Genomic DNA, 57,671 nt, shown 5'->3' with positions numbered 1-57,671 from the left:
AACAGGATTTCGCCGCCGCCGATCACGCCGTCCGTGTACGGCTGGCGTTCGGCGGCGAGCACGCTGTTGCCGCTCCAGCCGACGTGCACGGCGTAGACTTCGCCGTGCTCGAAGCCGAAGCCGGGCGTGCCGGCGGTGAGCAGGAGGCTCGCGTCGAAGTCGGGGCGTCCGGCCATCGAGACCTTCTCGAACCGGCCGACGGTGAGCGGCTGGCGCTGCGGGCTGCGTTCGCGCAGATGATGGCCGGTGGTGGTGAGGATCTCGGTGGCGACGGCGGGCAGCGGGAAGCCGAGCTCGACTTTGCCGATTTCGAGCGGCATGTCCGCCGTATCGGCGAGGTTGGTGACCTGCGCACGTTGGCGAATGAGGCCGCCGTGCAGCAGTTCGACGGTCCAGACGAGACGCACGCCCTGTGCGGCATCGTCGGCGGTGACGGTGATGACCGGAGTCTCGACGGTCACGACCGGCGCGTCCACACGCGCTTCGGCGGGCGTGGATTCGGGGGCGTCGACGGCCTGCGTCACGTCGAGCGCGGGACGGGCGTCGAGCGTCGTCTCAATGCCGGTGACGGTGAAGCGCGGGAACAGTTCGATGCCGGCGCGGCGCACTTCGAAACGCTTCTGACCGATCCACGATTCGCTTTGCGTGGGCAGGATCGACGGCCACATGGTCTCGTCGAGCGCGCCGGACACGCGCTGGGGCCTGAGGGCGTCGACCTGGCTGACGAGGGTTTCGGGCGCGGCGACCGGCTTGCCCCAATGCACGAAGCGCGGCAGCTCGTCGCCGGGGAAGGCGAGCGCGAACGCGACGGGGGCGTTCGGGGCGAGGTGCGCCGCGAATTCGTGCGCGGTGCCGGACTGTTCAGCGTAAATGATGGTGATCGGGGTGCCGTCGGCGCTGGTTCCCGTGAATCGTTCGATACGCGTCATTGCTGCTCCTTGAAATATGCGATTCCGGCTGGGCTCCGGTTCTCGACCGGTCCGGTTCCGCTTCCCGATGGTAGGCCAATCGCCTTTCCTTGCCATCCTCCAGAGTGTTCCTTGCCGCTGGAAAGAAATTGCGGGGGCCGCCGGGGAATCAGCGTCTGGCAGCGAAGAAGTCGGCGAGGATGGCGGCGCATTCGGGTTCGCGCACACCGCCGTGGACCTCCGGCTCGTGGCCGACGTGCGGATCGCGCGGGATGTCCCAGACCGAGCCGCACGCGCCGAGCTTCGCATCCCACGCTCCGAACACGATGGTCCCGATGCGGGTCTGGAGGCATGCGCCCGCGCACATCGGGCACGGCTCCAACGTGACGACGAGCGTGCAGTCGGTGAGATTCCAATCGCCGCGGGATTCGGCCGCCTCGCGCATCGCGATGATCTCGGCGTGCGCGAGCGGATCGCCGTCGGCCTCACGCGTGTTGAATCCACGACCGATAATCGTGCCCGTGGCCGTGTCGATCACCAGCGCGCCGACCGGCACGTCGCCGGCAGCCGCCGCGCGCCGCGCCAGCGCGAGCGCGGCACCCATCTCCTCGTCGTATCGCATAGCACCTCATCTTGTCGCCTCCCTCTGACGAGGGAGGCGTCCGCCGGAAGAGGACGGAGGAAGAGACCGTGCAAATGGTACGTTCCAGCTATCTCTCCCCCACCCGGCTGCGCCGGGAGCCCCCTCCAGAGGGGGCCGAAACGGAGTCAGATGCCGGAATCGGCATCGACGATACGGACTCGCCTATGGCGAGACCGCCATATCGGCGGGCCTACGGACAGTCCACCGGACTGTCCGTTCACCGGCCCGCATGATGCAGGTCAGATGCCGGAATCGGCATCGACCTGCATGACATAGACGTTGCGGCGGAGTTCTCGGGCCTGGGGGCGGGAGATGTCGCCGGCTTCGAGCATGTCCTGCACGATGCCGAGCTCGATCGCATAGCTCTGCTTCTTGATCTCGTCGGCCTGACCGGCGGCGGCCGCGCTGCCCTCCATGTTCGGACGGGATTTGAGCGAGGCTTCGGCGCGACGGTAGTCGAGGATCAGCGCGGAGCAGAACTCCGTGTCGAACCGGTCGTGGCTCATCTCCTCGCCGAGCCTGTCGATCACGTATTCGATGGCGTCGACCTGCAGCGTGCGCATGTGCGCGAAGATCTGGTCCTCGCTCACCAGCGGCGTGGTGCGGCGGATCTTGTTGACCGTGCGCTTGACGAGGTTCATGGTCCGGTGCCTCCACCCGCGCAGGCGGCCGCCGAGCTGCCACCCGATGCGTCCGCTCTCCGGGCCGGCGCTCGTGTGGCGCAGCGTGTTCATGATCTGGTCAAGCATGCGCTCGCACACTTCCACGTTGAGCTCCTGCTCGGCCTTGTCCGCGCTCGGATGCGCCTTGAGAGCGGCGAGACGGTCGCGCACGAACTGCTTCTCCCAGTTGAGCGCCTGGATCTGCAGTTCCCCGTAGCCTTGCGGGTCGAGCTTGCCGAGACGGTGCTTGAGCCGGCTGATGCGCTTCGTGTACGAGTCGATGACCATGAGCACGGCACGGCGATTGTCGGGTGTGATGCGGCTGGTGAGCTCCTCGACGGTGCGCCGCAGCACCTCGATGGTAATCTCGTTGAGCTCTGCGCCCGTATCCCTGTTGCGGTTGGGGGCGAGTAGCGGCAGCAGGAAGTTGGCGAGCAGCAGCGTCACGACGATCACGCCGGACGCGATGAAGATGAGCTCGTCGCGCATCGGGAACGGCTTGCCGCCGGACAGGTAGTACGGGATCGTGAACATCAGGGACAGCGTGATCGTGCCCTTCGCGCCGCCGAACGTCATCACCGCGGCGGAACGCCAACGTTCCGGCGTCATCCTGCGGCGTTTGCCGGTGGTCACGTCGCGTGCGAGGCGCAGCATGGCCGACACCCAGATGAACCGCAGCACGATGACCACGCCGGTGACGAGCAGGATCACGCCGATGAGCAGCTTGTTGCTCACCCACGGGTCGGACCAGCTGGCGGTCATCGCACCGGGCAGCAGCATGCCGAGCAGGATGAACACGGCGCCGTTGAGCGCGAACGACAGCACGCCCCACACGCTGGAGGCGACGATGTTCGTGCGCGCCACGTTCGGGCCGATGCCGGTGCGGTCGAAGCGGATGAGCAGGCCGGCGGCCACGACCGACAGGATGCCGGAGACATGCACCTCCTCCGCGCCGAGGTACAGCAGGAACGGCAGGAACAGTTCCATGAGGATGCGCGTGGTCGTGGTCTCCCAGCCGAGCGAGCGGACCGTCTCGAACAGCCAGTTGACGAACAGTCCGACGATCATGCCGAACAGCGCGCCGCCGGTGAACGAGACGATGAAATCGCCGGCCGCCTCGCCGACCGCGAACTCGCCGGTCACGGCCGCGGCGATCGCGAACTGGAAGCCGACGATGCCGGACGCGTCGTTGAACAACGATTCGCCTTTGAGCACGCCCCGCTGTCGCATCGTGAGCGACGCCTCCTTGCCGAGCGAACTGACGGCGACCGCGTCGGTCGGGCCGAGCGCCGCGCCGAGCGCGAGCGCGGCGGCCAGCGGCATGGCCGGCCAGATCGCGCTCAATGTGAAGCCTACGGCCGCCATCGTCGCTATGGCGAGGCCGATGGCGAGCGACAGGCTGAGCTTCAACGTTTTGAGCAGCGCCGACTTGTCGATCTCATGCGCCTCCAAGTACAGCAGGGGCGCGATGAACAGCACCATGAACACTTCAGGGTTGAGTTCGACGCTGGGGAAGAACGGCAGGAGCGTCATCGCCGCGCCGAGCGCGATCTGCACGAGCGGCGTCGACACCTTGGGGATGAACCGGCTGAGGAACGAGGACGACACGACCGCCGCGATGATGCACAAAATCAGTTCGAGTACGTCCATGGGTGTTCCGAATCCTCCCGCCTTCTCTCGCTGTCAAGAGTATAGAAAACGGGTAAGGAAATCGTTTCGCAGGGTATGGCCCAGCGCGAACGCGCGACACGTTCGGTGCGAACGTTCAGCGCGAACGTTCAGCGCGAACGCGTCGTCTTCGTCGTCTTCATCGCCTTCATCGCGACGAACACGGAGCGCACGAGCAGGATGCCCAGGTACACGGTGAACATGATCGCGCCGGCGCGCGGCGTGACGGCCGCCGCCAGCCACGTGCCGAACGGCGCGGTGAGCGCGGCGACGACACCGATGATCACCGCCGCCTTCACGTGCACCATGCGGCGGCGCACGTTCGCGACGGACGTGGTGATCGCGTTCGGGAACATGGCGAGCAGCGACGTGCCGCGCGCGATCAGGTCGCTCGCGCCGAACAGGATCGACAACGCGGGCACGCAGATCGCGCCGCCGCCGATGCCGAGCAGGCCGGCGAGGACGCCCGCGATCACGCCGAACGCGATGAGACCGATCACCGTGCCGACGCTCATCACGATGCGCGAGTCACGCGACGGATTCGACATGGCCTGATTGACCATCACGAACAGGAGGAACACGACGAACGCCCACCGGAGCACGATCTCGGGGAGTTTGGATAGCAGCCAGGAACCGATCTGGCCGCCGACGAACATGCCGCAGAACACGATGAGCGCGGCGATCCAGTCCACGTCGCCTTCGAACGCGTAGGAGGCGACGCCGGAGACGGCGGTGGGCACGATCGCCATCATCGACGTGGCGGCCGCGTGGCGTTGCGTGAGTCCCAGCCACACGAGCGCCGGCACGATGACGGTACCGCCGCCGATGCCGAACAGTCCCGACAGGATGCCGACGAGCACGCCCACCACGGCCATGATGACGAGTCCACGTGGGGATTCGTCGAGATGGTTCTCGTCGATGGAGGTGGGAGCGGCGGGCCGCTTGGCGGCGGACTTGGCCGGTTCGGCGATACGGGTGTCGGCGGTCGTGGTGTCGGTTGCTGCGTTCATACCGTCACTCTAGGCACGTGGCGCCGAGCCTGGCCGGCCGGTTTCCACTTGTTGTACAGGAGTCACAGCACGCCGGAGGTGATGTCGTGGCCGAGGAGCCATTCGCGCAGGTCGGCGAGCTCTTCGAGACTCACGTTGTGGTCGAGCGCGCGGTAGCTTTTCGTGGTGAGCCACGTGCGCTCGTTGAGCCACGCCTGCGCGGCGAACAGCTCGTATTTCGGCACGACCTCGTCGTTCTTGCCGTACGTGTAGAACACGGGGATGTTGTAGCGTTCGATGAGCCCGTCGGCGGGCGCGGTGCCGGGCACAAGCCCCGGCGCGATGTATCCGGACAGGGAGATGACGGCCCGATACCGTTTCGGGTTGACGCGCAACAGGTGGATCGCGAGCAGGCCGCCCTGCGCGAATCCGAGCGGCACGACCTCGCGCTCGTCCGGCAGGTTGTTCGTCACCCACCGGTCGATCGACACGGCCATCTCGTAGGCGGCTCGGTCGAGGTCCTCGCCGAACGGCACCTGCTCGCCGAACCAGGCGAACGCGCCGGGCGAATACGCGTCGCCGGCGGCGAGACGAATCGGGCCGCGCAGGCTCGCGAAATCGTTGTATGGCGCGATCTGACGCATGAGGTCGGCGAGTTCCGCCTCGTTCGACCCCCAGCCGTGCAGGCACAGGAACAGCGGATGCGTGGGGTGCGTCGCGCCGCCGCCGCGCGAGTACTGGGCGATGGTCAGATCAACGGTCATGATGGTTGCGCCTCGTCGCCCGAAGAGTCGCCGGAATCGTCGCCGGATGATTGCGTGGTATTCACGGTGGTGAGCGTACCACCCCATTCGCGTTGCAGTATCGTCATGTTCTTTTCGCTGCCGAACGCGATCCATTGTCCGGTGCCGAGCGTGCGCCAATCGCCTTGCGCGCGTGCGTCGTCCGCATGTTCCTCCAGCAGCCCGGTGATCGTCGACGTAATCGCGCCGGCGTACGTGTGCGCAGCGACATCGGAGTCGAACGTGACGTACGCGACGCGCGTCGTGACGCAGACCGACGCGCTGTCGACGCCCGGATAACCGGCGACGTCGATGTCGTTCCAGCCATCCGTGCAGGTGCCGGTGACGCGTTCGATGCCGAATTTCATGTTGTCGTCACTGCCGACCGGCGCCTCGTCGCGTACGACGGGACGGATCAGGCCGAGCGGGAACAGCACGCCGACGACCACGCCGAGTGCGAGCAGCAGTGCCGCGAGCACGAACGTGATGATGCCGCCGGACGCGACGCCGCGACGGCTGGAACGTCGCGGCGTCGTCGCGCGCGCGATGATGACGAGAATGAACGTGACGGCGATGAGGGCGGCGCAGGTGCCGGCGATGAGGCGACCGGGCACCTTGCCGTCCGGATCGAGATACGCGGGGGCGAGTTCGTGCGCGGCAGAGGCGACACCGAACGCGACGGCAAGCAGTCCGGTGAGCAGCGCGATCGCGGCGACCGTGCGACTGACGCCGCCGGGGCGATGACCGGCACGGAAGGTGGATTCGTGGGTGCGGCCGATGCGCGTACCGGGCGGCATCGGCACGGGAGGTGTGGCGGATTGCGGTGACTGGGATGCCGACCATCCTCGCGGCCGATCCCGCCGTCTGTCTCGCCGTCGCTCGTCTCTTCCCTCGAAGAAATCGTATTCCTCGTCCTGCATGTCGTTTCCCCTTCGTGCCGACGTCTGCCATGTACCACCTTGTGCCGGGCACCCATTGCCCGCCTCGTCCAGTCTACCGCGGTGTAGTGCGGTTCCTGGTCACGGTTCCGGGTCACGGTTCCGGCATGGTTCAGGCATGGTTCCGGGCCTATAGCCCACCCTTCGGGCAAAGGAAAACCCCGGTGGCGGGAACCACCGGGGCCAGAGAAAGGAGAGAGAAGAAGAAAGGTTCAGTTTTCGGGGCTTGCGCTCCATGCCAGCTTTCGTTGACAGTTCATAGATAACCATGTGATTCTGGGTTTACCGATGTGTTTGCCTGTGAGATTTCTGAGAATCAGAGGACGGCACGTTTTGGGGGCTCTTCCAGCGTCCCGGATTCGGGAAACGAATGGCTTCATCCGGAATCCGGGATGCTGAGCCTTTCCCAGCGTCCCGGATTCGGGAGATGAGCGGCATCGTCCGGGATTCCTGACGCTGGGGGCTGGTCAGCGTCACATATCCCGGAGATGAGCGGCTTCGTCCGGATTTTGGGATGCTGAGTCCTTCTCAGCGTCCCGGATTCGGGAGAACGGCCCCGCCGTCCGGGATTTCTGACGCTGGGGGCTGGTCAGCGTCACATATCCCGGGAATAAACGGCTTCGTCCGGGATTCCTGACGCTAGGAAAGGGCGGCCGGGCTGGGAGCGGCCTCCCGGGGTGATGCGGGCGGCCGTCCTTCGAACCTGGGGATGTCCCTGTGCTCCACAACGTCGTGTGGGGATGGTGTTGTGGAGCGGTGGTGTGCCACAACTTGGTCGTGGGAGGCGTTTCGTGGGAGTTGTGGCGCGTTCTGGGGGTCCGTCTGCTCCACAACGCGCGATGGGAACGATACCGGCTCCTGTTGTGGAGCGGGCCCGCTCCACAACAGGAGCCGGAGCCAGGAATCCGGGGAGTTGTGGCGCACTTTACGTGTCAGGAACGCTGGAAACAGGGGTTTTCGCGTGGGTCGCGGCGGGAGGCTGCTCCACAACAGGCTCTCCGGCACGTGTTGTGGAGCAGCCCGTCCGGGACGCGGGACGCAGGGCCGGGACTTAGTACGCGGGGTATGGGACGTAGGGCGCGGGGAGCGGGGTAGGGGAAGCCGCGCGCCGCACGCACCCTGGAAACGACCGGCCCCACGCCCGAAAACGGTCCGCTGACCGCACCCAACGGTCCGCTGAACACCCCCTGAAAACCGGCCTCGCACCCGAAACGACCGGCCTCGCACAACACCGCACCGGGAAATCCGTGGCACGCCACCCACGACGGTCACCCGCGCGAGGTCATGCACCAATCGACAACGCCGGAAAAAGGGAATCCCGGCATTCCCGCCACGCGACTACCGGTCCGACGTCACGACCCGCGGCCACCCTCCGGCGTTGCACGCCACCTCCCGCCAACGGGAGGGGAAGAAGGCCACGATCGCGTGGTGCGACACCATGGCACCTCCAACTCGCGACCACCCTCCGGCGTTGCACGCCACCTCCCGCCAGCGGGAGGAGATGAAAACCCACAGCCGCACAAGGCCATGCGCACCACAACAATGCGAAGCACCTGTTTTGGGTGGGCGCTAGTCTTGTGGGCGGTATCACATTCGTAGTATTTCGTCCGTGAGGAGCTTTCATGCTGCTGTCCGACCGCGACATTCTGGCCGCGCAGGCCGATGGGCATATCTCGCTCGACCCGTGGACCCCGGAGATGGTCCAGCCCGCCTCGATCGACGTGCGGCTCGACCGGTTCTTCCGTCTGTTCAACAACCACGCCTACACCTACGTCGACCCGTCCGAGAACCAGGGCGCGCTCACCGAGGAGTTCGCCGTCGACCCGGACGAACCGTGGATCCTGCATCCGGGCGAGTTCGCGCTCGGCGCCACGTGGGAGTACGTCAAGCTCGACGCGACGATCGCCGCGCGCCTGGAGGGCAAGAGCTCGCTGGGCCGTCTCGGCATCCTCACCCATTCGACCGCCGGCTTCATCGATCCGGGCTTCGAAGGGCACATCACGTTGGAGTTGTCGAACGTCTCGACGCTGCCGGTGAAGCTGTGGCCGGGCATGAAAATCGGCCAAATGTGCTTCTTCCAGCTGAGCTCACCCGCCGAGCATCCGTACGGTTCCGCCGGCGTCGGATCGCACTATCAGGGTCAGCGTGGCCCGACGCCGAGCCGTTCCTACGAGCATTTCTACCGCGCTCACATCGACGACTGACATGCGCGGAACGCCTCGCCTCGCGCCCTGCCGTGCGCGGGCGGGGCGTTCGCCGTTCGGCCGGTGTTCCGGTGTCCGTTTATCCGGGTGTCCGGTGCCCGTTCGTCCGCGATGATGCGTGGGAGCGTGACTGGATGATCGCGACGTGACGGCCGATGACGGCCGCCGTTACTATGAATGAGAAGAAGAGACAGCGATGCGAGACAGATACGGGATTGAGGAGACACGATGACCGATCCGAGCGGTGAATTCCAGTTCGACTTCCAGAAGAAAGCCCCGCAACAGCCAGCGACGACGCCGGCCGCACCCCGGATGCAGCCGGTTGTGGCGCAACAGCCCGTCGCACAGCCCGTGGCGCAACCCGTCGCACAGCCCGTGGCGCAACCCGTTGCGCAACCTGTGACGCAGCAGGCCAGTCAATTCGCGCAGCAGCCCGTGCAACCCCAGCCGTCCGCGCAGCCTGCCCAGTTCACTCAGTCTGTCCAGTACGTGCAACCTGCGCAGACCGTGCAGTACGCGCAACCCGTACAGGTGCAGCAGACCGTGCAGCCGGGACAGTTCGCGCAGATCGATCAGCCGGGATTCGCCGGAGTCACGAGCACGACCGTACCGCGCCATGGACGCCATTCGGCGTCGGCATCGCCTAACCTCGAAGGCACCTCAATCGGGGAATCCACGCAGGCATTCGACCCTCTGAAGGAGTTCGAGGAACCGACGGCACCGCAACCGACCGCGGCACCGATCGCGCAGCCGATGCAGCCCGTTGCACAACAGCCCACTCAGCCCGTCATGCAACAGCCGGCCGAACAGCCGGTGATGACGCAGCCCGCGTCACCATTCACGCAACCGATGCAACAACCCACGCAGGCCACGCAACCCACGCAGGCGTTCAACCCGCTGCAGCCGATGTCGGCCCCCATGCAGGAGCAGGCGACGCAGGCATTCACGCAACCGATGCAGCAGCCGGTCATGTCACAACCGATGCCTCCGACGATGAACCAACCGACGCAAGCCATGCCGATGACCACGACGGCGGCCCCCGCGCAGATGCAGTCCGTCGATCAGCCCACGCAGGCGTTCAACCCGCTGCAGCCGGCCGCGGCCCTCGCGCAGACGCAGTCTACACAGGCCACGCAGGTCTACGCGCAACCACAGCCGGCGGCGGGACAGGCCGAGGTGTTCGGCGAGCAGGCCACGATGGCCTTCCCCGCGGCGCAACCGTTCGGGCAGCCGCAACCGCTCACCGGAGTCGAACAGTCGACGACGGCCATGGGCGTCGCAGCGCAGCCCGAACCCGCAGAAGCCGCCACGCAGGTGTTCACCCCGGAGATGCTGGAGCAAGCCGAGCAGGAGGCACGTTCGGCGCAATCATCACCGACCGCTATGCCTCCCTCCATCGCACCGGACGATGATGACGAAGACGAAGACGACGAGACCGACGACGGCAAGACGACAGGCCGTCGCAGCGGACGGAAACTGCCGAACGGGAAGATCGTCGGCATCGTCGTCGCCGTGATCGCCGCGATCGCGCTGATTGTCGGCGGCGTGCTGTTCTACCGCGCGAACAGCGGCAAGATCCTGTACGCCGCGTGCACGAACGCGGAGAACAAGACCAACGACGAGCTGAAGACGTTGCAGACCAAGGTGACCGAAGCGCAGCAGACCGTCGCGAACACGGACAGCAGCCAGGTGGCGGACGCGAATACGCTCACCACGCTCAACCAGACGATCACCGATGCGCAGAACGTCAAGACCGACACCTCCTGCACGGCGGACATGTCCAAGGACGACCTGAAGTCGAACACGCAGAAGTTCAAGGACACGCGCAAACAGGCCAAGGACATGGAGTCGAAGCTCGACGACGCCGAGAAGGCCGTCAGCGACAGCAAGGGCTCGCAGACCTCGAACGCGTTGAAGTCCGACCTCAACAGCGCGGTCTCCAACGCGCAGAGCCTGCTCAACAATTCCGCCGGCCAGGTGGCCGACGAAAGCACACGCACCTCGCTGCAGAACGCCATCAGCAATGCGAACAACGTGGCCGGACAGTCGAACCCGTCCGAATCCGACGTGAACAACGCGAAGTCGCAGCTGGAGAAGGCCATGTCCGACGTGAACGCCTCGATGTCCGCCAAACAGCAGGCCGACGCTCAAGCCCAGCAGCAGGCTCAGCAACAGCAACAGCAACAGAGCCAGCAGCAACAGCAGCAAAGCCAGCAGCAGAACCAGGGTCAGTCGCAGAACGGCTCCGGCTCGGGTACGGATTCCGGTTCCGGCGGCACGGATGGCGGCGACGGCTCCACCAACGCCAACTGACCGGCACACGGGACGGAACGAGACATATCCGAGACATATCCGAGACATATCCGCACCACGCATGGGAAAGCCCCTCGTATGAGGGGCTTTCCCATGTCCTGGCCGTTACCGGTCAACCCCGGCCGAACGGACCAAACCGGCCGTCGTCCCGCCGACCAGTCCACGGCCCGAATCACCGCCCGGCCATCGCGCGCAATACGCACTTGCGCAGTTCGGATGCGACGAGGACGAAGGCGGCGAGGCCGATGCATTCGAGCCAGGCCAGCGGGCTCAGCGGCGTGGTGCCGAACGCGGTGTTGAGGAACGGCACGTAGATCACGACGAGCTGCAACGCGACGGACAGGCCGATCGCGCCCCACAGCCACTTGTTCGAGAACAGGCCGACGAACACGCTCTGCAGGTGGGAGCGCGAGGCGAGCGCGTTGAACAGCTGGGCGAACACGAGGATCGTGAAGCCCATCGTGCGCGCCTCGGTCATCTGCGCCTCGTGGCCGAGCGCGTCCACCGAACGGTCGGTGAACAGGCCGCCGGCGAGGTGCATGTCCATGCCGATCAATGTGACGGCCGCCATGATGATGCCGATGAAGATGATGTCGCCCCACATCGAGGCGTCGATCACGCGGTCGGTGATGCGCCGCGGCCTGCGGTTCATCACGTCCTCGGTCTGCGGGTCGACGCCCATCGCGAGCGCGGGCGCCGCGTCGGTGAGCAGGTTGATCCACAGCAGCTGCGTGGCGAGCAGCGGCACGGTCACGCCGGTGGATTCGGGCTGCGTGATGCCGAGGAATCCGGCGAGCACGACGCCGAAGAACACGGTGAACACCTCGCCCACGTTGGAGCTCAGCAGGTAGCGCAGGAACTTGCGGATGTTGTCGAAGATCACGCGGCCTTCGCGCACGGCGGCCACGATGGTGGAGAAGTTGTCGTCGGCGAGGATCATCTTCGCGCTCTGCTTGGTGACCTCGGTGCCGGTGATGCCCATCGCGACGCCGATGTCCGCGGTCTTGACGGCCGGGGCGTCGTTGACGCCGTCGCCGGTCATCGCGACGATGTTGCCTTGCCGTTGCAGCGATTCGACGATCTTCAGCTTGTGTTCGGGCGCGACGCGCGCGTACACGGACACTTCGGACGTGGCCTTGTCGAACGCGGCCCTGTCGTCGCCGAGCGCATCAAGCTGATCGCCGGTGAGCGCCTTGCCGCCCTTCTCGATGATGCCGAGATCGGAGGCGATGCGCGCGGCGGTCAACGGGTGGTCGCCGGTGATCATGACGGCGCGGATGCCGGCGCGATGCGCCTCGGCCACCGAATCGCGCACTTCGGTGCGCGGCGGGTCGATGATGCCGACCATGCCGTTCCAGATGAGGTCGGTCTCGATTGCGTCCGCCTGCTCGGCGATATCCGCGACCTGTCCGGCCGCGTTCGCGCGCACGCCGTCCACTTCGGACAGGTTCGCGGTGCCGAGCGGACGGTACGCCTCGCCGAGCGTGCGGTACGCCTCGCCGGAGAGCCGTTCGACGGTCGCGAGGATCGTCTGGCGGTCGCCTTCCGTCAGCGGGCGCACATGCCCGCCGACCGCGATGCGCGAACAGTACGAGAGCAGCACGTCGGGCGCGCCCTTCGCGAACACGGTGAGCTTGCCGCCTTCCGTCGCGTCCTTCGCGATCACGGACATGCGTTTGCGCTCGGACGTGAACGGCACTTCGGCGACGCGCGTGAACTGGCCGTATCCCTTCATCGCGCCGGTCTTGCGCGCGGCCACGATGAGCGACACCTCGGTCGGGTCGCCGACGACCTCCCATCGTCCGTTCTCCTCACGCAGGTCGCCGTCGTTCGCGATCGTGCCGGCGGCGAGCGTGGCGAGCGCCTCCGCCTTGAGCGACGGGTCGCCGGAGAGCGGAGAACCGTCGGCGGCCGTCATCTTGCCTTCCGGCGTGTAGCCGGTGCCGGTGAGATGCACTTCGCCGCTGGGCGTGACGATGCGTTCGACGGTCATCTCGTTGCGTGTCAACGTGCCGGTCTTGTCCGAGCAGATCACGGACGCGGAGCCGAGCGTCTCGACGGAATGGAGTTTCTTCACAATCGCGTTGTGCGCGGCCATGCGCTGCACGCCGAGCGCGAGCACGACGGTGAGAATCGCGGCGAGGCCTTCCGGCACGGCGGCCACGGCGAGCGACACGGCGAGCAGCAGCGAGTCGATGACGTCGTGGATGTCGTTGAAGCCTTCGAGGAACGCGAGCGCGGCGAGCACGACCACGGCGATGATGACGACGGCGATGCCGAGGATTTTGGAGACGTAGTCCATCTCCTTCTGCAGCGGGGTCTGCTCGTCCTCGGTGGCGGAGAGCATGCCGGCGATCTTGCCGACCTGCGTGGCCATGCCGGTGCCGGTGACGACGGCGCGGCCGGTGCCCTGCGTGACGGACGTGCCGTTGAAGATCATGTTCGTGCGGTCGCCGAGCGCCTTGGCCTCACGCAGTGTGTCCGGCTTCTTGCTGACGGGCACGGATTCTCCGGTGAGCGACGCTTCGGCGATGCGCAGGCTCGCCGCGGTGATGAGGCGGCCGTCCGCGGAGACCGAGTCGCCTTCCGCGAGCACGATGATGTCGCCGGGGACGACGTCGGTGGTGTTGATGCGCACGACCTTGCCGTCGCGCAGCACGGATGTGGTGGGGGCCGTCATGCCGGCGAGCGCTTCGACCGCAGCCTCCGCCTTCGCCTCCTGGATGTAGCCGAGCACGGCGTTGACGATGAGGATGAGCACGATGACGATCGCGTCGAACGGCAGCGCCTCGCCGCCTTCCGCGCCGGGTACGGCGTTCGCCTTCTCGATGAACCACGCGATCACGGAGATGACGGTGGCGGCGAGCAGCAGGTAGACGAGCGGATCCTTGAACTGGGCGAGGAACTTCTTCCATTTCGGCACGGGCGGCGCCCCAGCAAGCTCGTTCGGCCCGAACCGCTCCAATCGGCGTGCGGCCTCGGCCGAGCTCAGGCCGACGTTCGGATCGACGTCGAGCGCTTTGGCGACGGCGAGCGCATCGGTCAGGCTCGGATCGGCGTCGTTCGGCAACCCCTGCCGGGTGGGCGCGTCCTCGATCGTTGCGGACGCGGCGGATTGATCCTTCGTGCGATCAACCATGATGGTCTCCTTGGTATAGCCGCGGAGTAGTCAACACACGGACGCCGGTTGTCTCTCCGACGGCCCGCGTGCTGCGCGGTTATGGGCGCCGACGCGACTGCCGCCGACGCATGTGGCCCCATTATTCCACACGATTTCGCCCGCCGGCATAAACATGCCGGCGGGCGTTGTCTACCGCGTGTCGCTCCGCGACCACCCTCAGTCTCGCTGCGCTCGACAGCTCCCGCCAACGGGAGCGGTGCTTAGTGGCTCCACACCGCCGCGTCGGGGTCGAAGTCGGGGTTGTAGCCGTCGTCGGGGTCGTTGTAGGTGTACTCGTCGTCGACGACGCCGGAATCGGCCTCCTCGAGGAGGGTGTCGATGTCCTTCTTGTCGAGCATCTGGTCGGGCAGGATGTTCTTGATGTAGCTGGTCACCGCCTCGCTCATCGGCACGTCGTGGCCCGCCTTCTCGGCGAGGAACCAACGGTGGGTGAGCACCTCGTGGAAGAACTGGGCCGGCTCGATCTGCGAACGGTATTCGCGCGGGATCGAACGCACGGTCGGCTCGAACACCTCGCGCATCCAGTCGGTGGCGACGATCTCCAGATCCTCGCCCTCGCGCCACGTGGAGGCACGGTAGGCGTCGAGGTCGTTGAGCAGACGACGGGCCTGGTTCTCCTGCACGTCAAGGCCGGTGAGACGCAGCAGCTTGCGGTTCGCATAGCCGGCGTCCACGACGCGCGGACGCACGAGCACACGCTTGCCGTCCTCGTCGGTCTTCATTTCCAGCTCGTCCACGTCGAAACCGAGCTCATTGAGCTTGTTGACGCGCTTCTCGATCTTCCACATCTCGTCCGGACCGAACTTGTCGGTGTCAGTCAGCGCGCTCCACAGCGAGTGGTAGCGCTCGACCAGACGGTTGCCGACCTCGATCTCGTCCACGTCGCTGGGCAGCAGCTGGCCGGAGCTCAGATCCATCAGTTCGCCGATGATGTTCGTGCGCGCCAGATCGATGTCGTATTCGCGCTGGCCCTCGGTGAGGTTCACCTGCAGATCGCCGGTCTCGGCGTCCACGAGGAACGCGGAGAACGCGTCGGCGTCACGCAGGAACAGCACGTTCGACAGGGACACGTCGCCCCAGTAGAAGCCTGCCAGGTGCAGGCGCACGAGCAGCACGGCCAGGGCGTCGATGAGACGCTCGGCGGTGTCCGGGCGCAGGTTGCGGGCGAACAGGGCGCGGTACGGCAGCGAGAACTTGAGATGCTTCGTCACGAGGATCGCCTCAAGCGGATCGCCCTCCTTGTTGTGGCGTCCCGTCACCACGGCGACCGGGCGCACGGCCGGCAGCTCGAGCTTCTGCAGGCGGCGCAGGATCTCATACTCGCGCTCGGCCATCTGGCGTGTGATCTCCTTCATCGCGTACACCTCGTCGCCCACGTGCACGAATCGCACCACGTGGCGGGAGATGCCGCGCGGCAGGTTGGCGAGCAGGTCCTCCGGCCAGGTGGCGAGCGGCTTGTGCCACGGCAGGGTGAACATCTTCGGATTCGAGCTCGCCGCCGTGATGTTCAGGGCCCGGGGCTCCGCGTTACCGGGGGTCTCGGCCTCGGCGAGGACGCTCGTCGCCTTCGCCGCGCGCGGATCCAGTTTCGACAGATTCATCGATGATTGCATCGTTCCGTATGCTTCCTTGCTGGCTGTGTCTTGTGTCTTTACGTCTATTTCGCGTTGACGTGTCCGAAGTGTCCGTCGTGCCGTCGCGCGCGCTCCCCTCCGCACCCGCGCGACGGCATGATGGACATGCCTGCGCCTACTTGGCCGATTCGCCGGCCTCGCCGGCCTTGCGGCGCGCGTTCGCGACCGCGTACAGGCTGATGCCCGCCGCCACGGACGCGTTGAGCGATTCGACCTGGCTGGAGATCGGGATGCCGGCAACCGCGTCGCACGCCTCGCGCACGAGACGGCTCACACCCTTGCCTTCCGAACCGAGCACGACGACCAGCGGATCCGTCTCGAATCCGGTCTCGCCGACGAGGCTGCTGCCGCCGCCATCGAGCGCGACCGCGTAGTAGCCGCGTTCCTTCAGGCTTTCGATCGCCTTCGTCAGGTTGACGACGCGGCACACCGGCAGGTGCGCGGCCGCGCCGGCCGACACCTTCCACGCGGCGGCGTTCACCGACGCGGAACGACGCTCCGGCAGAATCACGCCGTTCGCGCCGAATGCGGCGGCGGAACGGATGACCGCGCCGAGGTTCTGCGGATCGGTCACGCCGTCGAGCGCGATGAACAGCGGACGCGCGGCGATGCGCGCGGCCGGCGAGTTCGCGGCCTCCATCGCACGGGCCTTCTTGTCCGCGCGGTCGGCCAGCTCGGCGAGCGAGGAGTACTGGTACGGATCCACCTTGAGGATCACGCCCTGATGGTTGCCGGAGCGGGCGATGCGGTCCATCTCCAGACGGTCCGCCTCCATCATGTGCAGGCCGCGGACGCCGGCGAGCTTGACGATCTCGCGCGTGCGGTCGTCGTGCTCAATGCGCGAGGCGACGTACAGCGTGTTGCTGGGCACGCCCACGCGCAACGCTTCGAGCACCGAATTGCGGCCGAACACCAGATCGGAGGTGTCGTTCGTCGAGAACTTGTCGGCGCGACGGCGGGCCGCGAGGCGCGGATCAGCCATCTGGCGGCGCATCGCCGCGTTCTTCATCTTGTACGCCTTGTGGTATTCGCGGTTCTCGGCCTTCGGCGTCGGCCCCTTGCCGCGAAGCGCGTTCCTGTGCTTGCCACCCGACCCCTTGGTCGGTCCTTTCTTAGTAACCATAAGGGTCATTGTCCCAGCACCCCGCCCCAACGCCCGCCGCCGCAGGCGAAATCACCCCGAACCCGTCACGGTTGGATCGGCTTGGAACCCGTGGTCGGGCGGATATAGCGACGCCCACGGGTTTTGCCCTCCACAAGCAGCATGCCGGCATCGACCATCGCACTGAGGCGTTTGCGTACCGTACGCGAATCGGCACCGGTGTCCTCCACCAGTTGCGGCACCGTCACCATACCGGCGGCGTCCAGACGTCGCGTCATCGCCGCGTATATCGGATCGTCCTGCGCAACGCTCCCCAGGTCGTCCGTGACTGTCCGGTCCGCCACGATGCCGGTGCCCGACACCGCGGAATCCGCGACCACGGGCGATCGGGTTGGCACCATCGCGGTGAACACGTCACCATCCGTGAATTCCGGGTCCATACCGGTGTAGAGATGCGATGCCCTGACGAGGGCGCGCAGACCACTGCCGAGCGTCTCCGCGAGCCCGGTCTGCACGAACACGTCGGCGATGATGGGGTTCTTCGGCATCGGCGTGAATTCCCCCAGACGCATACGCCCTTCGAAGAACGCGCGTGACGCGTTGATGGTACGAATCGACTCGTTGTCCATCACGATACGAGCCATGACCGGGCTGGAATACTCACGATGCATCAGGCTGTTGGCCACGAGTTCCCGGGCGATCAGGTCACGCGGACTGGTCCGTTTATCGCCATCCAGCGCGAACCGATCAGGCAGATGATCACGTACGAATGAGGCAAGACGCTCATACGCGTCGAACAGGTTCGTGCGGACCGTCAACCGATCGTCATATCGGTCCTCGTTTTCACGACGCACAATCGCGTCGGTGACGTATGCGGGGCAGATCGAGGAGATTACGTCATCCTTGCCGAGCAGCAATACCGCCGCAAGATTGAATCCCTCCTCACCGGTCGTATAGTCACGGTCATAGAGCTTGGCGCTGCGGAACATCTCGTCGTCCGACATCACCCCCCACGGATGCCCGGCCCGCTGGGCGACGGCCATGCTCCGCATCCGCGCGATGAGATCCGCACGCAGGTCGAATGGTGTGACGTAGCGGAAGATACGGCGCTCGGAATAGTAGTTCTGCTTGCGGAGGTACATCTGTCCGATTTGGATGTCGCCGTCGATGCGCACATCGGCATCCGCCACACGGTCGTACACCACGCCTTTGAACCGGACGACCGATGAGCTGGGAGCGACCCATACGCGGACCACGGTCCGCCCGTCACATTCGATGCGTTCCGTCTCCACCGTCGGGGCAGGCACGAACAGTTTCCGGTTCACAGCCACGTTCGCGATGTTCCGTTCAATCTCCACGGCCCGTTCCGAGGCGACGCCGATGATGTCCCCCTCATCCGTGACACCGAGATAGATGTCGCCGCCCATCCGATTCGAGAACGAGCACACCGTTTCGAATGTATCCGCATGCGGAATGTCGCCGCACCGCTTGAACTCCACGGTCGACGATTCGCCACCCCGTATCGCGTGCAGCAATTCATCCGGCGTCATCATATGCTCCGATCTCCGTATGCTCGGCGTAATAACCACTTCGTCAATGCACTAATTAAGTGCTTATTCTTTCATCAATTCAACCATTTATACATCAATTGATGTACAAATGTATACATTCATGCATTAATGAACAACCACGGCCCGGGGGCACAGCCAGCCGCGCAAGAAAACCCGGGAATCGGCCCTTTTGTCCGGGAATATTCGCACTGAGTCGAGCTGAGCACAAGAAATCCCGGAGCAAGCGGCAGTTTCCCGGGAAAACTTGCGCTGAGAAGTGGCCAGTGCAATCAATCCCGGAGCAAGCGGAGGATTCCCGGGGTAATTTGCGCCTCGGCATGGGAAGAACGCCCCTCGGGGTGGGGCACCCCGTCCGCGACGTATGTGACCTGGTCGCTTGCGTCTCAGCACGGGAAGAACGCCCCCGAGCGAAGCGGGACCAGTATGGAGCGAAGCGGGACCGATGCGGAGCGAGCAAAAAAGAACAAAGAAAGCCCCGCTTCGTAGCGAGGCTTTCCCCAACGAGACGAGGTAGAGAGGAAGAGAAACGTCTCGTTGTAATTGGTTGGCCGAATCAGGCGGCGTGATTGCCGCGATTCGACCAAGTCTTATATGGGCGGTCCTTGGTCGTAGCCAGTCTCTCCCCACCCGTAGGCGGTCTCTCCCCCACCCGCTTTCTCAGAGGGGGTTGGAGGGACCGGGGCCTAGGACTCGGACCGGAACCGGACCGGGAACGCGTCAGTTGATGCGGTCCTCGGTGGACGGGGCGAACAGGTGCATCTTGGCCGGATCGATCTTGATCTTGACGGTCTCGCCGACCTTCGGCAGCGCACGCGGGTTCACACGGACCGTGGTGAGCTTGTTCTGGTCGGACATGACCTGGGCCTCCTCGGCGGCGGAGCCGTCGGTGATGATGTTGCCGTAGATGAAGCCGTCGGAGCCGAGATCCTCGACGTTGACGACCTTCAGGGAGAAGGCGTTCGGATCGTCGGCCGGGGCCAGCGAGGCGTCCTCCGGGCGGAAGCCGACGACGATCTTGCCGCCGTCCTCCGGGGTGAGCTTGTCGACGGCCTCGGCAGGCAGGTCGATGGTGTCCTCGCCGATCTGCGCCTTGCCGTTGACGACCGGGTGCACGTTGATGTTCATCGACGGGGAGCCGATGAAGCCGGCGACGAAGACGTTGGCCGGGCGGTCGTACAGCTCGGTCGGGGCGCCGACCTGCTGCAGCTTGCCGAGCTTGATGACGGCGATGCGGTCGCCCATCGTCAGCGCCTCGGTCTGGTCGTGGGTCACGTACAGGGTGGTGACGCCGAGCTGACGCTGCAGAGCGGCAATCTGGGTACGGGTCTGGACGCGGAGCTTGGCGTCGAGGTTGGACAGCGGCTCGTCCATGAGGAACACCTTCGGCTTGCGCACGATGGCGCGGCCCATGGCGACGCGCTGGCGCTGGCCACCGGACAGGGCCTTCGGCTTGCGGTCGAGGTACTCGGTCAGGTCGAGAATCTTCGCGGCCTCTTCGACGCGCTTGCGGATCTCCTCCTTCGGGGTGCCGGCGATCTTCAGGGCGAAGCCCATGTTGTCGGCGACGGTCATGTGCGGGTACAGCGCGTAGTTCTGGAAGACCATGGCGATGTCGCGGTCCTTCGGCTGCATGGTGGTGACGTCCTTGTCGCCGATGAGGATGCGGCCCTTGTTGACCTCTTCGAGGCCGGCGAGCATGCGCAGGGTGGTGGACTTGCCGCAGCCGGACGGGCCGACGAGGACGAGGAATTCACCATCCTTAATGTCGAGGTTCAGATCATCCACGGAGGGCTTGTCGTTGCCCGGGTAGATACGGGTGACGTGGTCGAAAATGACTTCAGCCATGGTTGTTCAATCCTTTCAGAGGCAGGTACGTGCCTCACGATCCGTTGTAAAGGGATTATTCGGTTGGTTGCTGTGCTTTGATCCGTTCGTCACCATCCATCGCATCGCTGCAACGTCGGGCGATCTGCAAACCTCAGCGTTTACTTATCAGGACCGGCGGAATCGTTCCCGCCGAACCTGCCGCTCACTATACACGGTGTTCACGCTCACGCAAGGAAAACGCTTTCGCATGGGCGTTTCCCCGAACAATGCCCGACACACATGTCGCACACGCGACCCGCATCACAGCTTCATCGAGACGGAGTCGCTGCCGGTGCGCACCACGAACGAGACCTCGCTGGCATCGGGCGATTCAAGGGCGGTGTTGCATGCGATGATTGCACCGAACTCGTCCTTCACCGTTGACTCCATTTCAAGCACGGGAGTGCCATCCGGCACGCCGAAGTACCAGGCCATGCGGCCATCGAGCACACGCACACGCACGGTCACGTCGTTCTCCACGAGATTGACCGCGTAGGTATGTTCGAGGTATTCGTACAGCGAATCGGCCGTGAAACCGTCATCATGGACCTTCGGGAAGCGCGCGGCGGCGAGAAACGTTACCACGTGCTGACGCGGCGAGTCACCGATCAAGCGCAACCGCTCGAGTCGGACGAGATCGGCGTCCGCGTCAAGTCCGAGGCGTTCTGCGGCCTTGGCGTTGCGCACAATACTGTTGTCGATGACCTTCGTACTCACCACATTGCCGAGCGTGGCCTGCTGGCGGAAGAAGCCCATGATCGTGCTGCCGAGCGACTTCCTCTGCGCCCCCGTGATGCCCACGCCCCCGCGAACGCCGGCCACGCCGTCGGAGCCGGAACCGTCCACGGCGGTCTCGGTGCGGAAGGTGCCGCGTCCCTGCTCGCGCACGAGCAGCCCCTCCTGGATGAGATCGCCGATGGCATGGCGCAGCGTGATGCGGCTGACCCCGTACCGCTCGCACAGTTCGGGTTCGGCCGGCAGCTTCTCCCCCGGCCGCATGGCCCGGGCGCGCTGCCGCAGGTTGTCCCTGACCGCGACGTATTTGGGAACGCCCTCCGCCATGTTTCCAGCTCCTTTCCGTACGTTATGACTTTACCGTGTCCCGCCGTCGCACGACGGCCGACGGCGCCCGGCGCGGGATGGCGCCATCACACGACGGCCGACATCATACGATATGACGATTGCCGGAAACGGCGCATGGCCATTCCCGGCAATCTCATGTCGACCCGCACAACGGGCCGGTCCGTCGGAGCGGACCGTCATCCCCACCGTCACTCGGCGGCGACGGCCTTCTTGTCACGGCGACTCATCACGAAGGACGCGATGTAGAAGACGACGACCGCGGCGATGATGCCGCCGATCAGCGCGAACTGGCCGCCGTTGCTGCCCAGCTGGCCGAGCAGGATGCCGGCCACGCCGAAGTCGGCGTCGGAGTAGGTGGCGTTCGCCATGCCGGTCTCACCGAGCACCGGCAACAGGAACAGCGGCAGGAACGTGATTGCGAGGCCGTTGACGAACGAGCCGATGACCGCGCCGCGGATGCCGCCCTGGCCGTTGCCGATCACGCCGGTGGCACCGCCGGTCATGAAGTGGGCGACGATGCCGGGGATGATGATGGTCGTGCCGGCGAGCGCCATGATGCCCATGCCGACGATGCCGCCGACGAAGCTGGAGATGAAGCCGATGAGCACGGCGTTCGGGGCGAAGGTGAAGATCATCGGCACGTCGAGGGCCGGCTTGGAGTCCTTCACGAGCTTCTCGGAGATGCCCTTGAAGGCGGGGACGATCTCGCCGAGCACCACGCGCACGCCGGCGAGGATGATGAACACGCCCGCGGAGAAGGTGGCGGCCTGCAGGAGGGAGAAGACGATGAAGTTCTGGCCGTCGGACAGCTTGCTCTCGATGTAGGAGCCGCCGGCGCACAGGGCGACGATCACGTAGATGACGGCCATCGACAGGGCGATGATGACGGTGGTATCGCGCAGGAAGCCGAGGCCGGACGGGAACTTGATGTCCTCGGTGGACTTGGACGGGTGCTTCTTGGAGCGGGTGAGGCGGGCGACCAGGCCGCCGAGGGCGATGCCCGCGCCGCCGGTGTGGCCGAGCGCCACGTCGCCGGTGCCGGCCGCGTCCTTCATGAACGGCTGCACGAGGGCCGGGGAGATGGTGACGATGAGGCCCTGGGCGATGGCACCCCACAGGATGACGCCCCAGGTGGGCAGACCGGCGACCTCGAGGATCACGGCGACCATCGTGGCCATGTAGAACGCGACGTGGCCGGACAGGTAGATGTACTTGAAGCGGGAGGTCATCGACAGCAGGACGTTGACGATCATGCCGAAGAAGAAGATCAGGGCCGCTTCGGAGCCGTACTTCACGAGCACGGTGCCGACGATGGCTTCGTTGTTCGGCACGACGCCCTGCACGTGGAACGCATGCTGGAACATGCTGCCGAACGGATCGAGCGCGCCGGAGACGACGGACGCGCCGGCGGCGAGCACGAGGAAGCCGACCATCGTGCGGATGGTGCCCTTCATGATGTCGGTGGCCTTCTTGTGCTGCACGGCCAGGCCGATGAGCGAGATGAGGGCCACGATGATCGACGGCTGGCGGAAGATGTCCAGCAACACTGACAAAACACCGTTCATGGTTGTTCCCTACCTATCCTTTCTGTTGTTCTTCGTTCTCTGGGTTCTTCGGACCTGACGGCCCTCGGGACTACTTGTTCGGCACCTCGACGCCGTGGCGCTCGAGAGCGGCGGCGACCTGCTTGGTGATGTTCTCCATGTCGATGAGGCTGTCGAGCACGACGACGTCGCCCATCAGGCCGGTCGCGGCCTCGGCGATGTCACGCCCGACGAACAGCACGTCGGCGGAGGTCGGGCCGACTGACGCGATGTCCATGTGGTCGGTCTCCACGCCGTCGACGCCAAGGTTCTTGAGCGCCTTCTCGATGTTGAGCTGGGTCATGAAGCTGGAGCCGAGTCCGGTGCTGCATGCGGTGATGATCTTCATTGGTCTGCCTTTCTGGGAAAACGGAAAACGTTGGAATGGGAAGAAGGAAAAGGGAAACGTAACGGGGAGGCGCGCGACTCTCAGGCGAGCGCCGCGGTGAGCTCGGCGACGCTTCCGGCCGCATTCACGGCGGCGAGCCTGTCTGCGTCGGTGAGGAGCGAAGCCAACGCCTGCATCAGATCGATGTGCGCGTTGGCATCCTCGGCGGCGAGACAGAACATCGTGGAGATCGGATGCGACGCGTCATCGGCTAGGGCGAACGGCTCGCCGACGTGCAGCACGGATAGCGACGTCGTCTTCACTCCGGTCTCGGGTCGGGCATGCGCGAGCGCGACGCCCCCGCCGAGGTCGATATAGGTGCCGCCGGGCGATGAAATCGACGTCTTGATCGCCTCGACATAACCGTCGGTGATGGTGTCGGCGTCGAGTAGCGGACGGGTGACCACGTCGACGGCCTCACGCCAGTCCGCCACCTTGTCGATGACGAGCACGCCTCCTGATTGGAGATATGACGACAGCACGATGCCTCCTTGCGAAGTACGGGGGGTGCGCCGTGGCCTGCGATGGCCTCGGCCGGATCCGTCCGGCGGTCCATCCCGTCGCCCGGATTCGTAATGTCATCATATCGTCATAACGTCATATCGTCATATCGGGCGTGTCGTTATCATGTACCGGCCGGTCCGGCGACTGCGCCGCATGACAGGCACGTCACACGTCAACACTTCGCGTCGGTCCGTTGAATGCGCAGTTGACGCCAGTCCTCGCGCATGTCGCGGAACAATTCCGCCAGCGAGGGCCGGTCGTCGCCCCCATCGACGTCATCGCGGTCCTTCCTCGATCCCGCATGACGGGCGACGGCGGCCTTCAACGTGCCGAGCAGTTCACGCAGCGCGTCCGGAATCGCCTCGCCGTCGCCCTCCTCGATCTCGGCGCGCAGGTCGTCGATGCGCCGGTGAAGGACATCCGCGCCCTCCGGGTCGATCTTCAGGCCGGCCGCGATCGACTGGCGCATCGTCTCGTAGTCGAGGTTCGCGAGGAAGTTGAGCTGTTGCAGGCGCATGAACCCCTTGAGCTCGGGGAATCGCGCGACGATGTACTCCTCGCGGTCGTCGGCCGCCTTCATCCAGTCGCGCGTGAGCTGCGGGTCGAGCGTCGCGGTGATCGACCCGGCGCGCAGACGGTAGTGGTACAGCGTCTCGGGGATGCGCACGACGCGCGTGGACGAACCGATCACGGTGCAGATGCGCGCGAGGTCCTCGATCTTGCGCCCCACGGGGAACGCGAACCCGGTGCCCTGGTAGACGGCGGCGGGCGCGAGGAACGCCCAGAAGTAGCCGTCGATCTCGGCCCGCACCTGCATTTTGACGGCCTCGACCGGCTCGAGCACCTGCACGTCGTCGTAATCGTTGTGCCGGTAGTCGCTCAACAGCGTCCTGCCGTTTTCGGAAATCGTGTCGAATTTGAACATCACAAGGTCGGCGTCGTACTCGCGCATCGCGGCGAGACAATCGGCGACGAGGTTCGGCGCGACCGTGTCGTCGGAATCGGCAAAGTAGATGTAGTCGCCGGTCGCCTCGGCGATGCCGGCGTTACGCGCGTCGGACAGGCCGCCGTTCAGCTTGTGGATGACGCGCACACGGGCGTCGCGCGCGGCCCACGCGTCGCACATGGCCGGGCAGGCGTCGGGAGACCCGTCGTCGACGAGCAGGATTTCGAGATTGCGGTACGTCTGCGCCACGACGCTCGCCACGCACGCGTCGAGGAACCGCTCGACCTTGTAGACCGGGATGACGACGCTGACCAGCGGCCCGGCGCAATCACGTTCCATGCACTCACGTTCCATGCGCACCAGCGTAACGCCTGCAAGGAACGGCGCACACCGCGTTCACGTGGACGCGGCCGTTCGCGCAGCCCGCTCCCGGCGCGGCGCGCGACCGGCCGATACAATCGGGAGACGGAGGCCACGCAAGGCAAGGAGGTTGGTCATGCGCGACATCAGAATCGGAGTGGTCGAGGACGACGCTTCGGCATGCCAGACGGTCCTGGACTATCTCAACCGCTACCAGAGCGAAAGCGCGGAGACCAAGCACGACGGCGTGCGCTTCACCGTCTCCGTGTTCGACGACGGCGCGAAGATCGTCGAGAAGTACGCGCCCGTCTACGACATCCTCCTGCTCGACATCGAGATGGCGGGCATGGACGGCATGGAGGCGGCGCGGCGCATCCGCGAGCGCGACGACGCGGTCGTCATCGTGTTCATCACCGCGGCGCCGCAGTACGCGATCAACGGGTATCAGGTCGGGGCGCTGTCGTATCTGCTCAAACCGGTGCCGTGGTTCGCGTTCAGGCAGGAGATGAAACGGTCGATCGACATGGTGCGGCGTCGCGCCGACGCGTCGATCCTCATCGATGCGGGCGGCGCGCAGCAGCGGCTGGAACTCGCCGACGTGCTGTATGTCGAGTCGATCCGGCACACGATCGTCATCCATACGCTCGGCGGCAAACTCTCGGTGACGGGCACGCTCAAATCGTATGAGGAGCGGCTGGCGGAGCATGACTTCTTCCGTTCGAATTCCTGCTATCTGGTGAACCTGCGCCACGTGACCGGCATGGCGGACCAGGACTGCGTGATGTCGAACGGCGAGATGCTGCGCGTGAGCCGTCCGCGCAAGAAGGCGTTCATGACCGCGCTGGCCGCGTACATGGGCGGCATGGGCGGCGCGTGATGGGCGGGCTTGGCGCGTTCGACGGCGCGACGATCACGAACGCGATGCCGGACATCCCGCGCCTGTTCACCGCGATCTGCGAGTGGGCGGCGTGCGTCACCTATCTCGCCGTCATCCACCGCCGCGTGACGCCACAGCGCACGGCGGCGGTCGCGGCGGTCGGATTGGCGGCGATGATCGGCGTGCAGTATCTGGCCGGCGCGATGCCGCTGTGGTTCTGGACGCTCGGCATGCTGCTCGCGTTCGGCTGCATGTGGCTGATCGTGTGGCGTGGCAGCGGCAGCGGCAAACGCGAAGGATTGTACGTGACGGCGCGCGCGTTCGTGCTCGCCGAACTGGTCGCGTCATTGCAGTGGCAGATCTCGACGTTCCTCACGTACGGCGTGGGGCTTGCGCCGCGACAGCCGTTCGCGACGTTGATTCTGATCGGCGTGTACGCGGTCTGCTTCGCCGCGGCGTGGGCGGTGGAGCGGCGCAACTTCAGCCGGTCCGCGCCGACGACCGTCAGCGCGCAACTGGCCGTCGGCACGGTGGCGATCACCGTGGTGACATTCGCGATGAGCAATCTGAGCTTCGTGTCGACGAACACGCCGTTCTCCGGCAAAATCGGCCAAGAGGTGTTCTACATCCGCACGCTCGTCGACTTCTGCGGGTTCGCGATCCTGTACGCACAGCAGGAGCAGGCGCGGCGGATGGAGGCGAGCGCGGAGCTCGCCTCCATCAACGCGCAGTTGGAGAGCCAGCATCAGGAGTATCTCGCGTCGAAGGAGAATCTGGAGTCGATCGGGCGGCTCGCGCACGATCTCAAACATCAGATCGCCGCGTTGCGCGCCGAAGTCGATCCGGAGCATGCGGCGGCCGGATTCGAGCAGTTGGAGCGTTCGGTCGCCGAGTACAGTGCGCAGCAACATTCCGGCAATCCGGTGCTCGACGTGATTCTGACGACGAAGACGCGCGTATGCGAGGAGCGCGGGATCACGTTCACGGCGGTCGCGGACGGTGCGCTGCTGGGCGCCGCGAACATGAGTTCGATGGACATCGCGACGCTGTTCGGCAACGCGTTGGACAACGCGATCGAGGCGACGTCGCGGTTGGACGATCCGGAGCGGCGGCTGATCCGGCTCGCCCTGTACCGGCAGGGCGCGTTCACGGTGATCCGCGTGGAGAACTACTACGACGCGGTGCTGAGGAAGGATGCGGCGGGCGATCTGCGCACCACGAAACGCAATGCGACCGGCCACGGGTTCGGCGTGAAATCGATCCGGCACATCGCCGCCCAGTACGGCGGCGATGTGTCGATCACGGCTGAGGACCACTGGTTCACGCTCACCGTCCTGATTCCGGAACGGTGATGCGAGTCCGCCGCTACTTGTTCTTGGGCATGATCCAGAACTTGAGGAGGGGGTAGCTGACGACGACGGCGAGGAGCGTGTTCACGACGGAGGCGATCGTGCCGGCCAGCCCCGCGTTCATGCCCCAGCCTTGGCACAGCGCGGTCACGTAGCCGGGCAGCACGAGGTTCACGACGACGATCACGACGGCGAGGATCGCGTACTTCCACGCGGCGTCGTGGAAACTGGAATCGGACTTGAATACCCACTTCATCTGCACGAAGAAGTTCACGACCTGCGCGATCACCTCGGCGAAGAGGAAGGTGAGGAAGCCGCCCACGCCGTTGCCGGATTCCGGGTAGTTGAAGATCAGGAAGTGGAACGGCGCGGTGAGCCCCAGCGCGGCGACGAACACGGCGGTGCCGATCCATGTGACCACGAAGCGCGCGATCGTGGAGATGTTCGACAGCACGTTGAACAGGATGAACTCCCAGATCGTCGGATGCGTGGCGATCCAACGACGAATCGGGCCCATCTTTGCGTCAGTCATGGTTGATCTCCTTCGCGGTGCGCTTGTTGGCGGATTGGTTGCGGAAGTATGCCCCGATGAGCGAGCCGAGGCCACGGAACGTATGCCCGTTGCCGATCTCGACGATCGCGTCGACCATGGCTGCATCGACCATGCCCTGCGTCATCTTGCTCATCGCCCGCGGCGGCATGTTGAGGATGAACAGCGTGTTGAGGTCGGGCGCGCCGGTCTTCTCGCGCACGCTCGCCTCCCGCTTCTTGAGCGTGTTCGCGACGGTCTTCGCGATGAATCCGCGCGAACCGCTCCAGCTCGAGATCGGATCGTTGACGCCGAACGTCGTCGCCCCGTCGCGGCCGGAGCGCGCGATCACGTCGTAACCGAACAGCGCGGCCGTCTCGGCGTCGGTCACGTGCGTGACGTCGCCGGTCAGATAGTGGCCGAGCGCGGGGTCGGGGCCGGTCGCATCCACGTCGCCGGCGACGGCGAACGGCATGCTCAACGGCAACGTCTCGGCATCGAAGCCGACCGACAGCGTCCACACGCCCGACTCGGTGCGCCACGCGCCGGCGCCGTCGCGCGCGGCGGCGTCGAAGTGGCGGAACGTGTACCGGTCGAAGTCGATGCGCACGTCGCGCGTCTCGTGCGCGGCGAACGTCACCTTCGCGAATCCCTTGAGCTCGCGCGCGGGACGCAGCACGCCGGCGGCGCCGTGAGCGCCGTCCGCGCCGGCGTGCGCGCCTGCCGCGCCGCACGACGGGCCGCTCACGTACAGCTGGACGACGGTCGCGCCGGCCACGTCGGAGTCGTTGGAGACGGTCACGGTGACGCCGGTCTCGTCGGCGACGAGTCCCGTCATCGTGAACGTGGCGTAGGACAGGCCGTAGCCGAACGGGAAGCGGACGGGCACGCCCGCGGTCTCGTAGTAGCGGTAGCCGACGAACGGGCCCTCACGGTAGACGGCGTCGCGGCCGGTCGCCGGGTACCAGCCGGCGGACGGGCAGTCGTCGTAGCGCATCGGCCACGTTTCGGCGAGATGGCCCGACGGATTGACCTTGCCGGTGAGCGCGCGCACGGTGGCGGACGCGCCCGCCTGTCCGGACAGTCCGATGTAGAGGATCGCGGCGACGTCGTCGTGCCACGGCAGTTCGACCGGGGAGCCGGCGACGAGCACGACGACGACCGGCTTGCCGGTCGCGGCGAGCGCGGCGATCAGATCGTTCTGCGCCTGCGGGATGGCCATCGTCGCACGGTCGAGGCCCTCCGATTCGCTGCGCTCGTCGAGGCCGACGACGGCGAGCGCGACGTCCACGTCGTCGCGCGAGACGAGGTCGACGGCCTCGCGGACGAGCTCGGGCTTCACGGCGCCCTGACGGTCGTAGCCGGGCGCGTAGCCGGCGACGACAGGGGCGGCGGTGTTCGCGGACGCGGCATTTTCGGACGCGAGCTTGCCGAGTTCGTCGAGGATGTTCTCTTCGCGCGTGGCGTTCACCTTGGACGAGCCGGAGCCCTGGAATCGCGGGGTCTTCGCCATGTCACCGACGACGGCGACGCGCGCGCCCGGACGGAACGGAAGCGCGGTCTCGTTCTTCAGCAGGACCATCGAGCCTTCGGCGGCGCGGCGGGCGATCTCGTGATGCGCCTTGATGACGGATTCGTCGAGCAGGTCGTCGCGGCCGACGCCGTCGAGGCGCGTGCGGCCGGCGATCTTCGCGACCTCGCGGGCGCGGGCGTCGAGGTCGGCCTCGTCGAGCGCACCGGCCTTGACCGCGTCTTCGAGTTCGCGCACGGACGTGAATCCGGGACTCGGCATCTCGAGCGAACCGCCCGCCTTGACGGCGGCGACGGCCGAGTTGGAGCCGCCCCAATCGGAGACGACCATGCCGTCGAAACCCCATTCGTCGCGCAGGATGTCCTGCAGCAGATGCTTGTTCTCATGCGCGTAGACGCCGTTGATCTCGTTGTACGAGGTCATGATCGTCATCGGCGCGGCCTCGCGCACGGCGATCTCGAAGCCGGTCAGGTAGATCTCGCGCATCGTGCGCTCGTCGATGACCGAGTTGGAGGCCTGACGGCGCAGCTCCTGGCTGTTGACCGCGAAATGCTTCGGACAGGCGGAGACGCCGTTCGACTGGATGCCGCGGATGAGGCCGGCGGCCATGCGGCCGGCGACGATGGGGTCTTCGGAATAGTACTCGAAGTTGCGGCCGCACAACGGGTTGCGCTTGATGTTGAGGCCGGGGCCGAGCAGCACGTTCACGTCGAGGTCGTGCGCCTCGCGGCCGAGCGCCTCGCCCATCTGCTCGGCGAGCGCCGGATCCCACGAGCCGGCGACGGTGCCGGCGGTCGGGAAGCAGGTGGCGGGCTTGGAGGCGCCGAGGCCCAGATGGTCGCCTTCGCCGAGCTGGCGCCGCACGCCGTGGGGACCGTCGCTCATCACGAAGCTGGGCACGCCGGCGCGGTCGTTGCCGCGCGAATCCCATTCGGATCCGCCGGACAGCATCGCCGCCTTCTCGGCCACCGAAAGCTCTTCGAGTTCCATGTCACTCTCCCTTGCAGTGATCTTCATCGTCGTTGATTCGATTCAATCAGGATTCGCGGGCGCGCGGGGCGGCGCGCACACAACCTGTCGTTTCCCCCGCACGAATGGCATGCGTATTTTCGCGGAACGACCTGCACACGTTACTTCTCAAAATTCTTGAGAAGTTTACGGCATTACTTCTCAAAAACTTTGAGAAGTAATGAAGCGGCCGCAGGCTGCGGGAACGCATCGGTTGGATGATGCGGTTACCCGCGGCCTGCGGCCGCTTCTCTCTCCCAGTCAGCCTGACTTCACATCAGCTCGCCTGTCGGCTCACACATCGCCTACAAACGCCTCCGGCGTTTGCTTTACGGCGATGTCCTATCAGAGGGGGCCGGGAGACGGGGCTACTTCGTGGCCTTGCGGCGGGCGAGGTAGCGCTTGATGGTGAGGATCTCAAGGCCGATCGCAAGGACGGCGGTCACGCCCCAGACCACGTACATGGCGGTCTTCCAGATCGGGGTGGCGACCTCGGGCTCGCCGTCCGCGTACTGCCAGCCGTTGGCCACGGTGTACAGGATGTTGTGGCAGGCCTGACGCATCGCCTTGACGGAGGTGGCGGACTTGTCGGTCACGTGGTTGGTGGTCACGGTGGTGGCGAGCATGGAGTCGTTGCCGTTGCGGATCTCCTGATCGGCATCTTGATAGCCGCGACCGCGGAAGTAGTCGGTCAGGACGAAGCCGCGGAAGCCCCATTCGTCGCGCAGCACGGTGTTGAGCAGGTTGGGCGAGGCAGCGGCGTAGGTCGGGCCCACGTAGTTGAACGCACTCATCACAGCCTGGGCACCACCCTCCTTGACGCTCATCTCGAACGGACGCAGGTAGGTTTCACGCATGGCCTGCTCGCTGACCCAAGTGGTCAGAGTCATCGTGCGGTTGGTCTCCTGCTCGTTCAGGGCGAAGTGCTTCATGAAGGAGTACACACCCTTCTCGCGAGCTCCGGCAATCTGCTGTGCGGACATCACACCGGAGAGCAGGGAGTCTTCGGAGAAGTACTCGAAGGTACGGCCTGCGTAGGCATTGCGGTGCAGGTTCATAGCCGGAGCATACCAGCCGGCCACGTGCATGTCGTGCGCCATGTCGCCGATCATCTCGCCGAACTGCTTGGCGAGATCCTTGTTCCAGGTGCAGGCGAATGCGGTGGAAGCCGGGAAGCCGATGGAGCCGATACCGGTGAAGTTGTTGTTCAGCGAGGCGGGACCGTCGGCGTCGGTCACCTGGATCTTGCCCACGGAGGTCACGGCCGGGGTGCCGTAGCCGCCGTTGGCGATCAGGGAATCCATGTCGTCGAAGGTCAGCTGGTCGAGCAGCTTGTCCCACTGCGGATCGTCATAATCCTTGCCGTACAGGTCGGAGAGCTTCACACCGTTCTTGGCACCGGTGGTCGGCATCTCATCGGAGTCGTCGTTGTGCTCGGCCGGATCATAGTTGCCGTTGTTGGTGTACTCGGACTTGATCTTGTCGCTCATGCCGAAGTCGGTCGGCGCAGCGGTGGCTTCGGTGTAGTTGGCGAAGTGGTCGGCACGGGAGAGGTAGGTGACGTCACCCTCAGCATTCTGGAACTGATTGGTGGCCACGACCTTATCACCGTCGTGGGTGTTGTCCTTAGTGTCGTAGGTGATGGTCTTCGGTACGTTCACCGTAGCGGAATCAATCACCGTGTGGGAGTCGGACTGCAGCGAAATCTCGTAATCGCCCTGCTCCAGCACCCAGGCTTTGGCGTCATGCTCGTCGTAGGAGGCCATGTCGTCATCGTCGAACGAAATCTTCACGGTCTCGGATTCGCCCGGCTTGAGCTCCTTGGTCTTTTCGAAGGCGGCCAGGTTCACGGAGGCCTTCTCGATGCCACCGTTGGTGTACGGCGGGTTGTAGTAGGCTTCGACCACATCCTTGCCGGCCTTATCACCGGTGTTGGTCACGGTCACATCGAAGCTCACCTTGCCGTTCGCATACTTGACATCACCCATCTTTTGCTCGAAGGTGGTGTAGCTCAGGCCGTATCCGAACGGGTACTGAACCATATCATCATAGTTAATCAGACCTTCGTCGGCGGCAGTCTCATAGAACTTGTAGCCCACGTAGATGCCTTCAGAGTAATTCACGAAGGTCGGGGAAACGTGCAACTTGGTGCCGGTGCGGTCGTCAATCACCTCAACGGCCAGATCGTCCACATTGTCATAGTCGAAGTCACCAAAGTTGTTAGTAGACGGGTTCTTGTCAAGATCCTTGAGGAAGGTGTCGGAGGTCTTGCCGGACGGGTTCACGTCGCCGGCGAGCACTTCGCCAAGGGCGGAGAAGCCGGTCTGGCCGGCAGGCGGGCACCACAGCACGGACTGAATCTGCGGGTAGTTATTGAGAAAATCGAGTTGGAAAGTGTTGGCACCGTTGTAGACAAGCGTGACCTTGCTGAAGTTCTTGGTGACCAAGTCAAGCATGTTACGCTCGGTCTGACTCAGCTGCAGGAAGCCCTCGCCATCCTTGAAGTCTTCGTAATCCTTGGAATTGTTTTTGTAAGTGACGCCCTTGGCCTTCATGTTCATCGGCAGATCGGCACCCTCACCGCCGACGCGGGTGATGACGACAACAGCTTCATCGGAGAAAGACTTGGCCTCAGAAATCAGGGAATCAGAGTACTGGTCGGCCGGCACTTCAGGCAGAGTCCAGTCCTGCGCCCACATACCCACTTCCGGGCGATCCTTGCGGTAATCAGTGTACAGCTTGGTCAGCTTGCTGTTGGTGGTGAGACCGGCTTCCTTCATGCCGTCGAGCAGAGAGACAGTCGGATACTGCTCAGACATGGAACCGGAACCGGTGCCGCCGTAGACGGGGCTGGTGGAACCCCAACCGAACACGTTCACCTTCTTGCTCTTGAGCGGAAGGTTGTCGTTGTCGTTCTTCAGCATGGTGATAGCTTCAGCCTGCACATCTTTGGCCAGCTTGTTCGCCGCGGCGACCGTGTCGTCGGACAGCATGTACTTGGTGACAGTGGCGTTGTTGAGCAGTGTGGCCAGCGGGCCGGAAAGCATCATGGACACTGCCACGATGATGCCCACAAACGCCACGAGCCAGGATTCGGAATGAATAAGTTTGCGGTTGGCCACAGTCTTTACCGTCTTCTTATTGACGGCAATCGTGATGATAATGGCCAGCACCAACAGGACACCTACGGCTATCAGATAGGGAATCACCGAATTGATGACGCCTATCACGTCGGCCATGTTGATCTGCAGCATGGGTTCTCCTCCTTGATCCTGCTACTTCCTTGCAATCTCGACTTCGATGGCGACGTTTCGGCTTCGATCCGTCACCCGTCGATGTCGTTACCCCGATTGTGCATGACCGCCGCGGGCCGCATCGCCCGTTCGCCCCATCCTGTCGTTTCGCATGCATATTCTGCATGCGTCGGCGGCATCATCCCCGCCTATCCCCCGTACGCATGGATGCTTGCCGTCACACCGGAATCGTTGCCAAAGAGAACGAATCCGTGTCGTCATGCCCGTTGTCATCGGGCGAAAGCAGTCCGCATATCTCCTTCAGGCACCAGGACGCGTATATCGGCAGATAGGTCACGGCTCCGGCGCGTTCCACATTCGATCGCGACAGCACCACACCCCGTTCGATGCGGTAATCGGGGTTATCCAGCATTATCGACGGTAAAGCGGGAATACTGACGGATACCTTGGCAATACTAGTGTCAAGCAGTACCGGCGCACAAAATTTCAAGATTCAAACCATCGATTCTGCACAAAACATAGAAGTTCAAAACATCACTTCTGCACAAAAAAATATTGAGGTTCATTCAAGAGGCTGACCGTATGCCGGGAAATCGGACCGTCGGCGGCGGGCCCCGTTGGCACGGAAACGACGCGGGGAGAGGCACCAGCGTCACCGACGTGCCAAGCTTGGCGCGGAACCGACGCTTACGACGTCCCCGGCGTTGCCCACGTGCCAAGGACTGGCCGGAAACGACGCAAAAGCTCCCCTGCGCGTCGCTTGCGCGCCACGCTTGGCACGAGACCGACGCTAAGCGGGCCGTCAGCGTCACCGACGAGCCATGCTTGGTACGGAACCGACGCGGGGCAGGCCGTTGGTACCGCCGACCGGCACGCAACACGCACGGCCGGCGGCCGACCGGCACATCTATACCGGCATACCAGCCCCGCGGTTAGGATGGGCGGTATGAGTGATCTGACGGCGTTGAATCTGGAACCGGGCGAAGTGGTGGGCGGCTATACGCTCATCTCCCGCCTCGGTTCCGGCGCGATGGGTTCGGTGTGGCGCGTGCACGACGACGGCGGTCAGGTGTATGCGATGAAGATTCTGCGCGATTCGCTCGCCGAGGACGGTTCGGCCGACGGCATGCCAGGCGACGCCGCGAACGCCGGCGCTGCGGGCGACCCCAGCTCCCCCGCCCGCCGACCCGTGCAGGATCCGAGTCTCAAGGAGAACGTGACGCCGCGCGAGCGTCTGCGCCGTGAGGCCCTCGCGTTGAAGAAGGTGAATCATCCGGGCGTGTGCGGCATCGTCGACATGGAGCTCGACGACGCCCTCGCGTTCATCGTCACCGAACTCATCGAAGGCAGGAATCTCAAGGACGACGTCGCCGCGAACGGCAAATACGTGGGCGACGATCTGGAACGGCTCGCGCGCAAGCTGATGGAGGCCGTCAAGGCCGTGCACGCGGCCGGCATCGTGCACCGCGACATCAAACCGACGAACGTGATGGTCTCCGCGTCCGGCCCGGTGCTCGTCGACTTCGGCATCGCGATGGGCGAAGGCGAAAGCCACGTGACGCGCACGGGCCTGGTGATGGGCACGCCCGGATTCATCGCGCCGGAGATCATCGACGGCGCCGATTCGAGCGAGGCAACGGACTGGTGGTCGGTCGCCTCCGTGCTCGCGTTCGCCGCAACCGGCGAACCGGTGTTCGGCACGAAGCCGCTGATGGCCGTGCTGGAACGCGAGGCGAGCGGCAACGCGAACCTCGCCGGTCTGCCCGCGCACACGCTCGCCGCATTCCGCAGCGCGCTCAACCCCGATCCGCGCCGCCGTTGCACGCCCGAACAGCTGCTTCACGCGATCGCGTTGGACGCGCTCAATCCGATGAACTGGGACGATCCGGGATTCGACGACGGTACCGTTGCCGGCAACGGCGCGACCGAGGTGATGCACCCTTTTGACGGCGGTCCCGATGCGGCGACCACGGTGTTCGGCCCCGGCGATGCGCCATCATCGCCGAACGCGACCACCGCGATGCCGGCCACGTCGGTCATGCCGGCGTCATCGGCCGAGACGCAGCCAGCGCCTCGCACGGCGACCGGCCGCGCGGCGTGGCGCGACGACGGCGACGACAATATCGCCGCGACGCGCGCGTTGACACCGGACCAGTGCACGGTCACGCTGCCCAGCGACCTGCTCGGTCCGGACGAGGCGGCGATTCCGCCGTTGATTCCCGCGACCGCCGTGAACCCGAACCGCACGCCGCGCACGGCGACCGGCCGCGCGGCGTCGGCGCGCGAGGCGACGGCCGGCGGCCAGTCGCCGCTGCAGCGCGTGGCGGACGCGTCGAACCGCACGGGCGCCTCGCTGCCGCCCGCCTACGTGCCGACCTCCTCGCGCGACATTCCGGTCGTGACGCCGAAACCGAAGGGCGACGTGCCGGAATTCCTGCGTCAGCAGCCGGAGGCGACCGCGGTGATGCCGCAGAACATGCAGCCGCCGACGCAACCGGCACAGCCAGCGCAACCGCAAGGCTACACGCAACCGCCGCTGGAGCCGATGCCGCCGCAGTACGAGCCGCCGCGGCCTCAGGTCGTGCCGCCGTACGACCAGCAGTACCCGGACCAGCAGTACCCCGGACCGTATCGGAACCAACCGTATGGCGGCCCGTCGCAGGGGGCGGGCGCGCCGCAACATCAGAACACGGCCGACGCGCGACGCGGACGGTATCTTGAGCAGAGCGTGGCCGTCCTGTGCCTGATGGCCGTCGTGCCGGCGATCGCCGCCGTGTTCCATCCGCTGATCGGACTCGCCACAGCTGCCGCGCTCATGTGGCTGCTGTTCACCATCGGCTACAGTGCGGAGGCGCAGATCGAACGAGAAAGCCGTCGCGGCGGCATGCGCAAGGGCTCGGATTCCGCGTTGCGCGTCGTCCAATTGCCGTGGCATCTGCTGAAAGGACTGTTCGCCGCGCTCGGCCGGTCCGTGCAGTTCGCGCTCATCGATCTCGCGGGCATGATCGCCGCGGCCGCCGCGCTGCAATTGCCGTGGGCGATGGTCCCGCTGCCGGACGGCGTGTGGCCGTACGAGCTGCCGTGGCTGACCGACGGCCCGCTCTCCCCCACCGGCCTTGCGTTGGCCGGCATGGCCGCGATCGCATGGATCCTCACCACGCTCTGGCCTGCCGGCGGCATGCTTCGCCTCGGCGCCGGCGCATTGCGGCGTTGACGGCGACGGGCGAAGACCGGCTCGCCGGCCCGCAGCCGCGCAGTTACGCAGTTACGCAGTTCATACGGAGTTCAATCAGCGACGGGCGTATATGTCGATTCGTGGGCTAGACTGACCTTCAGACCGTCGAACCGCCGATTCGCGCCGGACCCACCCGCCCGCGCCGCATCCGGTTCGCGTATCCGTCACATGTGGTTGGGAAAGGATCGTCTCGCATGGCCACGAAAGCGAACAACACGAAACAGCGCAAGACCCGCGCCGCCCGTCGCGCCGCCGAGGAGGCCGCGGCGAGGGCGCGCGCCGAACAGGCGGCGAAGGAGCGCAGGCAGCAGACCATCATCGGCGCGATCGTGATCGCCGTGGTCGTCGTGCTCATCGCCATCGCCGGCATCGCGATCTGGCGTTCGCACGTCGCCGCGCAGGACTCCGGCTCGAACCTGACCGTCGACCAGGCGTACGCGAAGCTGCAGAAGGTCTCCGACAAACCGTCCATCGCCGATGAGAAGGGCGGCATCGTCGTCTCGCAGCAGGGCGTGGGCGAGAAGACCGACGGCGTGCCGACCGTCGAGGTGTACATGGACTTCATGTGCTCCGGCTGCGGCAACTTCGAGCGCGCGTCCGGCGCGACGCTGGAGAAGCTCGTCGAGGCGGGACAGATCAACCTCGAACTGCATCCGATGTCGTTCGGCGACACGTGGAGCCCGGACAAGTATTCGACGCGCGCCGCGAACCTGCTGCTCACGATCGCCGAGCAGGACAAGGATCCGAGCCATATCCTCGGTTTCATCCAGAACATGTACGCCGACGACTTCCAGCCGGCCGAGAACTCCGGCGTGAAGACCTCCGACGACAAGATGCGCCAGCAGGCGATCAAGGCGGGCGTCTCCAAGAAGGTCGCGAACGCCGCGAGCGTCGACAAGTACACGGCATGGCTGGACGCGATCGACACGTACAACCCGAAGCGTTCCGAACTGTTCAACGTGTCCGGCAGCTACAAGGGCCAGATGACCACGCCGACCGTGCGCATCAACGGCAACTACTGGGATATGAACCAGCTGTCCGCCGCGGGCATGACCTCCAACGAGGGCCTCGTCGCCGCGCTGGGACTCACCGACGACCAGGTCGGCGTCGAAGGCCAGCTCCCCTCGATCGGCGCCAGCGGCAAGCCGATCTCCGTCACCACCGGCAAGTAACCACCCCTAAGCCCCCACCCTCCCACTTAAATCCCACCCTCCCATTCCCATGGTGCGGTGAAATCCCCATGGTGCGGTGTCCAAAAATGGCTATTTTTAGCCGATATGGAGATTGTGTGTTGCCGCACCATGGGACTGGGAGTGGGCGGTAGTGAGGGAGCTTTTTGTTAATCCCGAACAACTGCTATGCTGGATTCTCGCGCGTGCGACACGCTGTCGTGCGCCACGCCTCTTTAGCTCAGATGGCCAGAGCGGCCGCCTTGTAAGCGGCAGGTCGTCGGTTCGATCCCGACAAGAGGCTCGTCGTGCGTGGAAATGGCGTATACTAATGGTGCGCCGGGGGCGCGCAGCAATACTTAACACGGGTAAGTCGTCTAGGAGCCTTCCCCCGATTATGGCGTCCTAGGCATAAGGGCAGGAGAGTCCCCCAACCATCTCCTGGCCCGGTATTGGGGGCGGGAACTTCCCCTTCTCTCCCGCCCCCTTTTTTCTTTTTCTTTGCAGATGGTGCGCTACGATGGGCACCGAGTGCGCCCGGATCGGTCACGGGCGGGAAACGAGGTAATGGACATGGCACGGCGATGGACCCCGCAACGATTCGTGATGTTGCGCCGCATCCGTGTTGCCGTGTGCGTCGTGACGGTGCTTGCGGCGTGTGCGGCGACGTTCGCGTTCTCCGCGCGCAAGTCGGTGGCGTTGACGGTGAACGGCAAGACGACGACCGTCCAGACGTACGCGATGAGCGTCGACCGTCTGCTTGAGGAGCAGGGTGTCAACGTCAGGACGCATGATCTCGTCCAGTCCTCGTCCGGCAGCACGCTCGCCAACCATGCGGTCGTCACCGTGCGCAGCGCCTACCAGACCACCGTGAACGTGGACGGCGAGGAGATCCCGTTCTGGACGGTGGCGGACAGCGCCGACCAGCTCATCGGATTCTTCAAGGCGAACGAGAAGCAGGCCTCGAAAGTCACCGTCGACATCGACAACATCTACAACCAGCTGACCGGCGGCCTCGTCATCAACAAGAAGGGCCCGGTCACGGTCATCGCGGACGGCAAGTCGTCCGAGGCGCCGAACGGCAAGCTGCCGGCCGCCTCCATCCTTGATTCCAAGGGCATCAACGTGGGCAAGGAGGATCGCGTCAGCGTCGAGGAGGACGGCTCCGAGACGATCCTGCGCGTACGGCGCGTGACCCATGGTCAGGAGACGCGCACCAAGTCGGTGCCGTATTCCACGCAGACGATCATCGACTCCTCGCTGGAATCCGGACAGACCGAGGTCCGACAGCAGGGGCAGAACGGCGAGATTCAGCAGGTCTTCAACGTGACCTACGTGGACGGCGTCGCGGAGAGCGAGACGCTCGCCAGCGAGACGACGACGAAGGCGGCGGTCGACCAGATCATCGCGGTCGGCCCGGAGAAGGTCGAGGAGCCGAAGAAGGACACCGGCAGCGGCAAGGCCGATTCCGGCACGAACCAGTCCACGAAGCCGAGCACGTCCGACAAGGACAAGAACGACTCGTCGAACAACTCGAACTCCGGCAACAGCGGCAATTCAGGCAACTCGGGCAACAGCTCGAACAACTCCGGAAACAACTCGGGCAACTCGAACTCCAACAACAGCGGCAACTCCGGCGGCAACTCGAACAACGGCTCGTCGAACAACAATTCCGGCAGCAACTCCAATAGCGGTAATTCCGGCAACTCCGGCAACTCGGGCGGCAACTCGAACTCCAGCTCCGGTTCGGGCCGCCTGTGGCACCCGAGCATCGCCCAGGCGCAGACCTACGCGGCCGCGGCCGCCGCCCAGCGCGGCTGGACCGGCGCCGAATGGGACGCGATCGTCTGGCTGTGGAACAAGGAGTCCGGCTGGCGTTGGAACGCCGCCAACCCGTACTCCTCCGCCTACGGCATCCCGCAGGCGCTGCCCGGCTCGAAGATGGGCGCCGGCTGGCAGGACGACGGCGCCGTGCAGATCGACTGGGGTCTGAGCTACATCGCCCAGCGCTACGGCACGCCCACCAACTGCAAGCGCATCTGGGAGCAACAGGGCTGGTACTGATCATCCATCCCATGCTCCGTACGGAATCGAATCACGCGAAAGGCGATATGAACGACGTGACGACTGAATCCACCGCAACCGCCGAAGAGTCGGCATCCGGCCATCTGCTCGGCGCCGCCGACATCCGCCGCATCGCCGCTGAGGCGGGCGTGAGCCCCACCAAGAAGTTCGGCCAGAACTTCGTCATCGATCCGGGCACCGTGCGCCGCATCGTGCGCGAGGCGCACGTCGGCCCGGAAAGCCACGTGCTCGAGGTCGGCCCCGGTCTCGGCTCGCTCACGCTGGCGATTCTCGAATCCGGCGCGCGCATGACCGCCGTCGAAATCGACCCGCCGCTGGCCGAGCGTCTGCCGGACACGATCGCCGAGTTCATGCCGGAGGCCGCGGACCGGTTCGCCGTCGTCAACCGCGACGCGCTCACCGTCAGCCCGGCGAACCTGCCGGACTTCGCCGACGACGAGCCGTTCACGCTCGTCGCGAACCTGCCGTACAACGTCGCGACGCCGATCATCCTCACGCTGCTGGAACGGTTCACGAATCTCGAATCATTCCTCGTGATGGTGCAGAAGGAGGTCGCCGACCGTCTCGCCGCGACGCCCGGCAGCAAGATCTACGGCACGCCGAGTGTGAAGCTCGCCTGGTACGGCGAGGCGTCGCGCGTCGGCACGATCGGCCGCAACGTGTTCTGGCCGGCGCCGAACGTCGACTCCGCGCTGGTCGCGTTCACGCGCACGCGGCACGACGGCGACGCGCGCGCCGAGACGCTGCGCCGTGAAACGTTCCGCCTCATCGACGCGGCCTTCGGCCAGCGTCGCAAGACCCTGCACGCCGCGTTGAAGAAGACCGTCCCCGCCGGCACGTTCGAGACGGCCGGCATCGATCCGACCCGTCGCGGCGAGACGCTCACCATCGGCGAGTTCACCGCGTTGGCCGAGGCGTCGCTGCGCCTCGCCGCCGACGTGCATGCCGCCGACGTGGCGGAGGAACGCGCATGAGCGCGCCCGTCACGGTGAGCGTCGACTGTCCGGCGAAGACGAATCTCACGCTCGAGGTCGGTCCCTCCCACGCCGAGTGGGGCGGTCGCCACGAGCTCGACACGATCTACTGCGCGATTGGATTGACCGACACGGTCACCGCCACGGCGAAACCTGCCGGTGCCGGATTCTCGCTCGATCTGGCCGGCGAACATCTCGGCGACCTCGCGTCATCGTCGTCGGACATGCGCCGCAATCATGCCGTACTCGCCCTGTTCGCGATGGCCGAGGCGGCCGGTCGCGAACCGGACGTCGCGCTGACAATCGAGAAGCGTATTCCGGTCGGCGCGGGTCTCGCCGGCGGATCGGCGGATGCGGCAGCGACGATTCTCGCGCTGAACGCGCTGTGGGAGCTCGACTGGCCGCTCGACCGGCTGCGCGAGGTCGCGGCGACGCTCGGCGCGGACATGCCGTTCTGCGTGGCCGGTGGCTACGCACGCGGCACCGGCTACGGCGAGATCATCGAGACGATTCCCGATGATTCGGACGCGGCGCGCGCGCTGCGCGAACAAGGCTATGCGGGATCGCTGCTCGTCGGCGCCTATCAGGCGCAGTTGAGCACGCCCGAAGTGTACGGCGAATTCGACGTGGTCGGCGCCGGCGACGGCGACCGGAACCACCTGCAGAAGGCGGCGGTCAGCCTGCATCCGCGTTCCGGCGCGGCGATTCGCGAGGCGTTGGCGGCTGGCGCGAGCCACGCGTTCGTCTCCGGATCGGGACCATCGGTCGTGGCGTTCACGCCCACGCCGGATATCCGCCGCGATGTGATCGCCGCATGGGAACGGTCGAAGGCCGTGGACCGCATCATCGCGGCCGAGGCGCCCGCAGCGCCCTCGGTCAGCGTCACGGTTGCACGCTAAGGTAAATCAAGCACTGCGTAAGTCAGGCACTGCGAAGGAAAGGGAATCGAATGGCCGAAGAGTATGACGAGCGTGAGGCACGCAAGGCGTATGTGCGACGCCGTCAGAAGATCGTGTTCTCCATCACCGGCGCGATTCTCGTGGTCGTGCTCATCGTCGCGTCGCTGTTCTACACGGGCGTGATCCAGGTCGACCAGCAGGCGAAGCAGGTCACGAAGCCGAACTACGGCGTGGCCGTGCCGTGCGCCGCGAAGAACGAGGACGGCACCGCGATGAAGTGGGCGGACAACAACTCGGTGATCCTGCGCGTGCGCAACGGCACCAAGTTCACCGGTCTGGGCGCCGCCGTCGGCGAGGCGCTCAAGGACCGCCAGTTCGACGTGCGCACCATCGACACGTACACGAGTTCCAAGGTGGCCCGCACGACCATCTACTTCGGCGTGAACGCCATCAACCCGGCGTACACGATCAAGGAGTACATCCCGGACGCGGTGCTTGTCATGGACGACCGTCAGGACCGTCTCGTCGACGTGGTGATTGGCGCCACGTTCAACGATCTGAACTCCGAGAAGGAAGTCAAGAAGCACGGCGACAAGATCAAGGACTTCGAAGGCTGCCAGACCGTCGACGCCCTGCAGAAGGCCGGCCTGCGCAAGGCCGACAAGCACACCGACATCAACTGATCACGGCTGCTCGGAACGGGGCACGCGTCGCAGGACGCGTGCCCCGTTCCGCATTCACACCCATTCAGTGCGCCACACAAGCTTTGGGAAAACGAAGTGTGGCACGAAAGCGCGCCACACGCGGCGAATTCATTGAGTTCTGGGGTTGTGTGGCACGATAATGCGCCACACAGCCCCAGATAAGCCGTGCTCGACGATTGTGTGGCACAATAACGCACCACACAACCCGATTTCGCCAAGTTTCTGCTGAAGTGTGGCACGAAAGCGCGCCACACTTCAGTTCCCGAGACCTTGTGTGGCGCGTCCACACCATAGCTACTCCCCGTCCGTCGGTCCGCAGCCGACCGATGGGGCGCGAACAGCGCAGCCACTCAGGGCTCGCGACGGTCCACCGGACTGTCCGCTTAACGGCTCGCCCATCGCTTCAATTCGGCTACGGCGGTGTCGTGGTCTACGGGGCCGTTATCCAGGCGGTATTCGAGCATGTGGCGGTAGGCCTGGCCGACCATCGGGCCGGGCTCGAGCCCGAGGATCTCCATGATCTCGTTGCCATCCAGATCCGGGCGGATCGCGTCGAAGTCCTCCTTCTCCTTGAGTTCCTTGACGCGCGCCTCCATCTCGTCCATCGCCTCGGCGAAGATGCGCGCCTTGCGGCGGTTCTGCGTGGTCGCGTCGGCGCGGGTCAGCCGGTTGAGACGCTCGTACAGGTGGCCGGCGTCCTTCACGTAGCGGCGCACCGCGGAATCCGTCCACGGTTCGTCCACGTAGCCGTGGAAGCGCAGGTGCAGGTTCACGAGCTCGCTCACGTCGTCGACGATGTGATGGTCGAAGCGCAGCGCCTTGAGGCGCTTGCGCGTGAGTTTCGCGCCGACCGCGTCGTGATGGTGGAAGCTCACCTTGCCGCCCGGCTCGAACCGGCGCGTCTTCGGCTTGCCGACATCGTGCATGATCGCGGCGAGACGCAACGTCAGATCGGGGCGCGGCACAGGCCCGTCCTCGCCGGTCTCCAATGCGACGGCGCGGTCGAGCACAATCATCGTGTGCTCGAACACGTCCTTGTGGCGATGATGCTCGTCGATCTGCAGTTCGAGCGCCGGAATCTCCGGCAGCACGATGTCCGCGAGCCCCGATTCGACGAGCGCCTCGATGCCGGCGCGCGGGCGGTCGGAGAGCAGCAGCTTGGTGAGTTCGTCGCGCACGCGTTCGGCGGACACGATCGAGATGCGTTCGGTCATCGCGCTGATCGCCTCGGCGGTCTCCGGTTCGATGGAGAAGCCGAGCTGGGCGACGAAACGCACGGCGCGCATCATGCGCAGCGGATCGTCGTCGAACGACTGCCGCGGGTCGACCGGCGTGCGCAGGACGCCCTTCGCGAGGTCGTTCGCGCCGCCGAACGGGTCGACGAATTCGAGGTCGGGCACGCGCAGCGCCATCGCGTTGACGGTGAAGTCACGGCGCGACAGGTCGCCTTCCAACGTGTCGCCGTACTGGACCTCCGGCTTGCGCGAATCCGGATCGTACGTGTCGGAACGGTACGTGGTGACCTCCACCTTCACCTCGGTGCCGTCGTCGCGGCGGCGCATCGCGCCCAGCGTGCCGAACTTGCGGCCCATGTCCCAGAATCCGTCGTGGCCGAAGCGGCGCAGGATCGGCTCGAACTGCTCGGGGCGCGCCGACGTGCAGAAATCGAGGTCGTGGCTGCGGCGGTGCAGCAGCAGATCGCGCACGGGACCGCCCACCAACGCCAGCTCGTAGCCTTCGGCGGCGAACATGCGACCCAATTCAATGGCTTCCGGCCAAACTTCGAAATCCACGCCAATCCTTTCGGACACTTCTCGGATGCTTCCGGATACGTTGCTCCCTGCCGTGCGCCGGTCACGGCGCATCGGTCAGTATCTGTCGCTACCAGCATACCGTTACTCGACATGCACAGGGACTTGAGTAAGGTGGAAGGCATGATTACGCCCGCGGACCTTGCGCGCATGCTGGAGCATGCCGACGATGCCGCGGTCAACCATGCCCAAAACGGCCGCGACGAGGACGTGCTCATGTACACGTCACAATCCCGTCCGAAGCCGGTTCCCGCGCCCGTCACGCCATCCCCGTCACCCGAGCCCGCGCCGCAGACGGTGAACGACATCATCGACGCCGCCGGCACGATCGACACGGCGCAGACGGTCGCCTCGATGGTCGCGCGCGAGGCGGCGAAGGCGACGCCGATGTCGACGCCGACGCCCGCCACCGTGTTCGCGCGCGTGCGCGTCACCGGTTCCGACACGACGCCCAGCGGCCAGCGCATCACCACACGCGTCGAGACGTCGGTCACGGCGTCCGTCACGGTCGAACCGGCGGGCGGCGTCACGGTGACTCCGATGGATGTCGCCGCCGAGGCTCCCGCGACGAGTCCGCGCATCCCGACGCCGGCGATGATGCCGCGCAAACGCTCCTCGGACGGTCCGACGACGTTCGCCTCGCTGGACGCGCAGGAGCTGCCGGTCGTGCGCGAGTATTCGGCCGGCGGACTCGTGTTCGACGAACGCGGCCGCGTGGCGATCATCGCGCGCCATTCGCGCAGCGGGCATCTCGAATGGTGCCTGCCGAAGGGGCATATCGAGAAGGGCGAGACGCCACAGCAGACGGCCGTGCGCGAGGTGCATGAGGAGACGGGCATCCTCGGCGAGGTGGTTGAGTCGATCGCGACGATCGACTACTGGTTCACCGGCACGACGCAGCGCGTGCACAAGCTCGTCCACCATTTCGCGTTGAAGCAGATCGGCGGCGACCTCACCGTGGAAGGCGATCCCGACCATGAGGCGGAGGACGCGATCTGGGTGGATTTCAAGGACTTGGACGATGTGCTCAGCTACCCTAATGAGCGCAAGATCGCATGGCTTTACTCCCGGAAACTGAACAGGCAGGCAAACGAGTGATTCAATACGCCCCCCTACGACGCATCCAGGCTTGGTGGCGCATCGCGGCGGGTATGCTGCTCGCCGTGGCGTTCGTGGCAGGTGCCGTGGCGCTTCCGGCCACCGCATCCGCCGCCGGCGGCACGACGGACACATCCGCGCAGACGCTCACGCTGACCGAGATGACCGCGGTCGTCACCGACACGTCCGGATTCCATCTCAAGGCGACCGTCACGAACACCGGCGACTCCGCGTGGGCGGCCGGCGAGGTCACGCTCGACACGAACCCGATGTTCACGTTCACCTCCCGCACCGACATGCAGGAGTGGGCGCAATCCGAAAGCCCGATTCCCGCGCCGGCGAGTCTCGGCTCCGCCTCCGTGCCCGCATTGCAGCCGAAGCAGAGCACGACGGTCACGATCGATCAGGGCGCGGACGCGCAGGCGCTCACGCAGATGCTCAACTGGGGGCCGAAGCCGCTGCTCGTCACGTACAGCCATGACGGCGCGAACGTCGCCGTGCACACGTTCCTGACGCGTTCGGCCGCCGGACTCGACAACGCGAACACGCCGGCGATGACCATCACGATGACGATGCCGCTGACCAGCGGCCATTGGACCGCCGACGCGGAGACGCTCACGAAGCTCGTCACCGACGACACCGACGATTCCACGAACTCCTCCACCACCGGCGCGGCCGTGCTGGAAGGCGACCACACGCGCTTCGACCACACGCTCGAACAGACCATCGCGAAGCACTCCTCGCTGCAGACCATCGCCGACCCCACGTATCTGGACGCACTGGCGATGCCGCCGCAGACGAAGGCGATCATGCAGCCCGCCGCCTTCGACATCACCGCCTACGCCGCGCAGGAGAACGCCGCGGAACGCTACGCGAACGCCGGCATCGGCGACGACGCGTGGAACGCGGATGCCGCCCTCGCCGACTACCGTGCGGCGCTCGGCGACCAGAAGGCCACGTCGCGGACGATCGCCTGGCAGGGGCAGGGCCAGTGGACGCTCGACGCGCTCACCGCCGCGCGCCGTCAGGGCTACACGACCGTCATCTCCACGCATGACTTCGAATCCTCCGAAACGGACACCGTGCATACGGGCACCGTGGTCGTGCCGACCGACGCGGGCGACGTGACCGTGCTCGTCGAACAGCGCGAGCTGAGCAACCTCGCCAAAGGCAAGGCCACGAACGCGAAGGCGACAGCCGAATCGACGATGGCGGGACGTCTCGCCCGATTCGTCGCGCAGAGCGCGTTCTACCAGATGGAGCAGCCGTACAACGAGCGCAACCTGCTCGTCTGCTTCTCCGCCGACTCGGACGCCGCCACAGTGGACGCGTTCATGGGCGCGGTCGAATCGGCGTCCTGGCTGAAGACCGGCGACCTCGACACGCTCGCGAAAGCCGACCCGTACGCGACCGGCGACGACGCGCGCAACGCCGTCCCCGCCGATTCCGGCATGTCCGCGGCGGATTCGTCGAACGTGACGAACGTGCTCGCCGCGCTGTCCGCGGGACGCGGCGACATCACGCGATTCCGCGACAGCATCCTCGACAACGGCGACAACAACGACAACGACGGCGGTAAGGCGGCGTCCGCATGGATCAAGCAGCTGCTCGACGCGCACGCGGAACTCGCGCTGCACGCCCTCGCCATCGACGGCGGTTCCGCCGAAGTCGACACAACCAAGTCGATGACGGCCGTGGGCGGCGCGCAACAGCTCGCCAACGACGTGCTCGGCGGCGTGAACCTCACCCCATCCGAGACGGTGACGATGGTCTCGGAGACCGCGACGATGCCGGTGACCGTCAGCAACGGCACCCCCTACCCGGTCACGATCCGCGTGTTCTCGATCACCGATTCGCCGGAGATCGTCACGTCGCGCCGCAACACGGTGACGATTCCGGCGCGCGGCGAAGCGCAGGTGACGTTCACGCTGCGCGCCGCCACCTCCGGTTCGGCGACCGCGCACGTCTCGCTGCAGGACCGCGGCGGCGTCACGTTCGGCGGTTCGCAGGACACGGCGATCAACTGCGTGCTCAAGATCAGCGACAAGACCGGCTTCATCATCATCGGCCTCGCCGTGGCGCTCGGCGCGCTCGGCCTGTGGCGTCAGTTCAACCGCAAGAAGGACCCCGACGAATGAGTTCCAACGTCGGCCGCAACTCCCTGATCATGGCATCGGGGACGATGGCCTCACGCATCACCGGCCAGATCCGCACGATCCTGCTCGCCGCGTGCCTCGGCACGACCGGCATCGCGGCGAACGCCTACCAGACGGGATCGATGATCCCGCAGGTGCTGTTCACCGTGATCTCCGGCGGCATCTTCAACGCGGTGCTCGTGCCGCAGATCGTGCGCACGCTCAAGGAGCATGACGCGCAGGAGCGGCTCAACAAGCTCATCACGCTGGCGATCGCACTGCTCGCCGGCATGACGCTGCTGATGATGCTCGCCACTCCGCTGCTCACCATGCTGTACCTCGACAACAGCTGGGGTCCGGCGGAACGCGCGCTCGTCAACGCGTTCACCCTCTGGTGCATGCCGCAGATCTTCTTCTACGGCCTGTACACGGTGCTCGGCCAGATCCTCGCCGCGAAGGACAACTTCGTCACCTACGCGTGGAGTTCGGTCGGCGCGAACGTGATCAGCTGCGCCGGATTCACGATGTTCCTCATCCTGTTCGGCAGGGCCTCCCGCGCGCCGCTCGAATTCTGGACCACCGAGAAGGTGATGCTCACCGCAGGCACGTGGACGCTCGGCGTCGCGTTCCAGGCGATCGTCCTGTTCATCCCGCTGATGCGCCTTGGCCTGCACTACCGTCCGCAGTGGGGCGTGAGCGGCATCGGCCTCAAAGCGATGGGCCCGGTGGCCGCATGGAGCGTCGGCGTGATGGGCGTGCAGGAGCTCGCGAACATCGTCAACGCGCGCATCACCAACGGCGCCCCGTTCGCCGGCAACGACCTGTACGGCATCGCCGGCAACGGCTCCTACCAGAACGCGTTCACGCTGTACATCCTGCCGTACTCGCTAATCGCCGTGTCCGTGGGCACCGCGATCTTCCCGAAGATCTCGCGCGCCGTCGCCGAACGCAATCTCGACGAGGCGCGCGACGACCTGAGCGGCGCGTTGCGCAACGTGGGCGTGATGATGATGTACTTCACGATGGCGATCGTCGTGATGCCGGTGCCGATCACGATCGCGCTGCTGCCCAGCGTGGGCGTGCCGGAGGCGAAGCTGATCGCCGGACCGATGGTCGCATTGGCGCTCGGCCTGCCGCTCACCAGCGCGTACCTGCTCATCCAGCGCACGTTCTTCGCGTTCGAGGACGGCCGCCACCCGTTCCTGTTCCAGCTGCAGGTGAGCATCATCCAGGTCGTGTTCGAGGTCGCCGTGATGCTGCTCGCGCCGCCGCGCTGGTGGACGGCCGGCGTGGGACTGTCGATGACGGTCGGCTACCTGCTGAGCTTCCCGTCGCTGGTGGCGATGCTGCGCCGCCGTTTCGACGGGCATCTGGACGGGCGTCGCATCGCGGCCACGTATCTCAAGGCGCTGATCGCCGCGCTCGTCGCCGGGCTGGCCGCATGGCTGCTCACCGATCCGGTGATGCTGCTGCTCGGCGCCTCGATGCGCTTCGACCGGCTCAACTGGTTCCAGGCGTTCGGCTTCTGCGCGCTGATGACGGTGGTCACGGCGGCCGTCTACGCGTCGATGCTCATCGTGCTGCGTTGCGAGGAGTTCGCGACGATTCTCACGTCGGTCTCCCGGCGCATACGCCGCCGCTGACGGCCGGGTACGGCCGCGGGATGTCCGGCCGGGGCGCCGCGCATAGGTCTTGTGCAGGGTGTCCGCGGGAGCGATCCGGCGTCTTCCGTTCGACCATCCCCATGACTAGAATGGCCTCAGCGCCATCGACTCGTATGGTGGCGTCGAAGCGCTTACGCATTACGGAGTCGAAGAAACTATGAAGCCTCAGCTGGGAGACACGCTTTTCAACCGCTATACCCTGGTCACGCTGCTTCGCGACGAGCCCGGTGTGCAGGCTTGGAAGGCCAACGACCGCGTGCTCGCCCACGATTGTCAGCTGTTCGTCCTCACCGACCCGAGCACGCTGGAGGACGTGTCGTCCCTGGCCACGCAGCTCGGCCGCAAGAACGGCATCACGCCGGTGCTGCAGTTCCGCAAGTCGGGCGAGGCGGCGGTGCTCGTGACCCGCATCGAGACCGGCCTGTCCCTTACCGAATATCTGAACGGTCCGGCCAGTGGCACGATCAGCTTCGAGGCGATGCATTCGATCATCGGCGAGACCGCGGCCATCGCGACCGCGTTGGAGACGCCGCGACTGTCCACCGACACGATCCGCGTGTCCGTACAGGGCGTCGAGATCGCCGACGCACCGCTGTCCGGCCTGCTGGCCGAACCGACCAAGGCGCCGGAGTCAATCCAAGGCGAGCAGCTCGCCATCCGCCAGCTGGCGTCCGTGCTGTACGCGCTGCTGACGCGTCGCCCGTCCGCGCCGGACACGACGTACGATCTCGCCTCGCTCGGCGAGATTCCCGGCGAATTCCGCGTGATCCTGTCGCGTGGTCTCGAACTCACCAAGGAGGACGGCAGCCACGGCGAGCCGATGCTCACGCTGAGCGAGCTGACCGCGCTGCTCGGCGACTACAAGCCGCTCACCGACCTGACCGATCAGGACATCGCCCTGCCGTCCGACGCCGGTGCCGGCTCGATCTCCACCGCGCAGGTGCGTGCCGTCGACGGAGACACGCTGGTCGAACTGCCCGACACCGTGGTCACGACGGAGAAGCTGCCGGATCTGACCATCAACCGTGCGTTGACCGAGGCCGAGGCCGCCCGCCACGCCGAACGCGTGGTCGCCGAGCAGAACAAGCAGACGTTCGCCGAGATGCAGGCCGATTTCGACAGCTATTCGCCGAGCGTGCTCGGCTCCTCGTCGGGCGACCAGCCGGGCCGTCTGTCCGCCGATGCCGCGAGCCGTCTCACTCATATGCCTGACCTGCCCGAACGTCCCGCCTCCTCGGGCGACGCCGGCGGCTATCAGGGCGATGATCTGTTCCACGAGTTCTCGTTCCAGACGCAGGCGCTGCCGACGGCCTCCGGCGCGAACCCCGGTGAGGAGACGACGCGCATCCCCGTGTTCGTCGACCCTAACATGGCCACCGAGGCGATCGACGTCTCGTCGGTGCGTCAAGAGATGCAGACCGCCAAGCCGTCGCCGGCGTTGCCCGCGCCGAAGACCGGCGCCGCCGCAACCGACGCTGCGGGCGCGAACGCCGCCGCGCCGCATACGCCCGACATGGATGCGACGATCGTCGGCATGAAGCCGATCGACCATGACGGCGGCGCGCCGGTGGCGTTCGCGCCCGCGCCGCACGCCCGTGGCGTCGCCGCGACCGACGCGTCGACGCAGCAGCCGCCGAGCTTCACGCCGAAGGAGACTCCGGCGGGCGCCGTCGACGCCGCGACGGATGCCGACAACCTGTCGAAGCAGCGTCTGTTCGGCAAGATGACCACGACCGTGGCGGTCGTCATCATCGCCAGCGTGCTCATCGTCGCCGCACTGGCGTTCGCCGTGGTGACGTTCATGCACAGCAGCGCCAACCCCGCGGATTCCGGCGTCGACAAGAACAACCAGTGGCCGTCGCAGCAGAATCTGGACGATGTGCCGTTCGGCGACGAGTCGGGCGATGGTTCGTCCAATGGTTCGTCCAATGGTTCCGACCAGTCCAAGGATTCCAGCCAGTCCTCCGGTGCCTCCGCGGCATCCGACGGCACGATCGAACTCATCGACGTGACCGACGCCTACCAGCGCTGACGCCATTCTCTGCTCCCCTTGCCTAGTGCGGGGGAGCATTTCTCTTGGCTTCCCCGTCAGGGGAGCTGTTGTGCTTCGCGCGACTGAGGGGTATCGCCGAAAGCTGACCCCGTGGAAACCTGTACCACGGAGAGAACCCCCTTGCTAGGCTGTCGGTTATGACTGTGCATAACGTGATCATCATCGGTTCGGGACCTGCCGGCTACACGGCGGCCATCTATCTGGGGCGCGCCGGACTGCATCCGGCGCTCGTCACCGGCGCGCTCACCCCTGGCGGCCAGCTCGTCAACACCACCGAAGTGGAGAATTTCCCCGGCTTCCCGGACGGCATCCTCGGCCCGGATCTGATGGACGCGATGCGCGCGCAGGCGGAACGGTTCGGCACCGAGTTCATCCACGAGGACGTCACGTCGATCGAAGTGGTCGACGGCGGCGATGGCGGCTCGGCCGACGGCACCGCCACGGGCGGCATCAAGCGTGTGACGTTGGAGTCCGATGACGTGCTGGACGCGCGTGCGGTGATCGTCGCCACCGGCTCCTCCTACCGCAAGTTGGGCGTGCCCGGCGAGGAGGAGTATTCCGGCCGCGGCGTCTCCTACTGCGCGACTTGTGATGGATTCTTCTTCAAAGACAAGCCGATCGTCGTGGTCGGCGGCGGCGATTCCGCATTCGAGGAGGCGCTGTATCTGACGCGCTTCGGCTCGTCGGTCACACTGATCCACCGTCGTGACTCGTTCCGCGCCTCCGCGATCATGGTGGAACGCGCCCGCGCGAACGACAAACTCACGCTCCTCACCGACACCATCGTCACCGCCATCCACGGCGGGAATGCAGGAACTGGTGATGCCGTCGCCGCGGGTTCCGTCGCCACGAGTGCCGGTTCCCCCAGCGCGAACGCCGTCCCCTCTGCGACGTCATCCCTTCCTGCCTCGCTTACCCTCAACCCGATCGGCGGCATCACTCTGAACACCGGCAAACCGGCGGACATCACACTGGGCGGTGTGACGCTGCCCGCGGCCGGCAGCGTCACGTCCATCGACATCCGCAACACCGTGACCGGCGAGACCGGCACGTTGGATACGGCGGCCGTGTTCGTCGCGATCGGGCACTCCCCCGCGACCGCGTTCACCGGCGACGTGGTGCGGAAGGATGACGACGGCTACATTCTCGTGGACGGCGCGAGCACGCGCACGTCCACTCCCGGCATCTTCGCCGCCGGCGACTGCGTCGACCGCACCTACCGTCAGGCCATCAGCGCCGCCGGCATGGGCTGCCGAGCCGCCCTCGACGCCCAGGCATACCTCACCAATTGAGAACGAACGGAGACTCGCCCATTACCGCAGTCGGCTTCGCCGACAGCTCCCACACGTCCGTGGGGAAGCAAGAACGGAATGCGCCTTACAGCGCGCACAATCACCGTTGCTTCCTTGAAGGGAAGCTGACCGAAACGGATACAACAGACCTTGCTCCCCCTTTCAGGGGGAGCTGTCCTTGGATTTCGGCTTGCCCGGCGAGTCCGCCATCTTGCTCCCCCTTTCAGGGGGAGCTGGCGCGCGAAGCGCGACTGAGGGGGCTATATGACTACGCTATAAGAAACACCTGCCGCATGCCATTCGCACGAGCCTACGCTCGGGAATCATGAAGCACTATGTCAAATCCAATATCGCGAACGCTCGTGGCATGCGCAGCCACATGACACCTTGGGAACTTAAATTATGGAACGGATTTCTCCGCCGACAATCCGTTCGTTTCCGTAGACAGGCACCGTTGCTTGGATTCATCGCCGACTTCTACTGCGCCAAGGCAAAGCTCATCATTGAAATCGACGGCGGCGGACACTTCGATGCTGTACAGCACCGCTATGACGAAAACCGCACCAGAGTATTCGAACAAGCCGGCATAGAGGTACTGAGATTCACCAATCTCGATGTGGATACGAATTTCGACGGCGTATGCGAGCGAATCGAGTCAAGGCTGTTGGAACGGATGGAGCAGGTATGGGATAAGCGATGATGGACGGAGCTGCTTTCAGCTTGCCCCCTCAGTCAGCCTTCGGCTGCCAGCTCCCCTGAAAGGGGAGCATACAATATAAACATATCCGGCCTGCCGAAAACCGTACAACCCCCTGGGGGAAACCCGCTGAGGGAAATCATTTTTGTCCCATTCCCCCTTCAGGGGGAGCTGGCGCGCGAAGCGTGACTGAGGGGGTTGCTGCCTGTACCCCCTCAGTCCGGCGAAGCCGGACAGCTCCCCCCCCTGAAAGGGGGAGCAAAACAGCACTTCCATGCACGGAGTGCATGTCCGTGAGCTAGCGCCAGTCGTCTTTGTTGCCGGCTTCGGGCATGAGGAGACCGAGGATGCGGTCCATGTCTTCGGGGGACGAGAAGACGATCTCGATGCGGCCGTGCTTCGGCGTGCCCTTGATCGAGACCTTGGTGTCGAAACGATCTTCCAGATTGCTTTTGATCGGAGAGCTGGCCCACGGATCGTTCTTGCGTGCCTTCGGCTTCTTCGGCTCGTCGCCGGCGAGGTTCGCCATCGCGACGATCTCCTCGGTGCTGCGCACGGACAGGCCTTCCGCGATGATGCGGACGGCGAGCTTGTCCATCGCCTCGGGGTCGTTGAGACCGAGCAGGGCACGCGCGTGGCCGGCGGTGAGGATGCCGGCGGCGACCTTCTTCTGCACGCCGGCCGGCAGGTTGAGCAGTCGGAGCGTGTTGGCGATCTGCGGGCGCGACTTGGAGACCGACTTGGAGAGCTGCGCCTGCGTCAGACCGAACTCGTCGATCATCTGCTGGTAGGCGGCGGCCTCTTCGAGCGGGTTCAGGGCGACGCGATGCAGGTTCTCCAGCAGGGCGTCGCGCAGCATGTCGTCGTCGGCGGTCGTCTTGACGATGGAGGGGATCGTCTCCAGTCCGGCGAGCTGCGAGGCGCGCCAACGGCGTTCGCCCATGATGAGCTCGTACGGGCTGTCCATGCGCCCGTCGAACTGGTTGGCGGGCTCGCGGCCTTCCTGCGCCTTGCGCGCCGCCTCGATCTGGGCGGCGGGACGCTTCCGCACGACGATCGGTTGGAGGACGCCGACCTCCTTGATGGAGGCGGACAGCTCGTTGAGATCGTCCTCATCGAAGACGGTACGCGGCTGGTGCGTGTTCGGTCCGATGTCGGACAGCTTAAGCTCGGCCAGATAGCCGCCCTCGACCGGCTTCAGCTCCGGCTTCTCCTCCGTGCCGTCCTTCTCGGTTTCACGTGAAACAACTTGTTCGGTGGACTTCTCCAGCACCGAATGACGGGAGTTGTCCGCAGGCTGGATCGGCTGCTCCACGACGGCACTGGTGACGGTGTCCTTGAAGAACATGTCGCTCGGATGGGCGATGTCGCTCAACGCGGGCATCGCCGCACGCTGCTGCTTCTTCGATTTGGAGGCGGGCTTGGGTTCGCTCTTCGGTGTTTCACGTGGAACATCGACGGGCTTCACCTCCAGCTTCCTGCGCTGAGGAATGGCGTGCTTGGGCTTCTCCTCCGGGGACTCCTCCCCCGGCAGTTCGGGGAACAGTGCGCCGAGGCCCTTGCCGAGACGGGACTTCGATGACATGTCAGGCCTCCTTCATTCTGGTCGCGATGGCTTCCAATACGTTTTCGGAACGGCGGGTGATCTCCAGCGCGGCCTCGCCGTAGGAGATGGCGCCCATGCCGTGCGGGTCGTAGACGATGACGCTCTTGCTGAAGCTCGGCGCCTCGGAGATCTTCACCGTACGGGGAATCGTCGTGTCGAGCACGATGGACGGATAGTGCTTCTTCACCTCGTTGTAGACCTCGCGGCTCAGCAGCGTGCGGCGATCGAACATCGTGATGAGCATCGTGGACACGGTCAGGCTCGGGTTGAAGTGGTCCTGGACCAGACCGATGGTGTTGATGAGCTGACCGAGGCCTTCGAGCGCGTAGTACTCCGCCTGGATCGGGATGAGCATCTCGTGCACGGCGCACATCGCGTTGATGACGAGCAGGCCGAGGCTCGGCGGGCAGTCGATGAACACGTAATCGTAGTGGTCCTCGGACTCCCCGAGGAACTTGTCGACCGCCTCCTTGAGCAGGGAGTTACGGTTCGGCAGATCGGCGACCTCGAGCTCGGCGCCGGACAGGTCGATGGAGGCGGGTACCACGTCGAGGTTCTTGAAGTCGGGGCATGGCTGCTTGACCTCGGCCAAGGTGAGTCGCCCTTCGAGCACGTCGTAGACGGACGGCTCCCCCGAGGCGTGGCTAACGCCGAGCGCGGTGGAGGCGTTGCCCTGCGGATCCATGTCGATGACCAGCACGCGCATGCCGTGCTCGGCCAGCGCGGCGGCCAGGTTCACCGTCGACGTGGTCTTGCCGACACCGCCCTTCTGGTTCGCGACGGCGATCAGACGCGTCTTGGACGGCTTCGGGAACTCCTGCTGCTGCAGTTTGGCGAAACGGTTGGATTCCAGCGCGATCTCCGCACCGACCGGCGACTCCCCCTCGGCGAAGATGCGCTTGATGGTCTGCTCGGCGGATTCCATCGGCTTGTGATTATCGGCCATGACCTCTCCTTGACAACACAACATGCTGGAATCCACCCCGTTCGGAGATGGATTCCAGCACTGCCCACTTATCCACAAAAATGTGGATAAGTGTGGATAACTCGATTCTCTGGCTGTGGACGGACTGTTTTCGTTGGTTTCAAATCCTTAATATATCAACGTTCATCGGCACAGCCACCGTTCGGTTGATAATGTGGATAACTTTATTCGACCTGTGGAAATGTGGAAAACCGCACCCCTATCGCTTGTCGACCAGCACGACGTGCGTCGGTTCCAGACCGGGTCCGACCTGGGCCTCAACGACCCGCGGATTCACCCCGCGGCATTTGCCGATCTCCTTGGCAGCCTTGTCGATCTCCGCCTGGGCGGAACGCCCCTTGAGCGCGACGAGACGGCCATGCGGTTTCAGCAGCGGCAGCGTCCACCCGGCGAGCTTGGTCATCGGGGCGACGGCACGGCAGGTCACCACGGCGTACGGATGCAGATCGCGGTCATGACGCATGGCGTCGATGACCTCCTCCGAACGTGCGCGGAACACGCTCACGTTCTTGAGTCCCATCGCGTCGCGACATTCCTTGAGCCATTCGACACGACGCTCCATCGGCTCGATCAGCGTGAACTCGTGATCCGGCAGGCAGGCCGCGGCCACCAGACCGGGGAATCCTCCGCCGCTGCCGACATCGGCCACGGTCTTGAACCGCTCGCCTGCGGTCGCCTCGCGCACGAACGGCACGATCGCCGCCGAATTGAGGATATGCCGCTCCCAGATGATGTCGATGTCGCGCGGGCCGATAAGCCCGCGCGGCTCCCCCTCCTCGGCGAGTTTCACGTGAAACACGCGCAACGGCTCGAAGGCGTCGCCAAGCACGTCCCGCAGCATCGGCGAACCGTCCAGCTGGTCGGCCATACCTCTCCCCTCTTCTCTCTGGATTCCTGCGATCGATGCGGACCGAACGTCACTCCTCGTCGGAGTCGTCCGCGTTGGCGCGCAGGTAGATGGTGACGTAACGGTGCGGCTCCTCGCCGTGCGAGCGGGACTTCAGTCCCTCCTCACGCACGACGTCGTGGACGACCTTGCGTTCGAACGAGTTCATCGGCTTGAGGTCGACCGGTTCGCCGGTCTCCTTGACCTCGTCGACGGCGTCGAGCGCGATGTCGTGCAGACGCTGGCGCTTGCGCTTGAGGAACCCATCGACATCGACGATGAGGCGGGAACGTTCGCCGGTCTTCTGCTGCACGGCGAGACGGGTGAGCTGCTGCAGTGCGTCGACCACTTCCCCGTTGCGGCCGATGAGATGCTTAATGTCGGTGTCGTCGTCCGCGACGATCTGGACCATCGGGCGGCCGTTGCGCACACCCATCTCGATGTCGCCCTCGTAGTCGGCGATGTCGAGCAGTCCTTCGAGGTAGTCGGCCGCGATGTCAGCTTC

41 protein-coding genes and 1 tRNA gene (2 of these 42 cut by a window edge) are annotated in these 57,671 nt (G+C 65.3%); 17 read left to right on the top strand and 25 right to left on the bottom strand.

Annotation, left to right across the window (positions count from 1 at the left end; genetic code table 11):
• The 6 genes from BSTEL_RS00430 to BSTEL_RS00405 all read right to left on the bottom strand — a co-directional run.
• On the bottom strand, positions 1–929 hold the start of the coding sequence (locus tag BSTEL_RS00430; RefSeq protein WP_034525734.1) for an alpha-galactosidase. Its footprint begins 1,465 nt before the window's first position; 929 of the gene's 2,394 nt are visible here — the first part of the coding sequence; it begins with the start codon at positions 927–929; the stop codon falls past the left edge of the window.
• Positions 930–1,077: 148 nt separating this feature from the next.
• On the bottom strand, positions 1,078–1,530 hold the full coding sequence (locus BSTEL_RS00425) for a nucleoside deaminase (protein ID WP_034525732.1): 453 nt from the start codon (positions 1,528–1,530) through the stop codon (positions 1,078–1,080).
• A 260-nt stretch (positions 1,531–1,790) separates the two neighbouring features.
• Positions 1,791–3,863 (bottom strand): Na+/H+ antiporter, encoded by a 2,073-nt coding sequence (locus tag BSTEL_RS00420; protein WP_034525731.1) that lies wholly within the window; start codon positions 3,861–3,863, stop codon positions 1,791–1,793.
• Between the two features lie 128 nt (positions 3,864–3,991).
• Entirely contained in the window at positions 3,992–4,891 is a 900-nt protein-coding gene (locus BSTEL_RS00415) for a sulfite exporter TauE/SafE family protein (RefSeq protein WP_084686010.1), read from the bottom strand.
• 62 nt (positions 4,892–4,953) lie between these two features.
• The gene (locus tag BSTEL_RS00410) at positions 4,954–5,634 is read right to left on the bottom strand and encodes an alpha/beta hydrolase (protein ID WP_162178955.1); all 681 of its coding nucleotides are present in this window, start codon (positions 5,632–5,634) and stop codon (positions 4,954–4,956) included.
• Complete coding sequence (locus BSTEL_RS00405; protein ID WP_034525727.1) at positions 5,631–6,572, bottom strand: hypothetical protein; 942 nt, start codon at positions 6,570–6,572, stop codon at positions 5,631–5,633. The genes BSTEL_RS00410 and BSTEL_RS00405 overlap by 4 nt, the downstream gene beginning before the upstream one ends.
• Positions 6,573–8,212: 1,640 nt before the next feature.
• Between BSTEL_RS00405 and dcd the strand changes: the two genes are divergently transcribed.
• Positions 8,213–8,794: a dCTP deaminase gene (gene dcd / locus BSTEL_RS00400; RefSeq protein WP_034525725.1), complete on the top strand. Its 582-nt coding sequence runs from the start codon at positions 8,213–8,215 to the stop codon at positions 8,792–8,794.
• Between the two features lie 228 nt (positions 8,795–9,022).
• Positions 9,023–11,107 (top strand): hypothetical protein, encoded by a 2,085-nt coding sequence (locus BSTEL_RS00395; RefSeq protein WP_051922702.1) that lies wholly within the window; start codon positions 9,023–9,025, stop codon positions 11,105–11,107.
• 172 nt (positions 11,108–11,279) lie between these two features.
• On the opposite strand, the gene BSTEL_RS00390 is transcribed toward BSTEL_RS00395, so the two are convergent.
• The 10 genes from BSTEL_RS00390 to BSTEL_RS00345 form a co-directional block, all read right to left on the bottom strand.
• Positions 11,280–14,246, bottom strand: coding sequence for a cation-translocating P-type ATPase (locus tag BSTEL_RS00390; RefSeq protein ID WP_034525723.1), 2,967 nt, complete (start codon positions 14,244–14,246; stop codon positions 11,280–11,282).
• A gap of 242 nt (positions 14,247–14,488) precedes the next feature.
• Entirely contained in the window at positions 14,489–15,889 is a 1,401-nt protein-coding gene (locus tag BSTEL_RS00385) for a DUF4032 domain-containing protein (RefSeq protein WP_034525721.1), read from the bottom strand.
• A 148-nt stretch (positions 15,890–16,037) separates the two neighbouring features.
• Positions 16,038–17,045, bottom strand: coding sequence for a 23S rRNA (guanosine(2251)-2'-O)-methyltransferase RlmB (gene rlmB / locus BSTEL_RS00380; protein ID WP_034525719.1), 1,008 nt, complete (start codon positions 17,043–17,045; stop codon positions 16,038–16,040).
• A gap of 65 nt (positions 17,046–17,110) precedes the next feature.
• Positions 17,111–18,574 (bottom strand): RNA-binding domain-containing protein, encoded by a 1,464-nt coding sequence (locus BSTEL_RS00375; protein WP_034525791.1) that lies wholly within the window; start codon positions 18,572–18,574, stop codon positions 17,111–17,113.
• 738 nt (positions 18,575–19,312) lie between these two features.
• Entirely contained in the window at positions 19,313–20,440 is a 1,128-nt protein-coding gene (locus tag BSTEL_RS00370) for an ABC transporter ATP-binding protein (RefSeq protein WP_034525717.1), read from the bottom strand.
• Positions 20,441–20,722: 282 nt separating this feature from the next.
• Entirely contained in the window at positions 20,723–21,523 is an 801-nt protein-coding gene (locus BSTEL_RS00365; protein WP_034525713.1) for a GntR family transcriptional regulator, read from the bottom strand.
• A 209-nt stretch (positions 21,524–21,732) separates the two neighbouring features.
• Entirely contained in the window at positions 21,733–23,109 is a 1,377-nt protein-coding gene (locus BSTEL_RS00360) for a PTS ascorbate transporter subunit IIC (protein WP_034525711.1), read from the bottom strand.
• A gap of 70 nt (positions 23,110–23,179) precedes the next feature.
• On the bottom strand, positions 23,180–23,476 hold the full coding sequence (locus tag BSTEL_RS00355) for a PTS sugar transporter subunit IIB (RefSeq protein ID WP_034525708.1): 297 nt from the start codon (positions 23,474–23,476) through the stop codon (positions 23,180–23,182).
• 80 nt (positions 23,477–23,556) lie between these two features.
• The gene (locus tag BSTEL_RS00350) at positions 23,557–23,997 is read right to left on the bottom strand and encodes a PTS sugar transporter subunit IIA (protein ID WP_034525706.1); all 441 of its coding nucleotides are present in this window, start codon (positions 23,995–23,997) and stop codon (positions 23,557–23,559) included.
• Positions 23,998–24,191: 194 nt separating this feature from the next.
• Complete coding sequence (locus BSTEL_RS00345) at positions 24,192–25,304, bottom strand: glycosyltransferase family 2 protein (RefSeq protein WP_051922701.1); 1,113 nt, start codon at positions 25,302–25,304, stop codon at positions 24,192–24,194.
• 157 nt (positions 25,305–25,461) lie between these two features.
• On the opposite strand from BSTEL_RS00345, the gene BSTEL_RS00340 reads away from it, so the two are divergent.
• Positions 25,462–26,202, top strand: a complete 741-nt coding sequence (locus BSTEL_RS00340; protein WP_034525704.1) for a LytR/AlgR family response regulator transcription factor — start codon at positions 25,462–25,464, stop codon at positions 26,200–26,202.
• Positions 26,202–27,554 carry a sensor histidine kinase gene (locus BSTEL_RS00335; RefSeq protein ID WP_034525701.1) on the top strand — a complete coding sequence of 451 codons (1,353 nt, stop codon included), beginning with the start codon at positions 26,202–26,204 and terminating at the stop codon, positions 27,552–27,554. Before BSTEL_RS00340 ends, BSTEL_RS00335 begins: the two co-directional genes overlap by 1 nt.
• A gap of 13 nt (positions 27,555–27,567) precedes the next feature.
• On the opposite strand, the gene BSTEL_RS00330 is transcribed toward BSTEL_RS00335, so the two are convergent.
• The 4 genes from BSTEL_RS00330 to BSTEL_RS00315 all read right to left on the bottom strand — a co-directional run bounded on the left by BSTEL_RS00330 (position 27,568) and on the right by BSTEL_RS00315 (position 34,285).
• Positions 27,568–28,083, bottom strand: coding sequence for a GtrA family protein (locus tag BSTEL_RS00330; protein WP_034525698.1), 516 nt, complete (start codon positions 28,081–28,083; stop codon positions 27,568–27,570).
• A complete protein-coding gene (locus BSTEL_RS00325; protein WP_034525696.1) occupies positions 28,076–30,601 on the bottom strand; it encodes a glycoside hydrolase family 3 C-terminal domain-containing protein in 2,526 nt (841 codons plus the stop codon). Before BSTEL_RS00325 ends, BSTEL_RS00330 begins: the two co-directional genes overlap by 8 nt.
• A 386-nt stretch (positions 30,602–30,987) precedes the next feature.
• Positions 30,988–33,873 carry a beta-glucosidase gene (locus BSTEL_RS00320; RefSeq protein WP_034525693.1) on the bottom strand — a complete coding sequence of 962 codons (2,886 nt, stop codon included), beginning with the start codon at positions 33,871–33,873 and terminating at the stop codon, positions 30,988–30,990.
• Positions 33,874–34,090: 217 nt separating this feature from the next.
• Positions 34,091–34,285 (bottom strand): hypothetical protein, encoded by a 195-nt coding sequence (locus tag BSTEL_RS00315; RefSeq protein WP_034525691.1) that lies wholly within the window; start codon positions 34,283–34,285, stop codon positions 34,091–34,093.
• Between the two features lie 525 nt (positions 34,286–34,810).
• Between BSTEL_RS00315 and BSTEL_RS12615 the strand changes: the two genes are divergently transcribed.
• The 7 genes from BSTEL_RS12615 (at position 34,811) to BSTEL_RS00280 (ending at position 42,918) form a co-directional block, all read left to right on the top strand.
• Positions 34,811–37,087: a serine/threonine-protein kinase gene (locus BSTEL_RS12615; protein ID WP_238567586.1), complete on the top strand. Its 2,277-nt coding sequence runs from the start codon at positions 34,811–34,813 to the stop codon at positions 37,085–37,087.
• Positions 37,088–37,302: 215 nt separating this feature from the next.
• Entirely contained in the window at positions 37,303–38,280 is a 978-nt protein-coding gene (locus BSTEL_RS00305) for a DsbA family protein (protein ID WP_034525689.1), read from the top strand.
• Positions 38,281–38,507: 227 nt separating this feature from the next.
• Positions 38,508–38,581: transfer RNA gene (locus BSTEL_RS00300), tRNA-Thr, on the top strand.
• A gap of 263 nt (positions 38,582–38,844) precedes the next feature.
• Complete coding sequence (locus tag BSTEL_RS00295) at positions 38,845–40,341, top strand: aggregation-promoting factor C-terminal-like domain-containing protein (protein ID WP_156963095.1); 1,497 nt, start codon at positions 38,845–38,847, stop codon at positions 40,339–40,341.
• 47 nt (positions 40,342–40,388) lie between these two features.
• Positions 40,389–41,336: a 16S rRNA (adenine(1518)-N(6)/adenine(1519)-N(6))-dimethyltransferase RsmA gene (rsmA, locus tag BSTEL_RS00290; protein WP_051922699.1), complete on the top strand. Its 948-nt coding sequence runs from the start codon at positions 40,389–40,391 to the stop codon at positions 41,334–41,336.
• Positions 41,333–42,235 carry a 4-(cytidine 5'-diphospho)-2-C-methyl-D-erythritol kinase gene (locus BSTEL_RS00285; protein ID WP_034525687.1) on the top strand — a complete coding sequence of 301 codons (903 nt, stop codon included), beginning with the start codon at positions 41,333–41,335 and terminating at the stop codon, positions 42,233–42,235. The genes rsmA and BSTEL_RS00285 overlap by 4 nt, the downstream gene beginning before the upstream one ends.
• Before the next feature lie 50 nt (positions 42,236–42,285).
• On the top strand, positions 42,286–42,918 hold the full coding sequence (locus BSTEL_RS00280) for a LytR C-terminal domain-containing protein (protein WP_034525685.1): 633 nt from the start codon (positions 42,286–42,288) through the stop codon (positions 42,916–42,918).
• Between the two features lie 404 nt (positions 42,919–43,322).
• Here the strand turns inward: BSTEL_RS00280 and BSTEL_RS00275 are convergent, their stop codons facing one another.
• Positions 43,323–44,732 carry a CCA tRNA nucleotidyltransferase gene (locus BSTEL_RS00275; RefSeq protein WP_034525683.1) on the bottom strand — a complete coding sequence of 470 codons (1,410 nt, stop codon included), beginning with the start codon at positions 44,730–44,732 and terminating at the stop codon, positions 43,323–43,325.
• Between the two features lie 111 nt (positions 44,733–44,843).
• On the opposite strand from BSTEL_RS00275, the gene BSTEL_RS12850 reads away from it, so the two are divergent.
• The 6 genes from BSTEL_RS12850 (at position 44,844) to BSTEL_RS00245 (ending at position 53,692) form a co-directional block, all read left to right on the top strand.
• Entirely contained in the window at positions 44,844–45,848 is a 1,005-nt protein-coding gene (locus BSTEL_RS12850) for an NUDIX domain-containing protein (RefSeq protein WP_420796382.1), read from the top strand.
• A gap of 53 nt (positions 45,849–45,901) precedes the next feature.
• Entirely contained in the window at positions 45,902–47,986 is a 2,085-nt protein-coding gene (locus BSTEL_RS00265; RefSeq protein ID WP_034525678.1) for a DUF6049 family protein, read from the top strand.
• Positions 47,983–49,626, top strand: coding sequence for a murein biosynthesis integral membrane protein MurJ (gene murJ, locus BSTEL_RS00260; protein WP_051922696.1), 1,644 nt, complete (start codon positions 47,983–47,985; stop codon positions 49,624–49,626). The genes BSTEL_RS00265 and murJ overlap by 4 nt, the downstream gene beginning before the upstream one ends.
• A 178-nt stretch (positions 49,627–49,804) precedes the next feature.
• The gene (locus BSTEL_RS00255; RefSeq protein WP_034525676.1) at positions 49,805–51,679 is read left to right on the top strand and encodes a protein kinase family protein; all 1,875 of its coding nucleotides are present in this window, start codon (positions 49,805–49,807) and stop codon (positions 51,677–51,679) included.
• A 158-nt stretch (positions 51,680–51,837) separates the two neighbouring features.
• On the top strand, positions 51,838–52,992 hold the full coding sequence (locus BSTEL_RS00250) for an NAD(P)/FAD-dependent oxidoreductase (protein WP_034525674.1): 1,155 nt from the start codon (positions 51,838–51,840) through the stop codon (positions 52,990–52,992).
• Positions 52,993–53,317: 325 nt separating this feature from the next.
• The gene (locus BSTEL_RS00245) at positions 53,318–53,692 is read left to right on the top strand and encodes an endonuclease domain-containing protein (RefSeq protein WP_034525666.1); all 375 of its coding nucleotides are present in this window, start codon (positions 53,318–53,320) and stop codon (positions 53,690–53,692) included.
• Positions 53,693–53,987: 295 nt separating this feature from the next.
• Here the strand turns inward: BSTEL_RS00245 and BSTEL_RS00240 are convergent, their stop codons facing one another.
• The 4 genes from BSTEL_RS00240 to BSTEL_RS00225 form a co-directional block, all read right to left on the bottom strand.
• Positions 53,988–55,274: a ParB/RepB/Spo0J family partition protein gene (locus tag BSTEL_RS00240; RefSeq protein WP_034525664.1), complete on the bottom strand. Its 1,287-nt coding sequence runs from the start codon at positions 55,272–55,274 to the stop codon at positions 53,988–53,990.
• A gap of 1 nt (position 55,275) precedes the next feature.
• Positions 55,276–56,220 (bottom strand): ParA family protein, encoded by a 945-nt coding sequence (locus BSTEL_RS00235; protein WP_034525779.1) that lies wholly within the window; start codon positions 56,218–56,220, stop codon positions 55,276–55,278.
• 259 nt (positions 56,221–56,479) lie between these two features.
• The gene (gene rsmG / locus BSTEL_RS00230; RefSeq protein ID WP_034525662.1) at positions 56,480–57,148 is read right to left on the bottom strand and encodes a 16S rRNA (guanine(527)-N(7))-methyltransferase RsmG; all 669 of its coding nucleotides are present in this window, start codon (positions 57,146–57,148) and stop codon (positions 56,480–56,482) included.
• 49 nt (positions 57,149–57,197) lie between these two features.
• Positions 57,198–57,671, bottom strand: the 3' portion of a protein-coding gene (locus tag BSTEL_RS00225; RefSeq protein WP_034525659.1) for a Jag family protein. The gene runs 42 nt beyond the window's last position; the window shows 474 of its 516 coding nt (coding positions 43–516); its start codon lies beyond the right edge, outside the window; it ends in the stop codon at positions 57,198–57,200.

Source organism: Bifidobacterium stellenboschense (genome assembly GCF_000741785.1).
In the GTDB taxonomy this organism is placed as follows: domain Bacteria; phylum Actinomycetota; class Actinomycetes; order Actinomycetales; family Bifidobacteriaceae; genus Bifidobacterium; species Bifidobacterium stellenboschense.
The sequence above is the reverse complement of the archived record's forward strand: the minus strand, read 5'-3'. Positions and strand labels throughout refer to the sequence as shown.

Bases quoted from the DNA above. Each gene is read 5' to 3' on its own strand.
- BSTEL_RS00425 (WP_034525732.1), bottom strand. From the start codon at position 1,530: ATGCGATACGACGAGGAGATGGGTGCCGCGCTCGCGCTGGCGCGGCGC.
- BSTEL_RS00420 (WP_034525731.1), bottom strand. From the start codon at position 3,863: ATGGACGTACTCGAACTGATTTTGTGCATCATCGCGGCGGTCGTGTCG.
- BSTEL_RS00415 (WP_084686010.1), bottom strand. From the start codon at position 4,891: ATGAACGCAGCAACCGACACCACGACCGCCGACACCCGTATCGCCGAA.
- BSTEL_RS00410 (WP_162178955.1), bottom strand. From the start codon at position 5,634: ATGACCGTTGATCTGACCATCGCCCAGTACTCGCGCGGCGGCGGCGCG.
- BSTEL_RS00405 (WP_034525727.1), bottom strand. From the start codon at position 6,572: ATGCAGGACGAGGAATACGATTTCTTCGAGGGAAGAGACGAGCGACGG.
- dcd (WP_034525725.1), top strand. From the start codon at position 8,213: ATGCTGCTGTCCGACCGCGACATTCTGGCCGCGCAGGCCGATGGGCAT.
- BSTEL_RS00395 (WP_051922702.1), top strand. From the start codon at position 9,023: ATGACCGATCCGAGCGGTGAATTCCAGTTCGACTTCCAGAAGAAAGCC.
- BSTEL_RS00390 (WP_034525723.1), bottom strand. From the start codon at position 14,246: ATGGTTGATCGCACGAAGGATCAATCCGCCGCGTCCGCAACGATCGAG.
- BSTEL_RS00385 (WP_034525721.1), bottom strand. From the start codon at position 15,889: ATGAATCTGTCGAAACTGGATCCGCGCGCGGCGAAGGCGACGAGCGTC.
- rlmB (WP_034525719.1), bottom strand. From the start codon at position 17,045: ATGGTTACTAAGAAAGGACCGACCAAGGGGTCGGGTGGCAAGCACAGG.
- BSTEL_RS00375 (WP_034525791.1), bottom strand. From the start codon at position 18,574: ATGACGCCGGATGAATTGCTGCACGCGATACGGGGTGGCGAATCGTCG.
- BSTEL_RS00370 (WP_034525717.1), bottom strand. From the start codon at position 20,440: ATGGCTGAAGTCATTTTCGACCACGTCACCCGTATCTACCCGGGCAAC.
- BSTEL_RS00365 (WP_034525713.1), bottom strand. From the start codon at position 21,523: ATGGCGGAGGGCGTTCCCAAATACGTCGCGGTCAGGGACAACCTGCGG.
- BSTEL_RS00360 (WP_034525711.1), bottom strand. From the start codon at position 23,109: ATGAACGGTGTTTTGTCAGTGTTGCTGGACATCTTCCGCCAGCCGTCG.
- BSTEL_RS00355 (WP_034525708.1), bottom strand. From the start codon at position 23,476: ATGAAGATCATCACCGCATGCAGCACCGGACTCGGCTCCAGCTTCATG.
- BSTEL_RS00345 (WP_051922701.1), bottom strand. From the start codon at position 25,304: ATGGAACGTGATTGCGCCGGGCCGCTGGTCAGCGTCGTCATCCCGGTC.
- BSTEL_RS00340 (WP_034525704.1), top strand. From the start codon at position 25,462: ATGCGCGACATCAGAATCGGAGTGGTCGAGGACGACGCTTCGGCATGC.
- BSTEL_RS00335 (WP_034525701.1), top strand. From the start codon at position 26,202: ATGGGCGGGCTTGGCGCGTTCGACGGCGCGACGATCACGAACGCGATG.
- BSTEL_RS00330 (WP_034525698.1), bottom strand. From the start codon at position 28,083: ATGACTGACGCAAAGATGGGCCCGATTCGTCGTTGGATCGCCACGCAT.
- BSTEL_RS00325 (WP_034525696.1), bottom strand. From the start codon at position 30,601: ATGGAACTCGAAGAGCTTTCGGTGGCCGAGAAGGCGGCGATGCTGTCC.
- BSTEL_RS00320 (WP_034525693.1), bottom strand. From the start codon at position 33,873: ATGCTGCAGATCAACATGGCCGACGTGATAGGCGTCATCAATTCGGTG.
- BSTEL_RS00315 (WP_034525691.1), bottom strand. From the start codon at position 34,285: ATGCTGGATAACCCCGATTACCGCATCGAACGGGGTGTGGTGCTGTCG.
- BSTEL_RS12615 (WP_238567586.1), top strand. From the start codon at position 34,811: ATGGGCGGTATGAGTGATCTGACGGCGTTGAATCTGGAACCGGGCGAA.
- BSTEL_RS00305 (WP_034525689.1), top strand. From the start codon at position 37,303: ATGGCCACGAAAGCGAACAACACGAAACAGCGCAAGACCCGCGCCGCC.
- BSTEL_RS00295 (WP_156963095.1), top strand. From the start codon at position 38,845: ATGGACATGGCACGGCGATGGACCCCGCAACGATTCGTGATGTTGCGC.
- rsmA (WP_051922699.1), top strand. From the start codon at position 40,389: ATGAACGACGTGACGACTGAATCCACCGCAACCGCCGAAGAGTCGGCA.
- BSTEL_RS00285 (WP_034525687.1), top strand. From the start codon at position 41,333: ATGAGCGCGCCCGTCACGGTGAGCGTCGACTGTCCGGCGAAGACGAAT.
- BSTEL_RS00280 (WP_034525685.1), top strand. From the start codon at position 42,286: ATGGCCGAAGAGTATGACGAGCGTGAGGCACGCAAGGCGTATGTGCGA.
- BSTEL_RS12850 (WP_420796382.1), top strand. From the start codon at position 44,844: ATGCACAGGGACTTGAGTAAGGTGGAAGGCATGATTACGCCCGCGGAC.
- BSTEL_RS00265 (WP_034525678.1), top strand. From the start codon at position 45,902: ATGCTGCTCGCCGTGGCGTTCGTGGCAGGTGCCGTGGCGCTTCCGGCC.
- murJ (WP_051922696.1), top strand. From the start codon at position 47,983: ATGAGTTCCAACGTCGGCCGCAACTCCCTGATCATGGCATCGGGGACG.
- BSTEL_RS00255 (WP_034525676.1), top strand. From the start codon at position 49,805: ATGAAGCCTCAGCTGGGAGACACGCTTTTCAACCGCTATACCCTGGTC.
- BSTEL_RS00250 (WP_034525674.1), top strand. From the start codon at position 51,838: ATGACTGTGCATAACGTGATCATCATCGGTTCGGGACCTGCCGGCTAC.
- BSTEL_RS00245 (WP_034525666.1), top strand. From the start codon at position 53,318: ATGAAGCACTATGTCAAATCCAATATCGCGAACGCTCGTGGCATGCGC.
- BSTEL_RS00240 (WP_034525664.1), bottom strand. From the start codon at position 55,274: ATGTCATCGAAGTCCCGTCTCGGCAAGGGCCTCGGCGCACTGTTCCCC.
- BSTEL_RS00235 (WP_034525779.1), bottom strand. From the start codon at position 56,220: ATGGAATCCGCCGAGCAGACCATCAAGCGCATCTTCGCCGAGGGGGAG.
- rsmG (WP_034525662.1), bottom strand. From the start codon at position 57,148: ATGGCCGACCAGCTGGACGGTTCGCCGATGCTGCGGGACGTGCTTGGC.